Origin of the sequence: Mesorhizobium sp. SP-1A, from assembly GCF_032460275.1 — a bacterium.
Lineage (GTDB): Bacteria > Pseudomonadota > Alphaproteobacteria > Rhizobiales > Rhizobiaceae > Mesorhizobium.
Genome location: NZ_JAVXZD010000001.1, coordinates 1,130,860 through 1,185,759, shown reverse-complemented (window position 1 = coordinate 1,185,759; position 54,900 = coordinate 1,130,860). Strand labels below are relative to the sequence as shown.

Annotated in this window: 56 protein-coding genes and 1 tRNA gene (2 of these 57 cut by a window edge); 33 read left to right on the top strand and 24 right to left on the bottom strand. The window is 65.8% G+C overall.

Features of this window, described 5'->3' with window-relative positions; translation table 11 throughout:
• On the bottom strand, positions 1 to 3,174 hold the 5' portion of the coding sequence (putA, locus tag QU595_RS05695; RefSeq protein WP_315919708.1) for a bifunctional proline dehydrogenase/L-glutamate gamma-semialdehyde dehydrogenase PutA. Its footprint begins 438 nt before the window's first position; only the first 3,174 of its 3,612 coding nucleotides appear in the window; the start codon lies at positions 3,172 to 3,174; its stop codon lies beyond the left edge, outside the window.
• A gap of 163 nt (positions 3,175 to 3,337) precedes the next feature.
• Here putA and QU595_RS05690 point away from each other — a divergent pair, with 163 nt between their 5' ends.
• From QU595_RS05690 to QU595_RS05680, 3 genes are all read left to right on the top strand, one after another.
• Positions 3,338 to 3,790 (top strand): Lrp/AsnC ligand binding domain-containing protein, encoded by a 453-nt coding sequence (locus tag QU595_RS05690; protein ID WP_315919707.1) that lies wholly within the window; start codon positions 3,338 to 3,340, stop codon positions 3,788 to 3,790.
• A gap of 112 nt (positions 3,791 to 3,902) precedes the next feature.
• Entirely contained in the window at positions 3,903 to 4,754 is an 852-nt protein-coding gene (locus QU595_RS05685) for an alpha/beta fold hydrolase (protein WP_315919706.1), read from the top strand.
• Positions 4,755 to 5,028: 274 nt separating this feature from the next.
• Positions 5,029 to 5,113, top strand: a tRNA-Leu gene (locus QU595_RS05680).
• A 9-nt stretch (positions 5,114 to 5,122) separates the two neighbouring features.
• Here QU595_RS05680 and QU595_RS05675 read toward each other — a convergent pair.
• Positions 5,123 to 5,608, bottom strand: a complete 486-nt coding sequence (locus QU595_RS05675; RefSeq protein ID WP_315919705.1) for a hypothetical protein — start codon at positions 5,606 to 5,608, stop codon at positions 5,123 to 5,125.
• Between the two features lie 167 nt (positions 5,609 to 5,775).
• On the opposite strand from QU595_RS05675, the gene QU595_RS05670 reads away from it, so the two are divergent.
• Together QU595_RS05670 and QU595_RS05665 are read left to right on the top strand one after the other, a co-directional pair.
• On the top strand, positions 5,776 to 6,876 hold the full coding sequence (locus QU595_RS05670) for an NADH:flavin oxidoreductase/NADH oxidase (RefSeq protein ID WP_315919704.1): 1,101 nt from the start codon (positions 5,776 to 5,778) through the stop codon (positions 6,874 to 6,876).
• Between the two features lie 272 nt (positions 6,877 to 7,148).
• Positions 7,149 to 7,400 (top strand): DUF2188 domain-containing protein, encoded by a 252-nt coding sequence (locus QU595_RS05665; protein WP_315919703.1) that lies wholly within the window; start codon positions 7,149 to 7,151, stop codon positions 7,398 to 7,400.
• Positions 7,401 to 7,622: 222 nt separating this feature from the next.
• Here QU595_RS05665 and wrbA read toward each other — a convergent pair whose 3' ends face one another.
• Positions 7,623 to 8,222: an NAD(P)H:quinone oxidoreductase type IV gene (gene wrbA / locus QU595_RS05660; RefSeq protein WP_315919702.1), complete on the bottom strand. Its 600-nt coding sequence runs from the start codon at positions 8,220 to 8,222 to the stop codon at positions 7,623 to 7,625.
• A gap of 255 nt (positions 8,223 to 8,477) precedes the next feature.
• On the opposite strand from wrbA, the gene QU595_RS05655 reads away from it, so the two are divergent.
• The 5 genes from QU595_RS05655 (at position 8,478) to QU595_RS05635 (ending at position 12,360) form a co-directional block, all read left to right on the top strand.
• The gene (locus tag QU595_RS05655; protein WP_315919701.1) at positions 8,478 to 9,221 is read left to right on the top strand and encodes a competence/damage-inducible protein A; all 744 of its coding nucleotides are present in this window, start codon (positions 8,478 to 8,480) and stop codon (positions 9,219 to 9,221) included.
• 86 nt (positions 9,222 to 9,307) lie between these two features.
• Positions 9,308 to 10,141 carry a universal stress protein gene (locus tag QU595_RS05650; RefSeq protein WP_315919700.1) on the top strand — a complete coding sequence of 278 codons (834 nt, stop codon included), beginning with the start codon at positions 9,308 to 9,310 and terminating at the stop codon, positions 10,139 to 10,141.
• A gap of 158 nt (positions 10,142 to 10,299) precedes the next feature.
• Complete coding sequence (gpt, locus tag QU595_RS05645; RefSeq protein WP_315919699.1) at positions 10,300 to 10,797, top strand: xanthine phosphoribosyltransferase; 498 nt, start codon at positions 10,300 to 10,302, stop codon at positions 10,795 to 10,797.
• 204 nt (positions 10,798 to 11,001) lie between these two features.
• The gene (locus tag QU595_RS05640) at positions 11,002 to 11,502 is read left to right on the top strand and encodes an NUDIX hydrolase (protein ID WP_315919698.1); all 501 of its coding nucleotides are present in this window, start codon (positions 11,002 to 11,004) and stop codon (positions 11,500 to 11,502) included.
• 171 nt (positions 11,503 to 11,673) lie between these two features.
• On the top strand, positions 11,674 to 12,360 hold the full coding sequence (locus QU595_RS05635) for an aspartyl/asparaginyl beta-hydroxylase domain-containing protein (RefSeq protein WP_315919697.1): 687 nt from the start codon (positions 11,674 to 11,676) through the stop codon (positions 12,358 to 12,360).
• 72 nt (positions 12,361 to 12,432) lie between these two features.
• On the opposite strand, the gene QU595_RS05630 is transcribed toward QU595_RS05635, so the two are convergent.
• Complete coding sequence (locus QU595_RS05630) at positions 12,433 to 12,768, bottom strand: hypothetical protein (RefSeq protein ID WP_315919696.1); 336 nt, start codon at positions 12,766 to 12,768, stop codon at positions 12,433 to 12,435.
• A gap of 689 nt (positions 12,769 to 13,457) precedes the next feature.
• Here QU595_RS05630 and QU595_RS05625 point away from each other — a divergent pair.
• Together QU595_RS05625 and QU595_RS05620 are read left to right on the top strand one after the other, a co-directional pair.
• Complete coding sequence (locus tag QU595_RS05625) at positions 13,458 to 17,249, top strand: vitamin B12-dependent ribonucleotide reductase (protein WP_315919695.1); 3,792 nt, start codon at positions 13,458 to 13,460, stop codon at positions 17,247 to 17,249.
• A 277-nt stretch (positions 17,250 to 17,526) separates the two neighbouring features.
• Entirely contained in the window at positions 17,527 to 18,168 is a 642-nt protein-coding gene (locus QU595_RS05620; protein ID WP_315919694.1) for a hypothetical protein, read from the top strand.
• A 956-nt stretch (positions 18,169 to 19,124) separates the two neighbouring features.
• Here QU595_RS05620 and QU595_RS05615 read toward each other — a convergent pair.
• The gene (locus QU595_RS05615; RefSeq protein ID WP_315919693.1) at positions 19,125 to 19,325 is read right to left on the bottom strand and encodes a hypothetical protein; all 201 of its coding nucleotides are present in this window, start codon (positions 19,323 to 19,325) and stop codon (positions 19,125 to 19,127) included.
• A gap of 272 nt (positions 19,326 to 19,597) precedes the next feature.
• Positions 19,598 to 19,846 carry a ParB N-terminal domain-containing protein gene (locus tag QU595_RS05610; protein ID WP_315920720.1) on the bottom strand — a complete coding sequence of 83 codons (249 nt, stop codon included), beginning with the start codon at positions 19,844 to 19,846 and terminating at the stop codon, positions 19,598 to 19,600.
• Between the two features lie 144 nt (positions 19,847 to 19,990).
• Between QU595_RS05610 and QU595_RS05605 the strand changes: the two genes are divergently transcribed.
• The 5 genes from QU595_RS05605 to QU595_RS05585 all read left to right on the top strand — a co-directional run bounded on the left by QU595_RS05605 (position 19,991) and on the right by QU595_RS05585 (position 26,074).
• On the top strand, positions 19,991 to 21,625 hold the full coding sequence (locus QU595_RS05605) for a N,N-dimethylformamidase beta subunit family domain-containing protein (protein WP_315919692.1): 1,635 nt from the start codon (positions 19,991 to 19,993) through the stop codon (positions 21,623 to 21,625).
• A gap of 282 nt (positions 21,626 to 21,907) precedes the next feature.
• On the top strand, positions 21,908 to 23,263 hold the full coding sequence (locus QU595_RS05600) for an aspartate aminotransferase family protein (RefSeq protein ID WP_315919691.1): 1,356 nt from the start codon (positions 21,908 to 21,910) through the stop codon (positions 23,261 to 23,263).
• A gap of 24 nt (positions 23,264 to 23,287) precedes the next feature.
• Positions 23,288 to 24,217 carry a 3-keto-5-aminohexanoate cleavage protein gene (locus QU595_RS05595; RefSeq protein ID WP_315919690.1) on the top strand — a complete coding sequence of 310 codons (930 nt, stop codon included), beginning with the start codon at positions 23,288 to 23,290 and terminating at the stop codon, positions 24,215 to 24,217.
• A 325-nt stretch (positions 24,218 to 24,542) separates the two neighbouring features.
• On the top strand, positions 24,543 to 25,049 hold the full coding sequence (locus QU595_RS05590; protein ID WP_315919689.1) for a GNAT family N-acetyltransferase: 507 nt from the start codon (positions 24,543 to 24,545) through the stop codon (positions 25,047 to 25,049).
• The gene (locus QU595_RS05585; protein ID WP_315919688.1) at positions 25,046 to 26,074 is read left to right on the top strand and encodes a histone deacetylase family protein; all 1,029 of its coding nucleotides are present in this window, start codon (positions 25,046 to 25,048) and stop codon (positions 26,072 to 26,074) included. The genes QU595_RS05590 and QU595_RS05585 overlap by 4 nt, the downstream gene beginning before the upstream one ends.
• Here QU595_RS05585 and QU595_RS05580 read toward each other — a convergent pair.
• The gene (locus QU595_RS05580) at positions 26,071 to 26,580 is read right to left on the bottom strand and encodes a hypothetical protein (protein WP_315919687.1); all 510 of its coding nucleotides are present in this window, start codon (positions 26,578 to 26,580) and stop codon (positions 26,071 to 26,073) included. The genes QU595_RS05585 and QU595_RS05580 overlap by 4 nt on opposite strands.
• 188 nt (positions 26,581 to 26,768) lie before the next feature.
• On the opposite strand from QU595_RS05580, the gene QU595_RS05575 reads away from it, so the two are divergent.
• Both QU595_RS05575 and QU595_RS05570 read left to right on the top strand, forming a co-directional pair.
• Positions 26,769 to 26,933, top strand: coding sequence for a hypothetical protein (locus tag QU595_RS05575; RefSeq protein WP_315919686.1), 165 nt, complete (start codon positions 26,769 to 26,771; stop codon positions 26,931 to 26,933).
• 67 nt (positions 26,934 to 27,000) lie between these two features.
• On the top strand, positions 27,001 to 28,047 hold the full coding sequence (locus tag QU595_RS05570; RefSeq protein ID WP_315919685.1) for a DUF1176 domain-containing protein: 1,047 nt from the start codon (positions 27,001 to 27,003) through the stop codon (positions 28,045 to 28,047).
• A 69-nt stretch (positions 28,048 to 28,116) separates the two neighbouring features.
• On the opposite strand, the gene QU595_RS05565 is transcribed toward QU595_RS05570, so the two are convergent.
• The 7 genes from QU595_RS05565 to QU595_RS05535 all read right to left on the bottom strand — a co-directional run bounded on the left by QU595_RS05565 (position 28,117) and on the right by QU595_RS05535 (position 34,979).
• Positions 28,117 to 28,998 carry an alpha/beta hydrolase gene (locus QU595_RS05565; protein WP_315919684.1) on the bottom strand — a complete coding sequence of 294 codons (882 nt, stop codon included), beginning with the start codon at positions 28,996 to 28,998 and terminating at the stop codon, positions 28,117 to 28,119.
• A gap of 175 nt (positions 28,999 to 29,173) precedes the next feature.
• A complete protein-coding gene (locus tag QU595_RS05560) occupies positions 29,174 to 30,802 on the bottom strand; it encodes a molybdopterin-binding/glycosyltransferase family 2 protein (protein WP_315919683.1) in 1,629 nt (542 codons plus the stop codon).
• The gene (locus tag QU595_RS05555; RefSeq protein ID WP_315919682.1) at positions 30,799 to 31,503 is read right to left on the bottom strand and encodes an XdhC family protein; all 705 of its coding nucleotides are present in this window, start codon (positions 31,501 to 31,503) and stop codon (positions 30,799 to 30,801) included. Before QU595_RS05555 ends, QU595_RS05560 begins: the two co-directional genes overlap by 4 nt.
• A gap of 186 nt (positions 31,504 to 31,689) precedes the next feature.
• Entirely contained in the window at positions 31,690 to 32,028 is a 339-nt protein-coding gene (locus QU595_RS05550; protein ID WP_315919681.1) for an XdhC family protein, read from the bottom strand.
• Between the two features lie 29 nt (positions 32,029 to 32,057).
• The gene (locus QU595_RS05545; RefSeq protein ID WP_315919680.1) at positions 32,058 to 33,284 is read right to left on the bottom strand and encodes a VWA domain-containing protein; all 1,227 of its coding nucleotides are present in this window, start codon (positions 33,282 to 33,284) and stop codon (positions 32,058 to 32,060) included.
• Between the two features lie 243 nt (positions 33,285 to 33,527).
• Entirely contained in the window at positions 33,528 to 34,457 is a 930-nt protein-coding gene (locus tag QU595_RS05540; protein ID WP_315919679.1) for a MoxR family ATPase, read from the bottom strand.
• Positions 34,458 to 34,484: 27 nt separating this feature from the next.
• Positions 34,485 to 34,979, bottom strand: a complete 495-nt coding sequence (locus QU595_RS05535; RefSeq protein WP_315919678.1) for a flavin reductase — start codon at positions 34,977 to 34,979, stop codon at positions 34,485 to 34,487.
• Between the two features lie 191 nt (positions 34,980 to 35,170).
• On the opposite strand from QU595_RS05535, the gene QU595_RS05530 reads away from it, so the two are divergent.
• Both QU595_RS05530 and QU595_RS05525 read left to right on the top strand, forming a co-directional pair.
• The gene (locus QU595_RS05530; protein ID WP_315919677.1) at positions 35,171 to 36,232 is read left to right on the top strand and encodes a branched-chain amino acid ABC transporter substrate-binding protein; all 1,062 of its coding nucleotides are present in this window, start codon (positions 35,171 to 35,173) and stop codon (positions 36,230 to 36,232) included.
• On the top strand, positions 36,232 to 37,236 hold the full coding sequence (locus tag QU595_RS05525; protein ID WP_315919676.1) for a P1 family peptidase: 1,005 nt from the start codon (positions 36,232 to 36,234) through the stop codon (positions 37,234 to 37,236). Before QU595_RS05530 ends, QU595_RS05525 begins: the two co-directional genes overlap by 1 nt.
• Positions 37,237 to 37,240: 4 nt before the next feature.
• Here the strand turns inward: QU595_RS05525 and QU595_RS05520 are convergent, their stop codons facing one another.
• Positions 37,241 to 37,501 carry a DUF2171 domain-containing protein gene (locus QU595_RS05520; protein ID WP_315919675.1) on the bottom strand — a complete coding sequence of 87 codons (261 nt, stop codon included), beginning with the start codon at positions 37,499 to 37,501 and terminating at the stop codon, positions 37,241 to 37,243.
• Positions 37,502 to 37,672: 171 nt separating this feature from the next.
• Between QU595_RS05520 and purB the strand changes: the two genes are divergently transcribed.
• Positions 37,673 to 38,980: an adenylosuccinate lyase gene (purB, locus tag QU595_RS05515; RefSeq protein WP_315919674.1), complete on the top strand. Its 1,308-nt coding sequence runs from the start codon at positions 37,673 to 37,675 to the stop codon at positions 38,978 to 38,980.
• Positions 38,981 to 39,261: 281 nt separating this feature from the next.
• Here the strand turns inward: purB and QU595_RS05510 are convergent, their stop codons facing one another.
• Positions 39,262 to 40,077 carry a VOC family protein gene (locus tag QU595_RS05510; protein WP_315919673.1) on the bottom strand — a complete coding sequence of 272 codons (816 nt, stop codon included), beginning with the start codon at positions 40,075 to 40,077 and terminating at the stop codon, positions 39,262 to 39,264.
• A 191-nt stretch (positions 40,078 to 40,268) separates the two neighbouring features.
• On the opposite strand from QU595_RS05510, the gene QU595_RS05505 reads away from it, so the two are divergent.
• Positions 40,269 to 40,817: an alpha/beta hydrolase gene (locus tag QU595_RS05505; RefSeq protein WP_315920718.1), complete on the top strand. Its 549-nt coding sequence runs from the start codon at positions 40,269 to 40,271 to the stop codon at positions 40,815 to 40,817.
• A 4-nt stretch (positions 40,818 to 40,821) separates the two neighbouring features.
• Here QU595_RS05505 and QU595_RS05500 read toward each other — a convergent pair whose 3' ends face one another.
• Together QU595_RS05500 and QU595_RS05495 are read right to left on the bottom strand one after the other, a co-directional pair.
• Positions 40,822 to 41,595: an HpcH/HpaI aldolase/citrate lyase family protein gene (locus QU595_RS05500; RefSeq protein WP_315919672.1), complete on the bottom strand. Its 774-nt coding sequence runs from the start codon at positions 41,593 to 41,595 to the stop codon at positions 40,822 to 40,824.
• Between the two features lie 113 nt (positions 41,596 to 41,708).
• A complete protein-coding gene (locus QU595_RS05495; RefSeq protein WP_315919671.1) occupies positions 41,709 to 42,029 on the bottom strand; it encodes a DUF1476 domain-containing protein in 321 nt (106 codons plus the stop codon).
• Positions 42,030 to 42,296: 267 nt separating this feature from the next.
• Between QU595_RS05495 and purC the strand changes: the two genes are divergently transcribed.
• From purC to QU595_RS05475, 4 genes are read left to right on the top strand one after another with little or no spacing between them, the layout of a single operon-like run.
• Positions 42,297 to 43,088, top strand: a complete 792-nt coding sequence (gene purC / locus QU595_RS05490) for a phosphoribosylaminoimidazolesuccinocarboxamide synthase (protein WP_315919670.1) — start codon at positions 42,297 to 42,299, stop codon at positions 43,086 to 43,088.
• Positions 43,089 to 43,131: 43 nt separating this feature from the next.
• On the top strand, positions 43,132 to 43,374 hold the full coding sequence (gene purS / locus QU595_RS05485; protein ID WP_315919669.1) for a phosphoribosylformylglycinamidine synthase subunit PurS: 243 nt from the start codon (positions 43,132 to 43,134) through the stop codon (positions 43,372 to 43,374).
• 1 nt (position 43,375) lies between these two features.
• Complete coding sequence (gene purQ, locus QU595_RS05480; RefSeq protein ID WP_315919668.1) at positions 43,376 to 44,044, top strand: phosphoribosylformylglycinamidine synthase subunit PurQ; 669 nt, start codon at positions 43,376 to 43,378, stop codon at positions 44,042 to 44,044.
• A 49-nt stretch (positions 44,045 to 44,093) separates the two neighbouring features.
• Entirely contained in the window at positions 44,094 to 44,510 is a 417-nt protein-coding gene (locus QU595_RS05475; protein ID WP_315919667.1) for a hypothetical protein, read from the top strand.
• Between the two features lie 107 nt (positions 44,511 to 44,617).
• Here the strand turns inward: QU595_RS05475 and QU595_RS05470 are convergent, their stop codons facing one another.
• Complete coding sequence (locus QU595_RS05470; protein ID WP_315919666.1) at positions 44,618 to 44,854, bottom strand: DUF1127 domain-containing protein; 237 nt, start codon at positions 44,852 to 44,854, stop codon at positions 44,618 to 44,620.
• A 93-nt stretch (positions 44,855 to 44,947) separates the two neighbouring features.
• Between QU595_RS05470 and QU595_RS05465 the strand changes: the two genes are divergently transcribed.
• The 3 genes from QU595_RS05465 (at position 44,948) to QU595_RS05455 (ending at position 48,999) form a co-directional block, all read left to right on the top strand.
• Entirely contained in the window at positions 44,948 to 46,378 is a 1,431-nt protein-coding gene (locus tag QU595_RS05465; protein ID WP_315919665.1) for a PLP-dependent aminotransferase family protein, read from the top strand.
• A 156-nt stretch (positions 46,379 to 46,534) separates the two neighbouring features.
• Positions 46,535 to 48,751, top strand: coding sequence for a phosphoribosylformylglycinamidine synthase subunit PurL (gene purL, locus QU595_RS05460; protein WP_315919664.1), 2,217 nt, complete (start codon positions 46,535 to 46,537; stop codon positions 48,749 to 48,751).
• A 14-nt stretch (positions 48,752 to 48,765) separates the two neighbouring features.
• Positions 48,766 to 48,999, top strand: coding sequence for a BolA family transcriptional regulator (locus tag QU595_RS05455; protein WP_315919663.1), 234 nt, complete (start codon positions 48,766 to 48,768; stop codon positions 48,997 to 48,999).
• A 172-nt stretch (positions 49,000 to 49,171) separates the two neighbouring features.
• Here the strand turns inward: QU595_RS05455 and QU595_RS05450 are convergent, their stop codons facing one another.
• Complete coding sequence (locus QU595_RS05450) at positions 49,172 to 49,873, bottom strand: phosphodiester glycosidase family protein (RefSeq protein WP_315919662.1); 702 nt, start codon at positions 49,871 to 49,873, stop codon at positions 49,172 to 49,174.
• A 225-nt stretch (positions 49,874 to 50,098) separates the two neighbouring features.
• Between QU595_RS05450 and grxD the strand changes: the two genes are divergently transcribed.
• Entirely contained in the window at positions 50,099 to 50,434 is a 336-nt protein-coding gene (grxD, locus tag QU595_RS05445) for a Grx4 family monothiol glutaredoxin (RefSeq protein ID WP_315919661.1), read from the top strand.
• A 104-nt stretch (positions 50,435 to 50,538) separates the two neighbouring features.
• Positions 50,539 to 51,783, top strand: coding sequence for a multidrug effflux MFS transporter (locus tag QU595_RS05440; RefSeq protein WP_315919660.1), 1,245 nt, complete (start codon positions 50,539 to 50,541; stop codon positions 51,781 to 51,783).
• A gap of 8 nt (positions 51,784 to 51,791) precedes the next feature.
• On the opposite strand, the gene ttcA is transcribed toward QU595_RS05440, so the two are convergent.
• On the bottom strand, positions 51,792 to 52,649 hold the full coding sequence (gene ttcA, locus QU595_RS05435; protein WP_315919659.1) for a tRNA 2-thiocytidine(32) synthetase TtcA: 858 nt from the start codon (positions 52,647 to 52,649) through the stop codon (positions 51,792 to 51,794).
• 202 nt (positions 52,650 to 52,851) lie between these two features.
• Positions 52,852 to 53,469 (bottom strand): 30S ribosomal protein S4, encoded by a 618-nt coding sequence (gene rpsD / locus QU595_RS05430; RefSeq protein WP_315919658.1) that lies wholly within the window; start codon positions 53,467 to 53,469, stop codon positions 52,852 to 52,854.
• Positions 53,470 to 53,939: 470 nt separating this feature from the next.
• On the opposite strand from rpsD, the gene QU595_RS05425 reads away from it, so the two are divergent.
• A complete protein-coding gene (locus QU595_RS05425; RefSeq protein ID WP_315919657.1) occupies positions 53,940 to 54,173 on the top strand; it encodes a hypothetical protein in 234 nt (77 codons plus the stop codon).
• Positions 54,174 to 54,233: 60 nt separating this feature from the next.
• Here QU595_RS05425 and QU595_RS05420 read toward each other — a convergent pair whose 3' ends face one another.
• Positions 54,234 to 54,422, bottom strand: a complete 189-nt coding sequence (locus QU595_RS05420) for a DUF3008 family protein (RefSeq protein ID WP_315919656.1) — start codon at positions 54,420 to 54,422, stop codon at positions 54,234 to 54,236.
• A gap of 86 nt (positions 54,423 to 54,508) precedes the next feature.
• Positions 54,509 to 54,900: the end of a glutamate racemase gene (murI, locus tag QU595_RS05415; RefSeq protein ID WP_315919655.1), read on the bottom strand. It continues 412 nt past the right edge of the window; 392 of the gene's 804 nt are visible here — the last part of the coding sequence; the start codon falls outside the window, past its right edge; its stop codon occupies positions 54,509 to 54,511.

Genomic DNA, 54,900 nt, shown 5'->3' with positions numbered 1-54,900 from the left:
CTGGCCGAAGTCGAGTGCGGCCGAAGCGGCGATGGCCGCGGTCCCCTTGCCGCGCAGATGCTTTCTCAGGATCGCCACGCGGTCCGGCCGCGTCGCCCAGCCGCCCATCGCCGCGTCGGGCAGATTGTCGGCGAGTTCCTTGGCGGTCGCCGCCTGTCCTTCGACCAGTTCCGCGCCGGCTTCCGGCCCCTTGCGGAAGCGGCGCAGGTAATGCGGGCCGCCGGCCTTCGGGCCGGTGCCGGAAAGCCCCTCGCCGCCGAACGGCTGCGAGCCGACCACGGCGCCGATCTGGTTGCGGTTGACATAGATGTTGCCAGCGTGGATGCCGTCGACGAAATGCTGGGCGCGGCCCTCGATACGAGTGTGCAGGCCGAAGGTCAGCCCGTAGCCCTTGGCATTGATGGCCGCGATGACCGAATCGATCTTCTCGGCGTCGAAGGTGGCGACGTGCAGCACCGGGCCGAACACCTCGCGCTGCATCTCCTCGATGCCCTTCACCTTCAGCACCGTCGGGGCGACGAAGCGGCCGTCCGTAGGCGTGTCCAGCCTCGCAAGCAGCTTGCCGGCGCTTTCCATCTCCGCGCAGTAATCGTCGATCGACTTGCGCGCCTCGTCGTCGATCACCGGTCCGACGTCGGTGGAGATTTCCCAGGGATTGCCGACATCGAGCGCTGCAAGCGCGCCCTTCAGCATTTCCAGCGTCTTCCTCTCCACGTCTTTCTGCACGTAAAGCACGCGCAGCGCCGAGCAGCGCTGGCCGGCGCTCTGGAAGGCGGAGGCGAGAATGTCGCGCACGGCCTGCTCGGGCAAGGCAGTGGAATCCACCACCATGGCGTTCAGCCCGCCGGTCTCGGCGATCAACATGGCGTCGGGCGCGGCAGTCTCGGCAAGCTGCTTCTCGATCAGCTTGGCGACCTCGGTCGAGCCGGTGAAGCAGACGCCCGCGATGCGCGGATCGGCCGTCAGCGGCGCGCCCACCGAAGGCCCGTCGCCCGGCAGGAGTTGGAGCACGTCCGCCGGCACGCCGGCTTCGTGCAGCATCTGGACGGCGCGGAAGGCGATCAGCGGCGTCTGCTCGGCCGGCTTGGCGATCACCGCATTGCCGGTGACGAGCGCGGCCGCGACCTGGCCGGTGAAGATGGCGAGCGGGAAATTCCACGGCGAGATGCACACGATAGCCCCGCGCGCCTCGGTGCCGGCTTCCGCGTTGGCGGCTTCCGACGCGTAGTAGCGCAGGAAATCCACCGCCTCGCGCACCTCCGCCACGCCGTCGGCCAGCGTCTTGCCGGCCTCGCGCGAGGCCAGCGCGAAGAATTCGACCGCGTTCCTCTCATAAAGGTCGGCGGCGCGGCGCAGAATTTCCGCGCGCTCGGCCGCCGGACGCGCCGCCCAAGCCGGCTGCGCCTCCACGGCAACGCGCACGGCTTCGGTCGCCTGTTCCTTCGTGGCCTCGATCACCGAGCCGACGACCTCTTCGGGCTTGGCGGGATTGACCACCGGCCGCTTCTTTCCTTCGCCGGCGGCGCGGGTGAGCGGCCTTGCGTGCCAATGGTCGGGCCCGGAGAATGCCGCCCTCGCCTTGTCGATTGCCGCCAGGGTCACCGTGTCGGTGATGTCCCAGCCCTTCGAATTGCGGCGGCCGGCGCCGAAAATCGCATCCGGCCGGGCGATGTTGGGATTGGCGGCGGGGCCCTGTCGTTCCACCGCTTCCAGCGGGTCGCGGGCGATTTCCTGCGGCGGCACGTCCTCGTCGGTCAACTGGTGGACGAAGGACGAATTGGCGCCGTTCTCCAGCAGGCGCCGCACCAGATAGGCGAGCAAATCCGAATGCGCGCCCACGGGCGCATAGATGCGGCAGCGCGTGCCTTCGGTCTTGCGCACGGCTTCGTGCAGTTGCTCGCCCATGCCATGCAGGCGCTGGAACTCGAAGCTGTCGCGATCCGGCGCCATGGAAAGGATGGCGGCGACGGTATGGGCATTGTGCGTGGCGAATTGCGGATAGATGCGGTCGGTCATCGACAACAGCTTGCGCGCGCAGGCCAGATAGGACACGTCCGTGTTGGCCTTGCGGGTGAAGACCGGATAGCCGGGCAGGCCCATGACCTGCGCGCGCTTGATCTCGGTGTCCCAATAGGCGCCCTTGACCAGCCGCACCATGATGCGGCGGTCGAGCTTTTTGGCCAGCGCATAGAGCCAGTCGATGGCGAAGGCGCAGCGCGGCCCATAGGCCTGCACGACCACGCCGAAGCCGTTCCAGTCGGCCAGGCGCGGGTCAGCCAGCACCTTCTCGATGACATCCAGCGACAGGTCGAGCCGGTCGGCCTCCTCGGCATCGACATTGAGGCCCATGCGTGCCTTCTTCGCCGCCAACGCCAGCGACAGGAGCCGCTCGGCCATCACCGGCAGCATTTTTTCCCGCTGCGCCACCTCGTAGCGCGGGTGCAGCGCCGAAAGCTTCACCGAAATGCCCTGGTTGCGGCGGATATCCGGGCCGTTGGCGGGCGAATCCAGCGCCGCGATGGCATCGGCATAGGCCTTCAGGTAGCGCAGCGCGTCTTCCTCCGTGCGCGCCGCCTCGCCCAGCATGTCGAAGGAATAGAGATAGCCTTTCTGCGTCATGGAGCGGCCGCGCTTCATGGCTTCGGCGATGGTGCGGCCGAGCACGAACTGCTCGCCCATTTCGCGCATCGCCGCCGCCACCGCCTTGCGGATCACCGGCTCGCCCAGCCGCCGCACCATGGAGCGCAATGTGCGCTCGATGCCGCCCTCGCCCTCGTCCAGCACGCGCCCGGTCAGCATCAGCGCCCAGGTCGAGGCGTTGACGAAGATCGAGGACGACGAGCCCGAATGCGCGGACCAGTCCTGCGGCGCGATCTTGTCGGCGATCAGGTCGTCCATGGTTTCGGCGTCCGGCACGCGCAGCAGCGCCTCGGCCAGGCACATCAGCGCCACGCCTTCCTTGGTGGAAAGACCGTAGGCGGAAAGGAACACCTCCATCAGGCGCGGATCTGAGGAGCCGCGCACCGTCTTCACCAGTTCGACGGCCCGCGCCGTGATCGCCTTGCGGTCCTGCGGCGACAGGCCCGTCGCCTCGGCCAGCCGCTTCACGGCGGCATCCTCGTCGGGAAGATAGTTGGCGCGGATCTTTTCGCGGAGAACGTCGAGCTCTGGCATGGCGGTCCTGTGAGCACAAGTTGACGGGTCGCCGGCTTCACCGCCGGACGGATGATGCAACCTAGCACAAAGCAGCATAGAGGTCGGTCCAAACAGATCGACAATTCAGTTCGTTCAGACTATCAGATAGGCACAACTCAATTCATATTGAACCATATAGATCATGAGCGAAGACCAATTGGACCGGCTGGACAGGAACATCCTGTCCGCGCTGGCCGGAAACGGCCGGCTTTCCATGGCCGAACTGGCCGCCAGGGTCGGACTTTCCAAGACGCCGGTGCAGGCGCGCGTGAAGCGGCTGGAGAAGGATGGCTTCATCCGCGGCTATGCCGCCATCATCGACCGCGAGCGCATGGGCGAAGGCCATGTCGCTTTCGTTCAGGTGAAGCTTTCCGACACCCGCTCGGCCGCGCTCGATGCCTTCAACCGCGCCGTGCAGGGCGTGGCGGAAATCGAACAGTGCCACATGATGGCGGCGAGCTTCGACTATCTGCTGAAGGTGCGCACCCGCGACATCGCCGCCTACCGCAAGGTGCTGGGCGAGCGCATCTCGGCGCTGCCGCACGTGGCGCAGACCTCGACCTTCGTGGCGATGGAAACGGTGAAGGACCGCTGAGCGGAACCGATTTTCCCCGTCTGCCGCAAGAACGGGCGCCCGTTGCGTTGACTGCCCCGCCTGACGGGCGTTGGATGAACCGACTCCCTCGGGTCAACTCATGGAGGCCGGCATGGTGCGTTTGTGGAAGGTTTTCGCCACGGTTCTGATGCTGCTCGTCGTTCCCGGCCTCGCCATGGCCGACGAGCGCTGGCAGACCCTGCCCGAGCCCGCCCCCATGCCGAAGCCCGGCCAGAGCGGCCATGCGCCTGTCAACGGCATCGAAATGTACTACGCCGTGTTCGGCAGCGGCGATCCGGTGCTGCTCATCCATGGCGGGCTGAGCAATGCCGACGTCTGGGCCAGCCAGGTGGCGACGCTGTCGAAGACGCACAAGGTGATCGTCGCCGACAGCCGAGGCCACGGCCGCTCAACCCGCACCGACGAGCCTTTCGGCTACGACCTGATGGCCTCGGACTATCTGGCCCTGCTCGACTTTCTCAAGATCGACAAGACGGCGCTGGTAGGCTGGAGTGACGGCGGCATCATCGGCATCGACATCGCGCTGCATCACCCCGAGCGGCTGACGCGGCTGTTCGCGCAGGCCGCCAATGTCGAGACCGAGGGGGTCGATCCGGGCGTTTTGAAGAACAGGACCTTCGCCCAGTATATCGTGCGCGCCGGAGGCGACTACCGCAGGCTTTCCAGGACGCCCGACCAGTACGACGCCTTCGTCGCGCAGATCAGCAAGATGTGGGAAACCCAGCCGCATTGGACCAAGGAGGAGCTTTCCAGGATCACCGTGCCGACGGCCATCGTGGCCGGCGACCATGACGAGGCGATCAAGCGCGAGCACACCGACTACATGGCGTCGGTGATTCCGGGCGCGAAGGAGATCATCCTGCCCGACGCCAGCCATTTCGCCATGCTTCAGGCACCGGACGAATATTCGAAGGCGGTGCTGGACTTCATCGACGCAAAGTGAGCCCCCGTCTTCGACCCACGGCGATGGAACGGCGGGCGGGTTAAGGTTAGCTTGTAAGGTTAACCATTGGTTATCGTGGCGGTTTTGCTCCCATTCTGGCACAAGCCCGATGGGGGCGCCGGGCATTCAGCCGGCGTGAGGCGTAGGGTTCCAGGGGGTATGCCCGCCGGCCGTCCAGCGTCCCCGCTCACGCGTCCGGCCGCCTGTCCGGCGCGACGCTTTTCCCGGATAAGCCATTGACGAAACGCCTCCCGCGCCTGAAAGGAGGGCGCGAGCGGGCGTGGCGGAACTGGTAGACGCAAGGGACTTAAAATCCCTCAGCTTCGGCTATGCGGGTTCGATTCCCGCCGCCCGCACCAGCCGCGCGCTCATTCTTCCGGTTTGGTTTGCGCCAGCCGTTTGCGGCGCAATTCCTCTTCCACGCCGCGGAGCTTCTTCGTACCGCCGGGAATGGCGGTCGACACCACGGCCGGAGGATCGCTGGCCGGGAAACTGTCCTCCAGCCCCGACTGCAACTGCTCCTCCAGCGTGCCCGTCTCTTCCGAGCGCCCCTTGGCGCGACGCGCGGACGGACTTTCCAGAGGCTGCTTGCCGTGCGGAAAATCGCGCGCCTCGCTGACCGCCACGTGAAGCTGCTCGATGGCCAGTTCCTTGAGTTCCTCGGCGCCGGCGGCAGCCTCCGATTCCTCGATGCGATCCACCAGCGACTTCTCGAATTCGTCCAGGCAGGCGCTGCCTCTTGTCTCGCACAAACGCTTCAACGCCTCGCCGAGCATCAACGGGCCGAAGGCGGCGGCCGCATCGGCCCGCAACCGCTGGAGCTGTTCGGGACCTGCCGTATCCAGTCTCAACATTGCGTGCTCCCATGCTTGAAACGGTAAGCAGAAACCAGCCGAACGGCGTCCGGTTCCACCGGAATGCATGTTGCCGTTTCGGCATGGGCGGCTGGCGCAGCGCGCCGCCACTGCCTAAATAGCGCTGGTTCCGTTACCGCAGCCCAGCCCAGACTTCCGGAGTCCGCATGACCGCCCCTCTGTTCCAGCCCATCACGCTCGACGGCCTCGCCTTTCCCAATCGCCTCGCGGTTGCACCGATGTGCCAGTATTCGGCCGATGACGGCAGCGCCAACGACTGGCATCTCTACCATTGGATGAATCTCGCCATGTCGGGCGCGGGCATGATCACCGTCGAGATGACCGACGTGGAGCGGCGCGGCCGCATCTCGCATGGCTGCCTCGGGCTCTACAGCGATCATAACGAGGCGGCGGCGAAGCGCGCGCTCGACGCGGCGCGGCGGCAGGCCCTGCCCGGCGCGAAATTCGGCACGCAGCTTGCCCATGCCGGCCGCAAGGCTTCGTGCCAGCGGCCGTGGCAAGGCGGCGGTCCCCTGAAAGCCGGCCAGGACCCGTGGCCTGTCGTCTCGGCCTCGGCCATAGCCTATGACGAAGGCTGGCAGGTGCCGCACGCGCTGGACGAGGAGGAGATCGGCGAGGTGATCGGCCATTTTGCCGACTCGGGCCGCCGCGCCGCGCGCGCCGGCTTCGACTTCATCGAGCTGCATGGCGCGCATGGCTATCTGATCTTCCAGTTCCTGTCGCCGCTCTCCAACCGCCGCACGGATCGCTGGGGCGGATCGCTGGAAAACCGCATGCGCTTCGCCATCGAGGTCGCGCGCGCGGTGAAACAGGCGGCGCCCGGGCTGATGCTGGGGGCGCGGCTTTCGGTGAAGGATTGGGTGGACGGCGGCTTCGACGTGCCCGACGCCATTGAAGTCGCCAGGGCGCTGAAGGCCGAGGGCGTTGCCTATATCTGCTGTTCCAGCGGCGGCAACTCGCCCCGCCAGAAGCTGCCCACGGGCCCCGGCTATCAGGTCGATCTGGCCGAGGCGGTGCGCAAGGGCGCGGATATCCCGACACGTGCCGTCGGCCTCATCACCGAGCCGGATCAGGCCAATGCGATCATCGCGGACGGCCGGGCCGACATGGTCGCGCTCGGCCGCGCCTTCCTCGCCGACCCGCGCTGGGGCTGGCGCGCGGCGGCGGCGCTCGGCGAGACGATCCATCCCGCCCCGCAGCTTGCGCGCGCGGTGACCACGATGGAACATTGGATGCGGCCGGCTTGAGCGGCGCCCGCGCGTCCGCACCGGACGGTTGAATCCTGCGCCGAAGTGCTGGACAATCGACTGCATAGGGCGACCGCACAGGGCCGATGCGTGACGGCCATTGTGCGGCGCGCAAGGCGGCCGGGAACCGCACGGCATCGTTGCCGTTCTACGGCCTATGGCAATTCCGGGAAGGTGCGCAGCGGCTTTCCGCCGGAATGGCCTGAAAACAAATGGATAAGGGCATTCCCGGCTTTCGCGGGACGGGAATGCCGCAGGGACCGGAGGAGTTCATGGCGAAGCTGACCTACAAGATCGTGGAGCATGACGGTGGCTGGGCCTACAAGGTCGGCGACACCTACTCGGAGACCTTTCCGACCCATGCCGACGCGCTGCGCGCCGCGCAGATCGCCTCGTCGGAGCAGCAGATCGCCGGCGCGACCGACGGCATCGAATATGAGGATGCCCAGGGCAATTGGCACGAGGAGTTGGCCGACGGCCGCGACCGGCCGCAGACGGAAGTCTCCGACGACGAGGGACGCTGACAGGCAAAGCTCCGAAATCCGCCGAAAGCAGGCAACAGTCTTCCGGAATCCGATGCCAGGCTACGGTGCCCGGCAGGCCGGCGGCCCGACGAGGAGGACGGCTCGCGCTGAACCATAAACATCGGTCCGCTGGGGGTAGTCCGCTGGGGGAGCGGCGATCCGCAGGGGGCGGCCCGCTCGGGACCGCCCTTTTCGCGTCGATTGCCGTTCAGCGGCTGGGGCTCAGCCGTGCAGCTTCTTGGTGATCTCCGCCACCCGCCTGCCCTGGAAACGGGCGCCTTCCAGTTCCTGTTCGGACGGCTGGCGCGAGCCGTCGCTGTCGCTGGTGGTGGTCATGCCGTAGGGCGCGCCGCCGCGCACCACATCGTTGCCCGTCTGGCCCTGATAGGCATAGGACAGCGGCACGATGACCATGCCGTGGTGCTGGAGCATCGCCTGCGTCGAGAGCAGCGCCAGTTCCGCGCCGCCGTGCTGGGTGGCGGTGGACACCATCACCGAACCGACCTTGTTGACGAGCGCGCCCTTGGCCCAGAGCGGGCCGGTCTGGTCGAAGAAGTTCTTGAGCTGCGAGGACATCGCGCCATAGCGGGTCGAGGCGCCGACGATGATGGCGTCGTAGTTCTCCAGTTCGAGGGGGTCCGCGAACGGCGCCTCCTGGTCGAGCTTGTAATGCGCGGCCTTGGCGACCGCCTCGGGCACCAGTTCGGCGACGCGCTTCACCGTGACCTCGGCGCCGGCTTCACGGGCGCCCTCGGCCGCCGCGCGCGCCATCTGCTCCATGTGACCCCAGCTCGAATAATAGAGAACGAGTACCTTCGCCATCTTCATCTCCTTGACCGATCCCGGGCGGGACCCCGACATCCTTGATTCAATTCGCGGGCGCGACACGCCCATGACCTATCTAGGGCACTGATCGTTCATCAGGAACGATTCAATCGAAGACGGATCGTTCACAAAACCGCGGCGATTGCCCGGCGCGGTGCCAGGGGCTATGTGAGTCGCACCTTCTGTTTTCAGTTGCATTCGTGCCGCGCGAGACGAGCCTGCTCGGCGCAAGATGCCCAGCCGGAGCCTGCCATGCCCCAGATCGTCACCGCCGCCATGCTCGTCATCGGCGACGAAATCCTGTCCGGCCGCACGAAGGACAGGAACATCGGCCATCTGGCGGACATCATGACGGCGATCGGCATCGACCTGAAGGAAGCGCGCATCGTGCCGGACGACGAGGACGAGATCGTCGCGGCGCTGAACGCCCTGCGGCCGCGCTATACCTATATTTTCACCACCGGCGGCATCGGCCCGACCCATGACGACATCACCGCCGATTCGGTCGCCAGGGCCTTCGGCGTGCCCTGCGAATACGACGCCAGGGCCTACAAGATGCTGGAGGAGAGCTACGCCCGGCGCGGCATCGAGTTCACCGAGGCGCGCAAGCGCATGGCGCGGATGCCGCGCGGCGCCGAGCACATCGATAATCCCGTCTCTGTCGCGCCCGGCTTCCGCATCGGCAACGTGCATGTGATGGCCGGCGTGCCGGCGATCTTCCAGGCCATGCTGGACAATGTCGTGCCCACCTTGAAGACCGGCGTGAAGATGCTTTCGGCGACCGTGCATTGCCCGTTCGGCGAGGGCGTCATCGGCGGCCCGCTTGCCGAGATCCAGAAGGCGCATCCCGACACCATCATCGGCTCCTACCCCAAATATGACGGCGGCAGGTTCTGGACCGAGCTGGTGGTCAGGGCGCGCTCGCAGGAAGCGCTTGAAGCCGCGCGCGCGGCGGTCCAGTCTATGGTGGACGGCCTCGCCGCCGCGGCCGGCTGACGGGAGACGGCATCCGCCGGAACCCGGCCGGCGGCGGACGCGTTCCATGCAGGCGAGCCGTCTCGCGACAGAGTGAGGGATCTGCCATGCCGTTCAAGACCATCGTCGCCATCCTGCAAAGCGAGCAGGACGCCGAACGCGTGCTCGACTGCGCCATACCGCTCGCCTCCCAGTTCGGCGCCCATCTGATCGGCATCCATGCCGAGGCGATGCCGGTGCCCTACACCTCGGCGGCCGGCTTTCCGGACACCGAGTTCCTGCAGGTCTCGTCCGAACTGAACAAGGAACGCGCCGACCGGCTGCAGGCGGTGTTCCTCAGGCGCATAGAGGGCGCCGGCCTGTCCTTCGAGTGGCGCAGCCTCGAAACCTTCTCCGGCGACAGCGCGCTTTCGGGCATCGCCAGCGTGCGCACCGCCGACCTGGTGGTGGCCGCGCAGCGCGAGGCCGGCGGCGACCACACCGCCGATGTCGACACGCTGGTCTACGACGCCGGCCGGCCGGTGCTGGTCGTGCCGCATTCGGGGCCGCTGATCACCACCTTCAAGCACATATTGCTGGCCTGGAACGGCTCCAGGGAAGCCGCGCGTGCCGCCTTCGACGCCCTGCCCTTCATGGTCGCCGCCGAGAAAACGGAAGTTCTGATCACCGACCCGCCGGATTCCCTGGACGAAAGCGCCGAGGCCGCCGGCGCCGACATCGCCGCCGCGCTTGCCCGCCACGGGGTCTCCGTTTCCGTGGCGGTCGCGGACACCGACGGCGTGGCCGTCGAAGACGTGATCCAGAACCGGCTGGTCGAGACCGGCGCGGACCTGATCGTGCTCGGCGCATACAGCCACTCCTGGCTGCGGCGCCTGCTGTTCGGCGGCGTGACCCGCTCGGTGCTGCGCACCGCCCCGGTGGCTGCGTTCCTGTCGCGCTAGGCCGCTGCACGGCCGAACGTCCACGCGGATCGGCCGCTTCCTGCGCGTCCACAGCGGCGGTGCGCGATGGCTCTTGCCAAACTCGCGCATTTCCGGCTAATTCCGCCCGCATTCCCCTGTTTCATGCGCGCGGCGGGGCCGCGCTTGCGGAGTGCACCATGTCCCTTCCCGAAAAGGCTTTTCCCGTCTCCTGGGATCAGTTCCACCGAGACGCGCGCGCGCTGGCCTGGCGGCTCGCCGGCGTCAACGGCCAATGGAAAGCGATCGTGTGCATCACGCGCGGCGGGCTGGTGCCGGCGGCCATCATCTCGCGCGAACTCGGCATCCGCATCATCGAGACGGTCTGCGTGGCCTCCTACCACGACTACAGTTCGCAGGGGCAGCTCAAGGTGCTGAAGGAAATCGACTCGGCCCTGCTCACCGACGACGGCGAAGGCGTGCTCATCGTGGACGACCTGACCGACACCGGCAAGACCGCCGGCGTGGTGCGCGCCATGATGCCGAAGGCGCATTTCGCCACCATCTACGCCAAGCCGAAGGGCCGCCCGCTGGTCGACACCTTCGTCACCGAGGTCAGCCAGGACACCTGGATCTACTTCCCCTGGGACATGGGCTTCACCTACCAGAAGCCGATCGCGGACGATCACGCCGGATAGCGGCAGCCGGCATTTTCCGGGAAACCAGGCGAAACCGCAGCGCAAAGCGCCCGAATACGCCCGAAATCCGTTCGATACCGAAACTTGCAACGGCCGGGATACGCCTTTTGGCGCCTCGGCCAAAGTTTTTACTTTTGTAACGGACAATTGCGCGTAAGATTCCTGAGACGGCAAACGATTCCGGGTGCGATTCGAGAATTTCGAATGCTGAAAGGACCGCTCACAAGCGAAGATCACCTGACCGAACGGATGCGAAAGCTGTTCGGCAGCGTGCCGCGTTGCCTGCAGGTGGCCGCCCTGCCCTGGCGCGCAGGCCAGAACGGCGTCGAAATCATGCTCATCACCAGCCGCGACACCGCCCGCTGGGTGCTGCCGAAGGGCTGGCCCGAGCCAAGGGAGCCGCTTTGCCGGGCCGCGGCCCGCGAGGCGAACGAGGAAGCCGGGCTGCGCGGCACGATCTCGCCGATCGAGGCGGGCCGCTATCTCTACGCCAAGGCGATGTCCTCGGGCCGGGACGTGCCCTGCGAGGTGCTGGTGTTTCCGCTACTGGTCAGCGAAATCGCCGACAAATGGAAAGAGCAGCACCAGCGCGAACGCCGGTGGGTCGCGCCGGACGAAGCCGCGCATATGGTTCGCGAAGACGATCTGGGACAGGTCATCGCCGATTTCGGCGCCCATCCCGACCGCTTCGCCGCCGTCCCCTGATCAAGCCCTCACTAAAACATCATTGCCGCGTGTAGGCCAAACCCGGTAAAATGGCGTTCCGGGATCGGACGGCCTTTGTTTTGGAGCATGATCCTGTCCGAAAGCCCTGCCGCTTTTCGGGATCAGGCTCCGGCGGACGCAGATTTCTTCGGCAAGCCGGGGAGAAAGGCAATGTCTCGCTTCTATGACGGCGCATCGGGTCTGGTGCGGAGAATCTACGACAAGCGCATAGACACACCGTCGATCCTCGATGCCGAGGCCGACTTTCCCAATTCGGCCATGTTCATCGCCGCCTGGCAGGCGATCCGCGACGAGGCGCAGGCCATCCGCATGGAAAAGGTGCCGCGCTTCCACGACATCATGCCGGAACAGGCCGACATTTCGGCGAGCGACGGCCAGGACTGGCGCATGTTCGTGCTCAAGGCCTACGACGTCGCGGTGCCGGAGAACATGGCCCGCATGCCGGTGCTGTCCGGCCTGCTCGCGCAGTGCCCGGAGGTGAAATCCGCCGCGATCTCCTTTCTTGCGCCACGCAAGCACATACCGGTTCATCGCGGGCCGTTCCGCGGCATCATGCGCTTCCATCTCGGCCTGAAGATTCCGCGGCAGCCCGACGGGCGACCGGCCACGGTGATGATGATCGACGGCCACGAACACCGCATCAGCGACGGCCAGGGCATGTTGTGGGACGACACCTACCCGCACGAGGTCCTGAACGACGCCGACGAGACCCGCGTCGCGCTGCTGCTGGATGTCTGGCGCCCGCATATGCCCGTCGATCTCGAAATCCTGTCGCGCCTGATCGTGGACGCGGTGCAGATCGGCATGCGCTACCGCGGCGTTTCCTATTCGGGGTGAACAGGAATTCGAGGTCACAGGAGGCCGTGCGGACGGCCCGGATGTTTCGCTGCGTTTGCGGGCCCCTCGCCGTCAGCCGCCGCGCCTGCCGAGCGTTCGCAGCATCCTTGCCGCGGCCGGTGCCAGCGGCTTCCAGTCCAGGTCGCCGCCCACGCCCCTGAGATCGTCATCCCATTGCTGCGTGAAGACGGCTTCCTCGAGCCCCGTCTCGCCGCTTTCGCCCGGCACCGGCCAGCGGACGGCAGTCGAGCCGGCGACCATCAGGCCGCCTGCCGAAGCCGGCGCATATTCGCATTCGGCAGGGTCGCAGCACTCGTCGACGAGTGAAGCCAGAGCGGGCGTGGAAGCGGCGACGAACAATCCGACCACCTCGCGATCGGCGGCCTTGCGGACGAAATAGGCTTTCAATGGCCAACCCCCCGAGGAACGACGAGCGTCGCTCCTCAGCACTATTTCCCCCAAGGGCGTTTTAGCGATATGCGGCGAACAGACAAGGCGGGAGCCGGCAAAATATCGAGCTCGCCCGCGTTGCTTCCACCGATTTTTCTCCCCGTTATCCACATTAGTGACACACAAGATATTGGGGTCATAAAATCTGCAAGAACGAACCCTTGACGGGTCAAACCGAGTCGCTTTTTATGGGCCATGCGCTCCTGTTGAGGGCGTGGCCGGAAAGTTTCGAGCCCGGTCTTTTTCCCGGAACCTGTGTGTCCTGCCCGATCTGTTTCACCCGCCTGCGCGAGCGGCGGAGAGGGTGGGCCTGTGGGAATCCGGACGGCCGGAACGGAAATCAAGGACTGGAATAAATTGTCTGTTAACACTATATTTAGCGTTTGCAGGCATCGTTTTCACTAGATAATGTGAACCTCCCTCCTGGGAGGGTTTTGAGAAAAAGTATCAGTCAGAGGGGCCCGCGAGGGGTCGTCTTCCAGCCGCGAATGGGCCTTTACGAGGGGCCGGCGGTGGCGGGCGCGCGTCGCGGATATGAGACCCGGCCCCATTTTCGCGGCCGGACAAGGCGGACCTGCGCTTAAAGCGGCGGATTGCGGAAATCTCCGGCGAAAAGCGCTATATATAGACGGAAAAGGACAGGCACGATGCGCATCGAGCGGCGTTTCACCAAGCAAGGACAGTCGGCGTACGCGACGATCGAGTTCCGCAAGGCTCTGTCGGAGATCAAGAATCCCGACGGCTCCGTGGTGTTCCGCCTGGACGACATCGACGTCCCGGCGCAGTTCTCCCAGGTCGCGGCCGACATTCTCGCCCAGAAATATTTCCGCAAGGCGGGCGTGCCTGCGCGCCTGAAGAAGATCGAGGAGAACGACGTTCCCTCCTTCCTGTGGCGGTCCGTGCCCGACGAGGCGGCCCTTGCCGAACTGCCCGAGGCCGAGCGCTACGGCTCCGAAACCGACGCGCGCCAGGTGTTCGACCGCCTGGCCGGCACCTGGACCTACTGGGGCTGGAAGGGCGGCTATTTCGGCACGGAGGAAGACGCCGCCGCCTTCCGCGACGAACTGGCCTACATGCTGGCCACCCAGCGCGTGGCGCCGAACTCGCCGCAATGGTTCAACACCGGCCTCTACTGGGCCTACGGCATCGACGGCCCCGGCCAGGGCCATTTCTACGTCGATCCGTTCACCGGCAAGATGACCAAGTCCAAGTCGGCCTATGAGCATCCGCAGCCGCATGCCTGCTTCATCCAGGGCGTGCAGGACGACCTCGTCAACGAGGGCGGCATCATGGACCTGTGGGTGCGCGAGGCGCGCCTGTTCAAATACGGCTCCGGCACCGGCTCCAACTTCTCCATGCTGCGCGGCGAAGGCGAAAGGCTTTCGGGCGGCGGCAAGTCGTCGGGCCTGATGAGCTTCCTCAAGATCGGCGACCGCGCCGCTGGCGCCATCAAGTCGGGCGGCACCACGCGCCGCGCCGCCAAGATGGTGATCGTCGACGCCGACCATCCCGACATCGAGGCCTTCATCGACTGGAAGGTGAAGGAGGAGCAGAAGGTGGCCGCGCTCGTCACCGGCTCCAAGATCGTCAAGAAGCACCTCGAAGCCATCATGCGCGCCTGCGTGAACTGCGAAGGGCAAGACGACGACTGCTTCGATCCGGCCGTCAACACGGCGCTGAAGCGCGAGATCAAGGCGGCCAAGAAAAGCGCCGTTCCGGAGAACTACATCCAGCGCGTCATCCAGTTCGCGCGCCAGGGCTACACGGCGATCGAGTTCTCCACCTACGACACCGACTGGGATTCGGAAGCCTATCTCACCGTCTCCGGCCAGAATTCGAACAATTCCGTGTCGCTGAAGGACGACTTCCTGCGCGCGGTGGAGAAGGACGAAAGCTGGTCCCTCATCCGCCGCATAGACGGCAAGGTCCACAAGACGCTGAAGGCCCGCGACCTGTGGGAGAAGATCGGCTACGCCGCCTGGGCCTCGGCCGATCCCGGCCTGCACTTCAACACCACCATGAACGACTGGCACACCTGCGCGGCCGCCGGCGCGATCCGCGCCTCCAACCCGTGCTCGGAATACATGTTCCTGGACGACACGGCCTGCAACCTCGCCTCGATCAACCTGCTGCCCTATCGCAATGCCGACGGCACCATCGACATCGCGGCCTATGAGCACACCGTGCGCCTGTGGACCATCGTGCTCGAAATCTCCGTCATGATGGCGCAGTTCCCGTCCAAGGAGATCGCCAGGCTCTCGCACGACTACCGCACGCTCGGCCTCGGCTACGCCAATATCGGCGGCCTGCTGATGACCTCCGGCATTCCCTACGACTCGGAGGAAGGCCGCGGCCTGTGCGGCGTGCTGACGGCGCTGATGACCGGCATCGCCTACGCCACCTCGGCCGAGATGGCCGGCGAGTTGGGCGCCTTCCCGGACTATGACCGCAACGCGGCCAACATGCTGCGCGTCATGCGCAACCATCGCCGCGCCGCTTACGGCGATAAGGATGGATACGAGAAGCTGTCGGTCAACCCGGTGCCGCTGGCAGCGGAGCATGTGTGGCAGAAGGAGCTGGTCGCGCACGCCCGCGCCGCCTGGGACCGCGCCATCGAGCTCGGCGAAGTCCACGGCTACCGCAACGCGCAGGCCACCGTGATCGCGCCGACCGGCACGATCGGCCTGGTCATGGACTGCGACACCACCGGCATCGAGCCCGACTTCGCGCTGGTGAAGTTCAAGAAGCTGGCCGGCGGCGGCTATTTCAAGATCATCAACGCCGCGGTGCCGGAAGCGCTGCGCACGCTCGGCTATTCCGAAAGCCAGATCGCCGAGATAGACGCCTACGCGGTCGGCCACGGCAATCTGAACCAGGCGCCGGGCGTGAACCCTTCGACGCTCAAGGCGAAAGGCTTCACCGACGAGAAGATCGCGGCCCTGAACGGCGCCCTGAAGAGCGCCTTCGACATCAAGTTCGTGTTCAACAAATGGACGCTGGGCGAGGAGTTCTGCCGCGACGTGCTCGGCTTCACCGACGAGCAGCTCAACGACTTCTCCTTCGAGATGCTGCCGGCGCTGGGCTTCAGCCGCAAGGAGATCGAGGCCGCCAACATCCATGTTTGCGGCGCGATGACGCTGGAGGGAGCGCCGTTCCTCAAGGTCGAGCATTATCCGGTGTTCGACTGCGCCAATCCCTGCGGCAAGATCGGCAAGCGCTACCTGTCGGTGGAAAGCCACATCCGCATGATGGCGGCGGCCCAGCCCTTCATCTCGGGCGCCATCTCCAAGACCATCAACATGCCGAACGAGGCGACGGTCGAGGACGCCAAGAATGCCTACATGCTGTCCTGGAAGCTGGCGCTGAAGGCCAACGCGCTCTACCGCGACGGCTCCAAGCTGTCGCAGCCGCTGAACGCCTCGCTGATCGCCGACGAGGATGAGGACGAGGACGACGCGGTCGAGGCGCTGGTGGCCTCGCCGGCCGCCGCCAAGGCGGTGGCGGTGACGGAAAAGATCGTGGAACGCATCATCGAGAAGGTGGTGCGCGACCGCGAGAAGCTGCCGAACCGCCGCAAGGGCTATACGCAGAAGGCCATCGTGGGCGGCCACAAGGTCTATCTGCGCACCGGCGAGTTCGACGACGGGCGTCTCGGCGAGATCTTCATCGACATGCACAAGGAAGGCGCCGCCTTCCGCGCCATGATGAACAACTTCGCCATCGCCATCTCGCTCGGCCTGCAATATGGCGTGCCGCTGGAGGAATATGTCGAGGCGTTCACCTTCGTGAAGTTCGAGCCGGCCGGCATGGTGCAGGGCAACGACGCCATCAAGAGCGCCACGTCGATCATCGACTATGTGTTCCGCGAGCTGGCGATCTCCTATCTCGGCCGCAACGACCTCGCCCATGTCGACACCGACTTCTCCAACACCTCGCTGGGCAAGGGCATCACCGAAGGCAAGGCGCTTGCCTTCTCCAAGGGGCTGACGCGCGGCGTTTCCCCGGTGAAGCTGGTGAGCGGTTCGGGCAGCGAGCCCAAAGGCTTCGGCGGCGGGGCGGCGCCTTCAGCCACCCCTGCCCGCGCGGCGCCCTATGCCTCCAACGTGCACCCGATCTCGGCCGGCGCCACGGCGCTGAAGCCGGCGACGGCGGGGCTTGCCGAGGAAGCGACCGCCTTCAAGCGCGACTATGAGGAGCGGGCGCGCGAATTGGTGGAAGAGGCGGAGCAGGACGAGGCCGACGCCGCGACCGAGTTGTTCAGCGACGCCGCGCAGAAGGAAGCCACCGACGCCAAGGCGCTGGCCGCCGCCCGCCGCAACCAGGCGATCATGCAGGGCTACACCGGCAACATGTGCTCCGAGTGCCAGAATTTCACGATGGTGCGCAACGGAACCTGCGAGAAGTGCGACACCTGCGGCGCGACGAGCGGGTGCTCGTAAAAAGCTGAGATTTTAAACCGCAACATGCTCGGCCCGGTCGCAAGATCGGGCCGAAAGAGCAAAAAGAACAAAAGCTGAAATAGGGATTAAATCTTTAAGTCGCCACGCGACCCAAAAACACCAAAGCCGACCCAATCGGATCGGCTTTGGATACCGCAAACGAAGCAAGCCGCTGCGGGGCGAAAGAGTTCGACACTCCTCCTGTGACAAGGTGACTTATATGGGGAGTCGGATTTTAGTGTCGAGGCGGAAACTCAGCACTCCAGAGGAAAAAACGATGCTGAATTTTGGCACTTCCGCGTACCTCAAATTGCTCTCGCTGAATTCGAAACCAAGAGACACCGAAATCAAAAAACGATTACAGCCGAGTGATAGTCGTTATGACTATTATAAAGAGATGAGACGTATAGCTTCAAATCATGCGGCGAATATGTCGACATGGATTGAGACGCAAGCCGCTATACAAGCAATAAAAAGGCCAGCGGAACGGCGCGATGCTGGCGAAGCTCTGAAGCGTTTTATCAAGTGGCTTGATGGTCGAAGCGTCACGCGTATATCCGACATTGAAAATATTCCTAGTCCCTCTGGGTTATTTCAGGTAAAATTTCAGCCCAACTTCGAACTGGAGATTGAAGGGACACCAACACGCGTTCACATATGGAACACACAAAATCCAAAGCCCAGGCTCAGAGAAGCAATCGGCGTATTAGGCTTATTTGTTCAAAATGGAGATGCATTTCGAAGGGCAATACTGTCCCTTCGGACAGGCGAATTATTCGTGGCTCAGAACGCTGAAAGCGTCCGACAATTGGCCACTCTTTTAGCACTAGATATTGAGAAGCGCATTCAAAGAATCCAAGAGAATGAATCTGGCGATCATTCGACAGACGACAGACCAAGTGATACTGCCATCGGGTAATCGACGTACAGTAGTATATAGGTATATCATCTGCACTGCGCTGCCGTTCAGGCATGGATTCCCGACACTCTTCGTTCGCTACGCTCACTCGAGGCCGAGAATGACAGAGGAGATGCTGTCCGCCTTCGATATCTTCGTTCTAGTCCCCCTCAGTTCTGCGCTTCGTTTCCGCTTTTTTCAGCGTTGGCAGTTAGCCGCTGCCGTAATTTACATCCGTCATTCCCGGCCTCGAAGCGAGTGAAACGAGCGCAGAGTGTCGGGAATCCATGCCTGAACAGTGGCCAACGCGAGAGGGTGCAGAATCTGGCCACCTAGAACAAGCAGTGCAGGGCATGGCGATGCAAAGCATAATATGTGGGATAATCCGCTCATGCACTTTGCCCAACCCGTTGAAACCACACGGCGTTTGCAAAAACAGCGCGCGTTTTTGTCCACGCCTTCCGCCCTCCCCCCATACTCCGTCGCAGTTTCTCCTGCGGGAACGCGGTGTCGCGACGGCGGGACGTGGGGAGGAACCGGTGCTCCGGGGAAGCGGCTAACGTGGCCGACGAAGCGGAGGGCAGCCCGGAGTCTCCAGACTTCCGTTTCGGCGGAAGCGAGCATCCGTATGTCGCTGGTGCGGGCCTGGGTGACAATCTGGTCATCCCGCCGGGAGACGGGTGAGCCGAAAAACGCCGGCGGGCGCCTGGCAAGGCGCCATAAAATTACCAATCAGAGGCACCGAACCAGGCGCCCGCTTCCTACTTCTCCCGGCCCCGCTTTCGGCCGGGGAGAAGCGCTCTTTGAACAACGGCCAGACCGGAAACGGGGCGTGGCAACGGTGAAGCTCGGCCGGTTCTCGGGCCCGCGGCGGAATCGATCCCGCAGGCCGGCCGTGGAATCAGAAGAGGCCCGGCCCTTTCGGGCGGGCCTCCGATCTGTCGGGTGCCTGCTGCGCGAGAAGCCGGCGCGAGGCGTCAGCCGCAGAACCAGTTGGCGCAGTGGCTTTCGCCGATCATGTGGGCCGGCGGCAACATGGGGCCGATCTCGTTCCCGCGTTCGCGGGCGCGCTCAAGGAGAAGACGCACCTCGTCGGGTTGCACGCCGTCGCTGGCCATCACAAGTTTGATCACCGGGTCCCTCAGCAATTCGTCCAGTTTCGGCGTAGCTTCGATCATATCTGGCCTCCTCGCAGCGAGCCCTACCCGCCCGGGTAGCCATAAGATAGGACGCCGATCGTGGCTCGCCAATGATGGTTCGGCGGCTATCTTGCGGCATCCGGCGATTTTTTTTGAGGCACCGCCCTGCCCGATCGGGCAGGAAGGCAGCCGGCAAAGGATCAAAACCCAGTCAAATCAAGGGCTCTTCGGGTCGCCTGCCCCGGCCGCACAGCGCGAGCCTTCCGGTCCCGGTGCGGGCATTTTTTTCGCGTGGCCGCAATGTGCGCCCGTCAGTGCCTGCGCGCCTGCACCAGATAGGCGTCGATGGCATCCTCGCCGAGCCATTTCATGGCCTCGAGCCGGTGCAGGCCTTCGACCAGCACGTAGCGCTTGCCGTCATGGCGCACCTGGATCGGCATCTTCAGGCCGTTTTCGACGATGTCTTCGGCGAGGTGCCGCACGGTCTCGGGATGCAGGGTCTTGCGCCGCGCCGTCGGCACGTAGATGTCGTCGACCTTGACCTTCACCACCCTCAGCATGCCGGCTCCCGAAACGATACCGGCCATGGATACGGCCTTTCGCCGCCAAGGCCAAGCGCGACGCGGCTGGCCCGATGGTTTCCGGTTGACGCCGCACGGGCGGCCCGCTGAAATGCCGGCGATCCTCCTGACCCGCCGGTGCTCATGGTCCATCTGCCGACAGAGTTCCCCGATTTCGGCCTGACGCCGGAACAGCGCCGCGAGGCGGTGCGCGGCCACTATTACGAATGGCCGGGCATGGACGGCGGGCGCGGCGAAATCTGGTGCTACACCGACCGCTTTTCCTATCCGGCCGGCGATAAGGTGCTGCTGCATGTCAGCTCGACGGCGCCGGATTTCAGCATGGAGATCGTGCGCGACGGCGCGGCGGAGAAAAAGGTCTTTGAGGCCAAGGGCATCGCCGCGCGCTGGCAGGATACGCCCGACCAGTGCTCGGCCGAGGGCTGCGGCTGGGAGGCGGCGTTCGAGTTCCGCATCGGCGAAGACTGGCCGTCCGGCGCCTATCGCGTCACGCTGACGGCCGAAGGGCGCGACGGCGGGCCGATCCGCTGCCATCACCTTTTCATCGTCGCGCCGCAGCCGGGCCGGAAGCCAGGCCGCATTCTGCAGGTGGCGGCCACCGGCACCTGGCTCGCCTACAACACCTGGGGCGGCTCGAACCACTATCAGGGCATCACCGGCCCGAACCGCGACCAGTATTCGCCGCTCGTCTCCACCCAGCGCCCGTGGTGCCGGGGCTTCGTGGTGCTGCCGCCGGAAGCGCCGCGCGTGCCGCTGGAGGTGGCGATGCCGCCGAACACCGCGCCGCGCTATCCGCACATGGAATGGGCTTACGCCACCGGCCATTCCAAGAAATACGCGTCCGCCGGCTGGGCGAGCTATGACGGGCATTTCTTCCGCTTCGCCGAGCGCGCCGGCTATGAAATCGACCTCGCCAGCCAGCACGAGCTGCATTTCTCGCCCGAAATCCTCGCAGGCTACGATTGCGTCGTGTTCGTCGGCCATGACGAATACTGGACATGGGACATGCGGGACGCCGTGGACGCCTATGTCGAAAACGGCGGGCATGCGGCGCGCTTCGCCGGCAATTTCATGTGGCAGACGCGGCTGGAGGACGAGGGTCGCCGGCAGGTCTGCTACAAATACCGGGCCCGGGCCGAAGACCCGGTCTACGGCCAGGGCGACATTCGCCGCGCCACCACCTCGTGGGAAGCCGGGGAGATCGGGCGTCCGGGTGCCGCGACCTTCGGGCTGAACGCCACGCGCGGCCTTTATGCCGGCTGGGGCGGCTGCGCGCCGCGCGGCGCGCGCGGTTTCCCGATCTACCGGCCGGAACACTGGGCCTTCGCCGGCACGGGGCTCTATTACGGCGACGTGCTGGGGGCCGAGAGCCACATCTTCGGCTACGAGGTGGACGGGCTGGAGCACGAGATCCGCGGCGGCCTGCCATACGCCACCGACAGGGATGCGCCGGAAGGCTTGCAGATACTGGCGGCCGGCATGGCCAGCCAGGTCGAGGAAAGCGCCGATATGGCGGCCGAGGACCAGTTCCTCGGCGACGAGGACGGCCGCTTCTCGGCAGAAATCCTCTACGGCACGGCAAGCGACGCCAATCTCGACAAGGTGAAGCGCGCCAACGGCATGATCGTCAATTTCCCGCGCGGCAAGGGCGAGGTCTTCCATGCCGGAAGCTGCGAATGGGTGGCCGGGCTGCTGCGCCGCGACGCCATGGTCGAACAGGTGACGACAAACGTGCTGGATCGTTTTTTGAGACGCTAGAGATTAGCAGGAGAAAATGGGTTTGCTTCACTTTCACCCCCCTCTGTCCTGCCGGACATCTTCCCCTCAAGGGGGATCAGCGGTTTCAACGTCATCCCGAATCCTGAAGATCGGCGCAAACGGTCGGGACGGCCAATCTCTCCCCTTAAGGGGGGTGAGAAGTGATCCGCGAAGCGAACGAAAAGTCCCCAAATGGGCTTTTCGAACGACGAACGACCAAGGCCATAGCCGAGGGCCGGGACCGGTAGGACGGAGAGGAATATCCGGGGAGCCGGCGAAGCCATGATCGCCACTGCGGGAATCACCCCCCACCTGTTCCATTTCACCCGCCTGCCCCGCCCGGTCGTCGACCGCGCCGACGGCATCTACATGTGGGACAAGACCGGCAAACGCTTCATCGACGGGTCCAGCGGGGCGGTGAACGTCAATATCGGCCACGGCAACCGCGCCGTCATCGACGCCATGGCGCGGCAGATGGAGCGCGTTTCGTTCGCCTATCCGATCCATTTCGACAACGAGCCGGCCATCCGGCTCGCGCAGGACCTTTGCGAGCGCCTGCCGGAAGGCATGGAGCGCATCTATTTCGTGTCGGGCGGGTCGGAGGCGGTCGAGGCCTGCCTGAAGCTGGCGCGGCAATGGGCGGTGGCCACCGGGCAGCCGAAGCGCTGGAAGATCATCGGCCGCATTCCGTCCTATCACGGCATCACCACCGGCTCGCTCGGCGTGACCGGCGACGGCGTGCTGACCGAAGCTTTCACGCAGATGGGCCACCCGATGCCGCTGGTGCCGGCCCCCTTCGTGCACCGCGACCGCGACAACCTTTCCCCCGAGCAGCGCGGGCTGCGCTACGCCGACATGCTGGAGGAGACGATCCTGTCGGAAGGCCCGGAAAGCGTCGTCGCCTTCGTCATGGAGCCGATCGGCGGCGCCGCGACCGGCGCGCTGGTGGCGCCCGACAGCTATTATCGCCGCATCCGCGAGATCTGCGACAAATACGGCATATTGCTGATCCACGACGAGGTAATGAGCGGCATCGGCCGCACGGGAAAATTCCTCGGCGGCGACCATTGGAACTGCCGGCCCGACATCATCTCGCTGTCAAAGGGCCTGTCGTCCGGCTACACGCCGCTCGGCGCGCTGGCGGCAACGGAAAAGGTGGTGGGGCCGGTTCTGGAGATGGGCGGCTTCCTGCACGGCCACACCTATGGCGCCAACCCGGTTTCCTGCGCGGCCGGCGTCGCCGTGCTCGCCGAGACGGACCGGCTCGGCCTCATCAACAACGCCGCCGAAATGGGCGCGGTGCTCAGGCAGGAGCTGGAAGGGCTTTCACGGCGCTTCCCCTTCGTGGCCGACGTGCGCGGCAAGGGCCTGCTGCTGGGCGCCGAACTCTATGCCGATCCGGTCGAGAAGGTGCCGCTGCCGCGCGAGCTGAACGCCAATGTGCGATTGATCGATCTTGCGTTCGAGCGCGGTCTCATCGTCTACTCGCGACGGGTGAAGGGCGGTCCCGAAAGCGACAACTTCATGGTCTGCCCGCCGCTCATCGTCACGCGCGCGCAGATCGGCGAGATCATGGGACTGCTGGGCGACACGCTGGAAGTGCTGGCGGCCGAACTCAAGCTGCCGGTAAACAGCTAGAATGCTGAACCGCTGAGGGAGAAAATGGCGGCAAGGAAGGTCATCATCACCTGCGCGGTCACCGGTTCGGTGCATACGCCGAGCATGTCGCCGCACCTGCCGGTGACGCCGGACCAGATCGCCGCGGAGGCGATCGCGGCGGCGGAGGCGGGTGCGTCGATCCTGCACCTGCACGCCCGCGATCCGCAGGACGGGCGGCCGACCGCTGATCCCGCGGTGTTCATGCAGTTCCTGCCCCGCATCAAGCAGGCGACGGGCGCGGTGGTGAACATCACCACCGGCGGCTCGTCGCTGATGACGCTGGACGAACGGCTCGCCGCGCCGCTGAAAGCGGAACCGGAAATGTGCTCGCTCAACATGGGCTCGATGAATTTCGGCCTGTTTCCCATTCTCGACAAGCCGCGCGAGTGGCGGCACGACTGGGAGCCGAAGCTCCTGGAAGCCACCCGGCACACCATTTTCAAGAACACCTTCGCCGACATGGAGGCGATCCTCGACAAGCTCGGCAAGGGCTGCGGCACGCGTTTCGAATTCGAGTGCTACGACGTCGGCCACCTCTATTCGCTGGCGCATTTCCGCGACCGGGGGCTGGTTTCCGGGCCTTTGTTCATCCAGTTCGTGCTGGGGATTCTGGGCGGGATCGGCGCCGACCCGGAAAACCTCGTCCACATGAAGCGCATCGCCGACAAGCTGTTCGGGGACGAATACCGGTTCTCCGTGCTTGCCGCCGGCCGGCACCAGATGCCGCTGGTTTCGATGGCCGCCGCCATGGGCGGCAATGTGCGCGTCGGGCTGGAGGACAGCCTCTATGACGGGCGCGCGCTGGCGAAATCCAACGCCGATCAGGTCAAGCGCATCCGCGCCATCGTGGAAGGGCTCTCGCTGGAAGTCGCCTCGCCGGCCGAAGCGCGCGCAATGCTGGCGCTGAAGGGCGGCGACCGGGTGGCGTTTTGACGGAGATGAAGGCGTTTCTTCTCAGCCCCCTCTGGCCTGCCGGCCCCGGCCCTCGGTCATGGCCTTGGTCGTTCGTCGTTCGAAAAGCCAAGCATTTGGCTTTTCGTCCGCTTCGCGGGCCACTCCTCACCCCTCTCAAGGGGGGAGATCAGCCTTCGTGCCCGTATTCGCGAATCACCAACGTCGCAGAATGGGCGGCGGCGTCGAAACTGCCAATCTCCCCCCTTGAGGGGGAGATGGCCGGCAGGCCAGAGGGGGGTCGGAGTCGCGATTCAACGCCTCGCCCCCAGCCCGGACCTTCGGTCCGACCCTCCCTGCAAGGGGCATGGTAAAAGTGGCGCGGCTCACCATCCGCCCTGCCCGGCCGGAGGATGCCGAGGACATCCATGCCGGCCTGCGCGGCATCGCAGAGACGATCGGCGCGCCGCACAAGGTCAAATCGACGCCGGACGACATCCGCAACTTCGGCTTCGGTGAGAATGCGGCGTTCGAGGTGCTGATCGCGGAAATCGATTCACGATTCGCCGGCATGTGCCTGTATTTCCCCATCTTTTCGAGCTGGCTCGGGCGGCCGGGCGTGTTCGTGCAGGACCTGTTCGTGGCCGAAAGCTTTCGCGGGATGAAGGTCGGCGAAAAGCTGCTGCGCCGGCTGGCGCATGACATCGACACGCAAGGCGGCGTCTATATCGAACTGGCGGTGGACACCGGCAACCTGGCTGCGCAACGGTTCTACGAACGCATCGGCATCGCGCATCAGGGCGACGATCAGGTGCACAGGATCGCCGGCGATGCGTTCCGCGCCTTCGCCAAGAATGACGAGGAGCACGAATGAAAGCCTTCTATGCCGACGAGCAGAAGCGCCACGACCCGAAGATGTTCCTGTCCAGCGGCGCACAGAAGCCGAACCCGGAACAGCCGGAGCGGGTGGAGCGGCTGAAGGCCGGCGCCAGGGCCGCCGGCTGCACCATCGAGCGGCCGCGCGACCATGGCCTCGGCCCGATCTCGGCGGTCCACACGCCCGAATATCTCGATTTCCTCGAACATATCTTCGTGCGCTGGCAGCGCATCGAAGGCGCGTCCGAGGAGGTGATCCCCAACATCCACCCCATCGCGCGCGGCGGCTCCTATCCCGCCTCCGCCGTGGGACAGGCCGGCTATCACATGGCCGACACCGCCTGCCCGATCTCGGGCGAGACCTGGGAAAGCGCCCTGTGGAGCGCCTGGAGCGCGGTCGAGGCCGCCGAAACGGTGATGTCGGGCGCGCCCGCCGCCTATGCTCTGTGCCGGCCGCCGGGCCATCACGCCTTCGCGGACGTGGCCGGCGGCTTCTGCTTCATCAACAATTCGGCTGTGGCCGCGCAGGCGCTGCGCAGGCAGGCGGCGCGGGTGGCGATCCTCGACGTCGACCTCCATCACGGCAACGGCACGCAAGGCATCTTCTATGCCCGGCCGGACGTGCTGACGGTTTCGCTGCATGCCGACCCGGTGCGGTTCTACCCCTTCTTCTGGGGCCATGCCGACGAGCGCGGCGTGGGACCGGGCCTCGGCTACAACCTCAACCTGCCGCTGCCGCGCAAATCCGGCGACGAGGCGTTCCTCGGGGCGCTGGAGCCGGCCTTCCGGCGCATCTGCGCCTTCGCGCCGGACGCGCTGGTGGTGGCGCTGGGGCTGGACGCCTTCGAGGGCGATCCGTTCGGCGGGCTTTCGGTGACGACGCCGGGCTTCTCCCGCATCGGCGAGGCCATTGCCGAACTGAAGCTGCCGACGGTGATCGTGCAGGAAGGCGGCTATCTGTGCGACGCGCTCGGCGATAACCTCACCGCCTTCCTGACCGGCTTCGGCGGCAAGGCGGATTAACGGCGGGCGGCGGCAAGCGCCTTGCGGCGGGCCTCGTCTATCAGCATGTTGGCCACCTGCATGCGGATCATGGCGCGTTGCCTGAGATGCGGCGCGACCCGGTCGGGATGGTTCGAGAAGGCGAAGCTGCGGCGCAGCCGGCCGAAATCGGCCGCCTTCTTCACCTGCCCGAGGCCAAGCTCGGCAGCGATGGAATCGGGATCGATGGGCGGCAGCGGCTCTTGCGCCTCCGGCTGCTCGTCGCCAAGCGTCACATTGGCGGCGGCCAGAAGCGCCGCGAACTCGGCGGCAAGGTCGGTCCCTTCGCCGTACTCCGCGGCATAGGCATCGCCGGACACCTTTATGCGCCCGGAGTGGAGTTCGTCCGCCACCGAAAGATAGTCGAAGGGAATGGACGGCCGCGCCGCGCCCTCCTCCGCAGCCGTTTCCGAGGCCACGAAAAGGTCGTCGAGCAAGGAGGCGAAATCCCGCTGCTTGGCTCCGGTGCCTATGTCGACCTCCCGCATCCGCCCGTTTTCTGGGTCGCCGCAGCATAGACCGGCGCCGTTAAAAATGCATGCGTGCGATGCGCGGCAATTTTAGGCATCCGGCGGCAAGGGCCATATGCCGCACCGCAATAGGCTTCTGTTGCGATGCACAATCGTCACGATTCATCTATATAAAGCCGTTGGGAGGACCAACCTGGAGCAGGACCATGGGGTTCTTGACCGAGATGTTTTCCCGCCCGCGCCCGACCGAACAGGCGCGCTACCGCGCAGCGCTGGCGTTGCTTCATTCCATGAGCAATGCCGATCGTTCCGATATCCGCATCAAGCCGGCCGATTTCCCGCGCATCGCGCGTGAAATGTCGATCCGCTAACGCCGGGGCGACGCCACCGGGATGCCGCATTCTCTGCTAGGCTTTCAGGGCCGAACGGAGATTCGTGATGAAAAGCATCCTTGCCGCGACCTTCGCCGTGCTCGCCACCGCATGCGGACATGCGGTGGCCGCGGAGGAAATCCCCTATCTGGACGACCGTTCCGACCCGGCCGCGCTGGTGCGCTCGCTCTACAACGCCATCGACCGCCAGGAATATGCCCGCGCCTGGGAGTATTTCGGCGAGACCAAGCCGGCCAAGGATTTCGACAGCTTCGCCAAGGGGTATGAGGGCACGGCCAAGGTGGATGTCGCGACCGGCGAACCTTCGGAGGAAGGCGCCGCCGGCAGCATCTATTTCAACCTTCCGGTCGCGATCCGCGCCACCGGCAAGGACGGCGGCCAGAAAGTGTTCGCGGGCTGCTATACGCTGCGCCAGGTCAACGGCACGATCCAGGCGCCGCCGTTCCAGCCGATGCGCATCGAGAAGGGCGCGCTGAAGCCTTCGGACAAGGACTTTCAATCCGCATTGCCGCAAAGCTGCGGCGACGGCCCCCAGCCGCCCAAGAAGGACGCCGCGCTGGAAAAAGCCAGGAAGGCCTTCCTGGCGGCTTACGGCGAACAATGCGACGACCAGCCGCCGGGCGGGAAGGTCCTGGGCGAGCCTTCGGACTACAGCATCCGCTACAAGCCGGCGGCCGCGGCCGAGAACGATCCCGACAAGACGGCGCGGCTGTTCCGCTTCTTCTGCACCATGGGCGCCTATAACGAAAGCTCGGTCTACTACATGACCGACGAAGCCGGGAATGTGAGGCAGTTGCAGTTCGCCGTGCCCGAACTCGATATCCGCTACGAGAACGGCGACACCAACGGCAAGGTCGAGCACATGAACGTCACCGGCTTCCGCACCGTGGACCAGCTCGTCAACGCCGACTACGACCAGGCCGCCTATTCCATCATCTCGCACGACAAATGGCGCGGCGTGGGCGACGCCTCCACGACCGGCACCTACCTGTTCCGCAACGGCGAATTCTCGCTGGTGCAATACGAGGTCGACCCCTCCTATGACGGCGAGGTCAACCCGCAAACGGTGCTGGACTACAACACGGCGCCATAGGCCAGCCGGAGCGTCGTTCCAGCCGCATTCGCGCGACGCCAAGTGGCTCCGCTTGGCTGCAAGAATGTTTTAGCGGCCCGCCGAAAGCATCCAGTTCAGCGTCTCGCGCCAGTCGGTCATGCGGATCGGGGTGCCGTGGGTGCCGGTTTCGAAACGCGCGAAGCGGGTCGGATAGCCCGGAGATTTCGCCAGTATGGAGCGGAAGAAGGCTTCCTGGCTCTGGACCGGAAACACCGGGTCCTTGCTGCCCTGGCCGAAGAACACCGGGATTTTTCGCTTGAAGGCGGGGCTGGAAAAGAAGCTCTCGTCCCACAGCGAGCCGAGCAGAAGCAGGCCGTCGATGCGCGCGCCGGTATCCTTGCGCGCGGCGAGCTTCCAGCACAGCGCGCCGCCCATCGAGCCGCAGGCGACGAAGATCTTCGCGCCGGGCGAAGCCGCCGCATAATGCTCGATCAGCGCCGCGACCTGGGCCGCGCCGGCGTCGCCGAAATCCGGGAAATCGGGGGACAGATAGAGCCCGCCATTGGCGGCCATCAGGTTCTTGATGCGGTTGAAATTGCCGCCGAAGGTGAAGTCGTCCGCGCCCTGGCGACGCGATCCGCCCTGCCCGTGCAGATAAAGCGTGATGACCGACGCGCCTTCCGTCTTGCCGACCGCGATATAGCGCACCGTTCCGGCGTCGGTTTTCAGCGCGAGGTCCTGCTGCACGCCGCGCACGCCGAGCGAGGTGTACTGGCTGTGCACCCGCCGCTCCGGCACCTCGTCGCGCTGGTTGATGTCGCGCATCTCGCGATAGTCGAAGACGCGGTAGAGACTGCCCTTTTGCGACGACAGCAGCGCCGGATAGGCGAAGAGATCGTCCTTGAAGGGTTTCAGCGTCAGGGATTGGGCAGCGGCTAGCTGAAAGCTTGCTGCCAAAGCCGCCAGCAGTATAAGCACGAACAGGGCCACATTCCCTCGCGCCCCCCTCGCTCCAGCCCGCAGCGTTGGCGATTGGCGAAAGCCTGCGCGACATCCAATCTCCCCCCTCGAGGGAGAGACAGTCGGCAGGCCAGAGGGGAGTGACGAGACAAAGAGCATGGTCAACGCTTGCGTTGACCGGCACCTGTTTGTCAACGGTGCGAGATCAATCCTGCAGCACGCCGCCGGCAGCCTCCAGCGCCTGGGGCGTATCGACGTCGATGGCGGCGCCCTTGCCGATCTCCACGTCGATCACGTCCAGGCCGCCGGTCTCGATGAGATGGCGCGCGCCGGTGTCGCCCTCCAGGTGCGAGACGGCCGGAAAGAGCGCGCGCGGCAGGATCACCGGATTGCCGCGCTTGCCCTCGTGCGAAGCGCGCACGACAGCGCCGCCACCGGCCTTGCGGAAGGCGTCAATCAGCCGGTCGAGATCGGCGCTCGAAACGCCCGGCATGTCGCCCAGCACGATCAACGCGCCGGATGCGTCCTGCGGCACAGCCCCGATCCCCGCCTTGAGCGAGGTCGAAAGTCCGTCGGCGAAATCGGGATTGTCCGCGAAGCGCAGCGGAAGCCCGGCCAGCGCTTCGCGCACCCGCTCCTTCTGATGCCCGGTGACGACGACGGCGCCGTCCGCCTTCGAAGCCAGCGCCCGTTCGGCCGCGCGCCGCACCAGCGGCTTGCCGTCGAACAGGGCCATCAGCTTGTTCGGGCCGCCCATGCGGCTGGAACGGCCCGCGGCCAGCAGCACGGCATAGACCTTGGCCTGCTGCCCTTGCGACGAAGTTTTGGGGGCGGCGGGCTCGCGCGGCTGCGGCCGGGTCGGGATCTCCATCAAAAGCCCGCCCACGCCCATGCCGGCAATGTCCTCCCGCGTCACCGGGATGCCGGACATCAGGCGGTCCAGCACCCAGTCGAAACCGTTGAGCCGGGGGCTGCGGGCGCAGCCCGGCGCGCCGAGCACCGGCTTGCCCTCGCGCTCGCCCAGGACGAAGAGATTGCCCGGATCGACCGGCATTCCCGAACGGTACACGACACCGCCGGAGGCGCGGATGGCGGCGGGGATCACATCCTCGTCGGGGTCGCTCATGGCCGATGCGCCGAACACCAGCACCATGTCGCTCTCGCCGGCGAGGTCCTCGATGGCCCGCGCGACTTCGGGCGCGGCATGCGGCGTGCGTATCTCGCCGGAAATCGTGCTGCCGGTGCGGCCGATGCGCTCCTCGGTGACGCGCAGCGTCTTGTCGAGCACGCTGGCCTTGATCGAGGGCAGAACGGTCTGCACCACACCCACCTTCAACGGCGTGTAGGGGTGCATACGGAACGCTTCGCGGCGGCGGGCAAGCTCGATGGCGCGCTGCAGCATGGCTTCCGGCACGGCGAAGGGGATGATCTTGATGGTGGCCACCATCTGGCCCTCGATCATCGGGGCGAAGGGCGGCATGGTGGCGACGGTGATGTCGGGGTCCACCATGTTGATGGAATCGATCAGGTCCTTGTCCACGGTGAAGACGCCGGAAACCGTCGCGTGCAGGTTCACCCGGCCGGTGGCGGGCGGGCGGGCCTCGATGCCGGTAAAGCCGAGCGCGGCCGCCAGACGCCCTGCCGCTTCGTCCTCGCCGACGTCGTCGTCGGCAAGCGTGGCGACCACGATCTCGCGCACGCCGGCCGCGCGGAAGGCGTCGATGTCCTCGGCGCCCAGGCGCGTGGCCTTGCGCAGGCGCCTTTCGCCGACCACCGTCGAATGCGCAAGGATGGCGCCCTCGGCCTCGTCCAGCGGCACCGGCCCGAACTTCACGCCACCTGCTCCTTGGCATCCAGGCCGCGCGAGCGGAATGCCCGGATCACCTCGGCCAGCACCGCGACCGCGATCTCGGCGGGACTGGCGGCGCCGATGTTGAGCCCGATCGGCGCGTGGACGCGCTCGATCCGTTCGGCGCTGACGCCTTCGGCCAGAAGCCGCTCCACGCGCCGGCCGTGGGTCCGGGGGCTGCCGAGCGCGCCGACATAGAAGCAGTTGGCCTCGAGCGCCGCCTTCAGCGCGAAATCGTCGATCTTCGGATCATGGGTCAGGGCGGCGAGCGCGCAATAGGAATCGAGCGGGCGGCGGCTGAACACGTCCTGCGGCCATTCGGCATCGAGCGGCGCGTCAGGGAAACGGTCCGGCGTGGCGAAGGCCGTGCGCGGGTCGATGATCTCGACCGGATAGCCGGCGATGCGGGCCATCGGCGCCAGCGCCTGGCTGATATGGACCGCGCCGACCAGCACGAAGCGCGGATGCGGCAGATGCGCGTTCAGGAAATAGCTGCGGCCTTCGACCTCGGCCGAACCGGAACGTCCGGTGCGGAAGGCGGAAGCGATCGCCTTGCCGAGTTCGCCCTCCAGCCGGTCGCCCTCATGGACGAGACGGGAGGTGCCGTCGCCAAGATCGGTCAGCTGGATCACGGCCCGGCGGGCGCGTCGGTCGGCGTTGAGGGTCCGGAGAAGCTGGAGGTCCATCAGAACATGTCACTCCTTGCCGCCAAGTCTGGTGTCGGGTCGCCCCTCGGTGGCCTGCCGGATGCGGCCCTGCTGTGGCAAGGCCGGTGTTTTTCGTTCGACAAGCCAAGCACTCGGCTTTTCGTGCGCTTCACATAGAGCGCCGACCTTCCCGCAATACACATGACTGTCCCGCCGCTCGACATGTCAACCGAGCCGCTCGACATAGACCCTGATGCGGCCGCCGCAGGACAGGCCGACCCGCCATGCGGTCTCGTCGGCGACGCCGAATTCCAGCATCCTGGCCTTGCCGCTTTCGAGCACGTCGAGCGCCTCGGTGACGACCGCGCCCTCGACGCAGCCGCCGGAAACGGAACCGTGGAAATTGCCTTCCGCGTCGATGACCAGATGGCTGCCGGCCGGGCGCGGCGCGGAGCCCCAGGTTTCCACCACGGTGGCGATGGCGACGTCGCGGCCTTCCTGCTTCCAGCCCTCGGCGATGAGCAGCGGATCGCGGGCCTCGTCCAGAGAGGTGCTGTGTTCCATGACCTAACCTCCACCCTCGCTATAGATAGCTATGCCGCACGCCCCATGCCAGCCTCCAGCCAGCGGCGCGGATCGACCTTGCCGCCTGAGCGCCCGCCGAGCGAGGCGCACAGATCGCTGAGGGCCTCCAGATTGTGCACCGGCCTGAACTCGTCGACATGCGGCAGCATGGCCTTGACGCCGCGCGCGCGGGCCTCGAAACCGTCGAAGCGCAGCAGCGGGTTCAGCCAGATCAGCCGCCGGCAGGATTTCCGCAGGCGCTCCATCTCGCGCGCAAGCTCGCCCACGTCGTCGCGCTCCAGCCCGTCGGTGATGAGCAGCACCACCGCGCCCTGCCCCAGCACGCGGCGCGACCACAGCCGGTTGAACTCGGCCAGCGCGTCGCCGATGCGCGTGCCGCCGGACCAGTCCTTCACCGCGGCCGAACAGTCGGCCAGCGCCTGGTCGGGATCGCGGTTGCGCAATTGCCTCGTCAGGTTGGTGAGCCGCGTGCCGAAGACGAAGGCGTGGGTGCGGCGGCGCTTTTCGCTCAGCGCATGCAGGAAATGCAGGAAGATGCGGCTGTACTGGCTCATGGAGCCGGAAATGTCGGCCAGCACCACCAGCGGCGGCTGCACTTGCCGGGCCGAGCGGAATTTCGGCAGGATCAGGCCGCTGCCGGTGCGGGCCGCCTGGCGCATCATGGCGCGCGGATCGATGCGGCGGCCGCGCGGGTCTGGCCGGAAGCGGCGGGTCGTGACCTGGTCGAAGGGCAGGCGCAGTTCGGAGATGGCGCGCCGCGCCGCCGAAAGCTCGGCGGCCGTCATCTGCGCGAAATCCTTGCCGCGCAGCACCTCGTCGCCGGAAACGGTGAAGCGCGCGTCCACCTCGACCTCGGGAATGTCGCGCGGCGGCCGGTCCTTCTGCCGGCCCTCGAACATCGCCTCGCCGACCCGGCTTTCGGCGGGGCGCGGCTTCTGCTTCTCGCGCCTGTCCAGCGCGACGGGCGAGAACATGGCCAGCATCTTCTCGATCAGCTCGCGCGATTTCCAGAACAGGCGAAAGGCCTCGTCGAAGGTGGCGTGGTCCTCATGGCGCGTCACCAGCACGCAATGCAGCGTCCAGTAGAAATCGTCGCGGGAGCCGATGCCCGCCGCCAGCACGGCCTCGATGGCGTCCTTCACCGAGGCGGGACCGACACGCATGCCGGCCTTGCGCAGCGCTCGGGCGAAATAGACGATGTTGTCGGCGATGCGGCCGTCCACGGGGTTCGTCACTGGAACTTCCCTGCCGCGTTTACCCTCCCCCTTGTGGGGAGGGTCGGCGCGAAGCGCCGGGGTGGGGGTGCCCCATTGCGCACGCAGGCGAAAACGGCCCCTACCCCGCTTCCTCCGATCTGCTGCCGCGAATCTCCGTCAGCGATCCTCACCACAAGCGAGAGGGTAAGGTGCCGCTCGCCCCTCACCGCTTGCGGGGAAAGGACGGGGACGGGAGCCAGTTCAAACCATGCCGGCAAGGTCCTACTCCGCCGCCGCGAGCTCGGCCTTGACCTCGCCGAGGATGCGGCGGCCCTCGCCCTCTTCGATGCGGGCGATGTCGTCCTGGTATTTCAGGAGCACGCCGATGGTGTCGGACACGGTCTCGGGGTCAAGCGCCACCTTGTCCAGCTCGGTCAGCGCGCCCGCCCAGTCGATGGTTTCGGCCACGCCCGGAGCCTTGAACAGGTCGATCTGGCGCAGTTTCTGGATGAAGGCGACCACTTCGGCCGAAAGCCGGCTGTTGGCGTCCGGCACCTTGCGGCGCACGATCTCCAGTTCGCGCGCGGCGTCGGGATAGTCCACCCAATGATAGAGGCAGCGGCGCTTCAGGGCGTCGTGGATCTCACGCGTGCGGTTGGTGGTGATGATGACGATGGGCGGCTCCTCGGCCTTGATGGTGCCGAGTTCCGGCACCGTCACCTGGAAATCGGACAGGATTTCCAAGAGGAACGCCTCGAACGCCTCGTCGGTGCGGTCGAGCTCGTCGATCAGGAACACCGGGGCGGCGCCCGGCTTGCCGGTCAGCGCGTCCAGCACGGGGCGGCGGATGAGATAGCGCTCGGAAAAGACGTTCTTCTCCATGTCGGAGCGATCGACCTTGCCGGCCGCCTCCTCCATGCGGATCTCGATCATCTGGGCGGCGTAGTTCCACTCGTAGACGGCGGAGGAAACGTCCAGGCCCTCGTAGCATTGCAGGCGGATCAGCCTGCGTCCGAGCGCGGAGGCCAGCACCTTGGCGATCTCGGTCTTGCCGACGCCGGCCTCGCCCTCGAGGAAGAGCGGCCGCCTCATGCGCAGCGACAGGAACAGCACGGTCGCCAGCGAACGGTCCGCCACATAGTCGGCGCCGGTCAGGAGGTCGAGCGTTTCATCGATGGTGCGCGGCGCGGGACGCGGCTTCAGCCCGGTCATCTCGTCTCCATGACCGCCGCTATCCGCTCACAGATTGTGGTAGGCGCGGTCGTGATAGATCAGTGGCTTGAGGTTATCGCCGATGCGCAGGCCTGTCACCTTGCCAAAAAGCACACGATGGGTGGCCAGGTCCTTGGTGTCGACCAGTTCGCAGTCGAACACCGCCAAGGCATCCTTGAGCGTGGGCGCGCCGGTGGAGATGACATCCCATTCGGCCAGCGCGAAACGCTCGTCCGGCGACAGGCCGTTGAGCCCGGAAAAGGCGGTGGCAAGCGCCTGATGGTGCGACGACAGCGTGTTCAAGGCGAACTTGCCGTTGACCAGGAAAGGCTCGTTCTTGGGGTTCTCGCGGTTCAGACAGGCCAGCACCATCGGCGGACTGTCCGATACCGAGCAGGCAGCGATGATGGTGGCGCCGCGCCGCCCGCCGGGGCCATCCGTGGTCACCACATGCACATGGCCGGCGAAATGCGCCATGGCGTCACGATAGGCCTGCGGCCCGATGTCGTTCTTCTGCAGCACGGTTTTCTTCCAGATGATACCTACCGCTATATATGACGGCGCATTCCGCCCCACAATGCAATCCCTTCGGCCATCGTTAGGGCCAGGTTACCGGGCGGCGGGCTCGAATTCGCATGTTGCGCGCGCGGGAGCCTGCCTTTACCAGTTGGCGCTGCAACGAGCCGCGCTTCGCAGGAGAACAGCTTAGCCGCATGCGAATCATCGCCTTATCTGCCGTGCTCGCCCTCGGGCTTCTCTGCGCAAGGACAGCCGCAGCCGAAACGACCGCGATAGGCGTCGCGGCGCCGCTTTCGGGGTCCGCCTCCCTGCTCGGGCGGCAGGTCGCGGCCGGCGCGAAGGTCGCGGCCGATGCCGGCGGGGTGCAACTGACCGTCGCCGACGATGCCTGCACCGCCAACGGAGGCGCGGCCGCCGCCAGGAGCTTCGTAGACGCCAAGGTGAAGATGGTCGTCGGCTTCCTGTGCACGGAAGCGATCGAGGCGGCACTGCCGATCCTGAAGGATGCAGGCGTCCCGGTCATCACCGTCGGCGTACGCGCCGACGGCCTGACCGACCGGCGCGACAAGACCGGCTGGCCGGTGGTTCGGCTCGCGCCGCGCGACGACGACGAGCGCAACGCGGCGGCCGCCATTCTGACCAGAATCTGGGGCGACGAACTGTTCGCGATCGTCGACGACGGCACGATCTACGGGCGCGACATCGCAGAAACCGTGCGCGCGGCGGCCGAGCACGCCGGCCTCAAGCCCGTCTTCGTGGACACCTACCGGCCCGACCTCGACAACCAGATCGGACTTGTCGGCCGGCTGCGGAAGGCCGGCGCGACGCATGTGTTCGTCGGCGGCGACGGCGCGGATGTGGCGATCATGACGCGCGACGCGCAAAAGCTGGGCGCCGACATCGTCTTTGCCGGCGGCGAGGCGTTGCGCACGGCGTCCGGCGGAACGGCCTATGCGGCCGGGACGCTGATGATCGCCGCGCCCGAATGGCGGGACGTGGCGGACCGCGGCGTGCTTGACGCCTTCGCCGCCGCGCATGTGCAGCCGGAAGGCTATGCCCTGCCCGCCTACGCGGCCTTGGAGATCGCCAAGGCGGCCGGGACTTCCGGCAAGCCGCTCATGCAGGCGCTGGACGGGCAGGAGTTCAAGACGGCCATCGGCCCGGTCCGCTTCGATCCCAAGGGCAATCTCACGCCCAACCCCTACCGGCTGTTCCGCTTCGACGGCGCGCGGTTCGTTCCAACGGAGGGCGAGTGATGTTCCGCACCGGCGCAAGGAACCTCATCACCGACGTGGCCGGGCTGAAAGTCGGCAACGCCGACGACGCGAAGCTGAAATCGGGCGTGACGGTGGTGCTGTGCGAGGAGCCGGCAGTGGCGGCGGTACAGGTGCTGGGCGGCGCGCCGGGCACGCGGGAAACCGACCTTCTGGAGCCGCACAACACCGTGGAGGCGGTCAACGCGGTGGTGCTTTCCGGCGGGTCGGCCTTCGGGCTGGACGCCGCTTCGGGCGTACAGGCGGCGCTGCGCGAGAAAGGCGTGGGCTTCGCCGTGCGCGACCAGCTGATCCCGATCGTGCCCGCCGCGATCCTGTTCGACCTCATCAATGGCGGCGACAAGGACTGGGGCCGTTATCCGCCCTATCGCGAGCTCGGCCATGCGGCGGCGGAAGCCGCGGCGCTGGATTTCGCCATCGGCACGGCGGGCGCCGGCACGGGCGCGACGACGGCCGGCCTGAAAGGCGGGCTCGGCTCGGCCTCGACGCTTCTCGACAACGGCGTCACCATCGGTGCGCTGGCGGCGGTCAATCCGGTCGGCTCCGTCACGGTCGGCCGGTCACGCCATTTCTGGGCGGCGCCCTTCGAGATCGGCGACGAGTTCGGGGGACTGGGTCTTCCATCTCCCCTGCCCCCGGACGCCAACGACATCATATTGAAAATCCGGGATGCGGCGGCCGGGGCCAACACCACCATCGCCGTGATCGCGACGGATGCGGTGCTGACCAAGGCTGCCGCCAAGCGGCTGGCGATTTCGGCCCATGACGGCTTCGCGCGCGCGACATGGCCGTCGCACACCCCGATGGACGGCGACCTCGTCTTCGCGCTGGCGACGGGCCGGAGCGGGATCGTGCCCTCGCCCGACGAAGCGATAGACCTATACGCGGCCGCCGGCACCACCATGGCGCGCGCCGTCGCGCGCGGCGTCCATGCGGCGACGCCGGCGCCGGACGATCTGCTGCCGGTCTGGTCCGGGCGCGGCTGAAGGGTCAGGTCCGGTCGGACTTCTCCTCCTCGAACATTTCAGCCGCCACGTCGGAATTGGCCGAGAGCCACACCTTGTTGCCGTCCACTTCGGCAAGCAGGGCGATGGGAATATAATGGTGATGGCCCTTGTGGGTCCTCCCCATGCCGCTATCGGCCTTGGTGAGCTTGATGCGGTCGCCCTCCACGCCGTCGACCGTGCCGATATGGACGCCATCGGCGCCGACGACTTCCATATGCTCGCGAATCTTGGCTACGTCGTTCATGGCAAGTCCTCCGTTTGACCTGCCAGAAACGGCACAGGACGGAATTGGCTGCATTGATTCATGCAAAAAGCCGCTTGTCCCGCGTTCGCTTTCTGCCGCAGGCGCGTTGAGCATTCGGCCGCGCTCTGTTAGGACGCGGCAAATAGCTGAAAGATAAGTAAGGGTTTACTTATGATCCCGCGCTACTCCCGGCCGGAAATGGTCGCCGTCTGGTCGCCCGAGACCCGCTTCCGCATCTGGTTCGAGATCGAGGCCTATGCCTGCGACGCGCTGGCCGAACTGGGCGTGATCCCCAAGGAGGCCGCCAAGACGATCTGGGAAAAGGGCAACGCCGCCAAATTCGACGTCGAGCGCATCGACGAGATCGAGCGGGTGACGAAGCACGACGTCATCGCCTTCCTCACCCATCTCGCCGAATTCGTCGGGCCGGACGCGCGCTTCATCCACCAGGGCATGACCTCGTCCGACGTGCTGGACACCTGCCTCGCGGTGCAACTCACCCGCGCCAGCGACATCCTGCTGGCCGACATCGACGCCCTGCTGGCGGCGCTGAAGCGCCGCGCCTTCGAGCACAAGGACACCGTCACCATCGGCCGCAGCCACGGCATCCATGCCGAGCCGACCACCTTCGGCGTCAAGCTGGCGGAAGCCTATGCCGAATTTTCCCGCGCCCGCGACAGGCTGGTGCATGCGCGCGAGGACATCGCCACCTGCGCCATTTCCGGCGCCGTCGGCACCTTCGCCAATATCGATCCCTATGTGGAGGAATATGTGGCCGCGAAGCTCGGCCTGAAACCGGAGCCGGTTTCCACGCAGGTCATCCCGCGCGACCGCCACGCCATGTTCTTCGCCACGCTCGGCGTCATCGCCTCGTCGATCGAAAGGCTGGCCATCGAGATCCGCCATTTGCAGCGCACGGAAGTGCTCGAAGCGGAGGAATATTTCTCGCCCGGCCAAAAAGGCTCGTCGGCCATGCCGCACAAGCGCAACCCGGTGCTGACAGAGAACCTGACGGGTCTCGCGCGCATGGTGCGCTCCTACGCCTTCCCGGCCATGGAGAACGTGGCGCTGTGGCACGAGCGCGACATCTCGCACTCCTCCGTCGAGCGCATGATCGGGCCGGACGCCACCGTCACGCTGGATTTCGCGCTGGCGCGGCTGACCAACGTGATCGACAAGCTGCTGGTCTATCCCGAGAACATGCAGAAGAACCTGGACAGGTTCCGCGGGCTGGTGCATTCGCAGCGCGTCCTGCTGGCGCTGACGCAGGCCGGGGTTTCGCGCGAGGACGCCTACCGGCTGGTGCAGCGAAACGCCATGAAGGTGTGGGAGGAAGGCAAGGATTTCCTTGAAGAACTGCTTGCCGACAAGGATGTGACGTCAGCGCTCTCCGAAGCCGATATCCGCGAGAAGTTCGACCTCGGCTACCACACCAAGCACGTCGATACGATCTTCAAGCGGGTGTTCGGGAAAGCCTGAAGGCCGGAACCGGGCATGGCCGCGCCGCGTTTGAAGGCGATTCACGCGAGACCTGACCATGCCTGAACAAGAGTTGGATCACGAGAGTCGGCGCGACCACGCCGGATGGTTCATGCGCGGTTTCGCGACGGCAGCGCTGCTGTTTGCCGCCGTGCTCTATTTTTCAGGCTACTTCGCCACCACCGACACGAAGGACGCGCCCGCCTCGAACCAGATCATCGTGGGCAAGTAGGTCCTGCTGCTGCCGGCCGAGGCTCTCCGCGGCCGGCCCAGCGACCGGTTCAGGCCGGCTTGCCGGGAACCAGCCGGATGGCGGTGCCCCACGGGTCTTCACAGGTTTCCGGCGATTTTGCGTCGGTAGACCGCAGTTCCACCCAGGACAATCCGCTGCGCTGCGGGTCCCGCCGGCCCGCGCCGGGGCTCTGCCAGGTGTTGCCGGCGATATGATGGTGATAGCCGCCGGATGACAGGAACACGGCCTGCGAGCCGTATCTTGCGACCGTGTCGAAACCGAATTGCCGGTGCCACCAGTCCTCGGCCTGCCACGGATCGCCCACGCGCAGATGCACATGGCCGACGACGGTATTTTCCGGAGCGCCCTGCCAGCCCGGATCGCCCGCCGGAACGGAACCGATCACGCCCGGTATGTCCATGCGGTCGGTCGCCATCGCCACCTGCCCGCCGTTCCATGTCCAGCTTTCATGCGGACGGTCGGCGTAGATCTCGATGCCGTTGCCTTCCGGGTCGGTGAGATAGGCCGCCTCGCTGACGATGTGGTCGGAGGCGCCGTCCACCGGGATCTTCCTTGCGATGGCGTGGTTGAGCCAGCGGCCGAGATCGGCGCGGCCGGGAAGAAGGAAGGCGGTGTGGAACAGGCCGGCCGAGCGCGGATCGTCCGGCTTGGCGGCCGGGTCGCTCTCGATCACCAGCAGCGGCCGGTCCTTTGAACCCAGCGTGATCGTCTCGCCGTCGCGCGAAAGCTGCTCCAGCCCGACGACCGCGCTGTAGAAATCGGCGAGCGCGGCGGCGTTCCTCGCCTTCAGGCCGACGCGGGCCACGCTGATCGGGGTGGTGGCCGCAAAAGGCAGATTGCTCATCATCGTCTCCATCCGGCCGAACCGGCCGATCTTCCGCGCCCGCAAATCCCCGGCGCGACAATTGTCCTGCCCGCAAACATCGTGCTTCCGGATCGTTCACACAAGCCAGCCAAAGCGGAACACGCCGTTCACCATTGCGATACGATGCCTGCGACGTTGCATCCTGCGGCCCTGCTCGCTACATGCGCGGCATGAAGGTCAAGGACGCAGACATCCTCATCGTGCCGGGCTACACCAATTCGGGTCCGGACCACTGGCAAAGCCGCTGGCAGCAAAGGCTATCGACCGCACGCCGCGTGGAGCAGGCCGAATGGTCGAAGCCGGTGCGCGAGGACTGGACGGCCAACATGATCCAGGCCGTCAACGAGGCCGAGCGGCCGGTGGTCGTCGTCGCGCATTCGCTCGGCGTGCCGACCGTCATCCAGTCGATCCCGCATTTCCGCAACGAGGTGGCGGGCGCCTTCCTGGTGGCGCCGCCGGACGTCGCCAATCCGAAGATCAGGCCGAGGCACCTGATGACCTTCGGGCCCTACCCGCGCGATCCGCTGCCCTTTCCGTCGATCACCATCGCCAGCCGCAACGACCCCTATTGCGCCTTCGACGTGGCCGAGGACATCGCCGCAGCCTGGGGCTCGCTGTTCGTCGATGCAGGCGAGGCGGGACACCTCAACGCGGAATCCGGGCATGGGCCATGGCCGGAAGGGTCGATGACCTTCGCGCATTTCATGTCGAGGCTTTGAAGGCTTAGTTCCCGATCGACTTCTTCACGTCGGCGAGCAGGGTCCTGGCGCCGAGCGCGAGGAGTGAATGCTCGGAGCCCATGGCAAGAAGCTGATAGCCCATCTTGACCACGCGCCCGGCGATCGCCGGGTCGATCACATAGATGGCGGCGTGCTTGCCGGCCTCGCGGCTGCGGGCGGCGACCCAGGCGACGGTCTCCATCATCTCTTCCAGCGTGGAATCGACCGTGCGGCCATCGGTCCAGGCGATCGAGAAGTCGGAGGGCCCGAGGAAGATGCCGTCGATGCCCGGCGTTTCGAGGATGCCGTCCAGCGCGTCGAGCGCCGCCCGCGTCTCCACCATGGCAAACGCCATCGTGCGGCCGTTGCTTGCCGCCAGCCAGTCGGCCTGGCTGCCCTTGCCGTGACGCGGGAAGGCGAAGGTCGGGCCCCAGGAGCGCTCGCCGAGCGGGGGATATTTCATCGAAGCCGCGAAGGCTTTCGCGTCGGCCACCGAATTGACCATCGGCGCGATCACCGCCTCGGCGCCGAAATCCAGCGCGCGGCTGGCCATGTCGAAGCGGCCGACCGGGATGCGCACCAGCGCCGGCTTTCCAGCGGCCAGAACCGGCGCCAGGCCGCGCAGCACGCTGTCCTCGTTGTGGCCGCCATGCTGCATGTCCAGCGTGACGGCGTCGAAGCCTTGCGCCGCCAGGATTTCCACGGTCAGCGCGTCGGGAACGCCGGACCACGCCGTGCACAGGGTCTCGCCTGCCTCCAGCCGGGTTTTCAGGGACATGGGGCGAACTCCTCTTCCTGTCGGGTTCCAGTTTCAACCGGAGCGGACTGGAAATGCAAAGAAAAACCGCCCGACGGGGATCGGGCGGCCGGTCGGCCGGACTTTGGACGGGATCAGGTGTTCTTGATTTGCTCGATGGCCTGCGCCATCAGCTCGTCCATGGTGCGGCGGATCTGATGATCGGACTGGGCCACGCCGGCGGCGTCGAAATCCCGGCGGATCTTGCGGAAGACGTCGTGGTCGCCCGCTTCCTCGATGTCGGCCACGACGACTTCCTTGGCGTAGGCGTCGGCGGCGGCGCCGCTCTTGCCGAGCTTTTCGGCCGCCCACAGGCCGAGCGCCTTGTTGCGCCGCGCGGCCGCCTTGAAGCGCAATTCCTCGTCATGCGCGAATTTGCGCTCGAAGCTCTCTTCGCGGTCCTTCATCTGGTTCATGCTTTCCTCCGGGTGGAATTGCGATTCGGTGGCGCAGAATATGGGTTTGCAGAACACAAACCGAAAGCCCCCGTCCGGTCAATATGCTAGGCTATGCGCCATTATGCGGCATTGCGCCGTGGAAGGCAGGTGATTGACCGGATTTGTCGATTGAGCAAACCGCACGATTGCGCTAGAGACCCGACTTGAAACCCATTGCGGCACGACGACGCCGCCCAGGAAAGGGACCGGTGCAGCGCCTGCCCCTCGAACCCGAGAAAAAATCAGATGAAATCACGCCGCCGCATCTACGAAGGCAAGGCCAAGATCCTGTACGAGGGGCCTGAGCCCGGAACGCTGATCCAGTTCTTCAAGGACGACGCCACCGCCTTCAACAAGAAGAAACACGAGGTGGTGGACGGCAAGGGCGTGCTCAACAACCGCATCTCCGAGCACATCTTCAATCATCTCAACCGCATGGGCATCCCGACCCACTTCATCCGCCGCCTCAACATGCGCGAGCAGCTGATCAAGGAAGTGGAGATCATCCCGCTGGAAGTCGTGGTGCGCAACGTCGCCGCCGGCTCGCTGTCGAAGCGCCTCGGCATCGAGGAAGGCACGGTGCTGCCGCGCTCGATCATCGAATTCTACTACAAGGCCGACGCGCTGGACGACCCGATGGTGTCGGAAGAGCACATCACCGCCTTCGGCTGGGCGAGCCCGCAGGAAATCGACGACATCATGGCGCTGGCCATCCGCGTCAACGACTTCCTCTCCGGCCTGTTCCTCGGCGTCGGCATCCAGCTCGTCGACTTCAAGATGGAATGCGGCCGCCTCTACGAAGGCGACATGGTGCGCATCGTCGTGGCCGACGAGATCTCGCCCGATTCCTGCCGGCTGTGGGACGTGGCCACCCAGGACAAGCTCGACAAGGACCGCTTCCGCCGCGACATGGGCGGGCTGGTCGAGGCCTATCAGGAAGTCGCGCGCCGGCTCGGCATCATGAACGAGAACGAGCCGCCCCGGCCGACCGGCCCGGTGCTCGTCGCTTCCGGAAACCCCAAGGGCAAGCCGCATTGAGCGGTCTGCCCAGTTCCACTTCTCAAGACAGGAGCAGCCCGGCGTGATCAAGGCCCGCGTCACCGTCACCCTCAAGAACGGCGTTCTGGACCCGCAGGGCAAGGCGATCGAGCACGCGCTTTCGGGCCTCGGCTTCGGCGGCGTCGGTTCCGTGCGCCAGGGCAAGGTGTTCGACCTGGAACTGGACGGCACCGACAAGGCCCGGGCCGAAAGCGACCTCAAGGCCATGTGCGACAAGCTGCTGGCCAACACGGTGATCGAGAACTACGCGGTGGAGATCGCCTGACGTGAAATCCGCCGTCGTCCTGCTCCCGGGCCTGAACCGCGACCGCGACATGATCGCGGCGCTGACCAAGATTTCCGGCAAGGCGCCGGTCACCGTCTGGCAGACCGACACCGAAATCCCGGACGTCGACCTGATCGCCATCCCCGGCGGCTTCTCCTTCGGCGACTATCTGCGCTGCGGCGCCATCGCCGCCCGCTCGCCGGTGATCCGCGCCGTGGCCGAGAAGGCCGCCAAGGGCGTGATGGTGATCGGCGTGTGCAACGGCTTCCAGATCCTGCTGGAAGCAGGGCTGCTGCCGGGCGCGCTGATGCGCAACGCCTCGCTGAAATTCGTCTGCCGCGAGGTGAAGCTGCAGGTGGCCAACGCCAACACCGCCTTCACGCGCGGCTACCGGCCGAACCAGGTCATCCGCTGCCCGGTGGCGCATCACGACGGCAATTATTTCGCCGACGCCGAGACGCTGGCGCGGATCGAGGGCGAAGGCCGGGTGGTGTTCCGCTATGCCGAAGGCACCAACCCGAACGGTTCGATCAACGACATCGCCGGCATCATCGGCGACAAGGGCAACGTGCTCGGGCTGATGCCACATCCCGAAAACCTGATCGAGGCCGCGCATGGCGGCATCGACGGCCGCGCGCTGTTCGAAGGCGCGCTCGGACTGGCCGCCTGAGTTCCGCACGATCCTTCACCGCCCTCCCCCGAAGCCGGAGCGCCGACGCATGACGAAACGCTTCCCCATCGCCGGCGCCGCCGCTCTCGGCATTGCCGCGCTGGCGCTTGCCGCGTGCCAGTCCAGCACGAAAACCCCCTCGCCGGGTTCGGGCAAGAGCGCTTCGTTGCAGGCGATGGAACAGGTGGCGATCGCCGCGCACAAATGCTGGATCGCCAGCAAGGACCCGGCCTTCAAGTCCTACCAGATGGCCAATGAGCTGAACAATTTCGGCGGCACGCCGCGTTTCCTGCTGGTGCCGGCCAAGCATTATGGCGGCAAGCCCCTGCTGGTCGTGCAGGCAACCGGCGGCTCCAGCCGGGTGGAAGTGTTCGGACCGCTGATGAGCGAGCCGGTCGGCGACCGCATCGGCGCCGACATCCAGCGCTGGCAGACCGGCAGCAAGGAATGCGGCGCCGCCGCCTGAGAGGTTGCTCGCAGGCCGCTTACCCGCGGGGCCGCCCGGCGGAATGACGCAATGCGGGCGGCCGATCGCATCTGATGCGAACCCGGCCCCGCACGCGCAGCCATTGCTCACTCCCAGAACGGGCGGGTGCCTTCCCGATAGGCGTCGGCGCGCGAGATGCCGATATCCTTGAGCTGGTCGTCGGTCAGTTCGAGCAGGGCCAGACGGCTGCGGCGGTGCTCCAGCAGACGGTCGATCCAGATGAAAAGCGACCTGACCAGGCGCCCCATCCGTCGCGCGAAAGTGTCGGCGGGAACGCGCCTGAAACCTGTTCGCGCCAGATTGATTGTATCGATTGTACCCATTTTATGCCACCGTGCTGCGAAATATTTGCGCTACAAAAGGTACAATATGTATGATTTGACTCCTTGCTCGGTGCAATGTAGAAAATTGTCACCATGACAAATTGGCTTCCCGATCTCTCCGGCACCGGCCCGCTCTACCAGCGCCTCGCGGACCGGATCGAAGCGGACATTGACCGAGGCACGATAGCGGCGGGGACGAAGCTGCCGCCGCAGCGCAACCTCGCCTACGATATCGGCGCGACGGTCGGCACGATCGGCCGCGCCTACCAGCTTCTGCGCGAGCGCGGGCTGGTCAGCGGCGAAGTCGGGCGCGGAACCTATGTGCTGGGACGGCACGCCGCCGAACCGACGGCCGGCGCGATTGCGGGTCCCCTCGCCGCGCCGGCCCTTATGGAGGAAGGCACGCGCTTTCTGGACGCGCCGAGCGACAAGCTGCGCTTCGACAGCACCGCCGCGCCGGATATCGGACAGGGGGCGGCGATAACCGAGCTGCTGGCGCACATCGCCCGCAACCATCCGGGCGAAATCTCCAGCTATACGCGCAACTTCCCGGAGCGCTGGTTCGAAGCCGGCAGCCGCTGGCTGGCGCGCAACGGCTTCCAGCCCCGGCCCGACACCGTGGTTCCGACGCTGGGCACCCATGCCGCCGTGATCTCCACCATCTCGGCGCTGACGGTGCCGGGCGACACCGTCGCCTTCGAGCATCTCACCTATTCGCAGATCTCGCGCAGCGCCGGGCTGGTCGGCCGCCGCATCGCGCTGGTCGCCTCGGACCGGGACGGGCTCGACCCGGAGGATTTCGAGCATGTCTGCGCACAGAAGCACCCGAAGATGATCTTCCTGATGCCGACGGCGCAGAACCCCACGCTGGCCACGCTGCCGGCGGCGCGGCGGCAGGAGATCGCGCGCATCGCGCGCCAGCACAATGTGATCCTGATCGAGGACGACCTCTACGGCGCGCTGACCGGCGACGCCACGCCGCTGCTGGCCGAATATGCGCCCGAGCGCACCATCGTGGCGGGCGGCTTGTCGAAATCCGTGGCGGCCGGCGTGCGCGGCGGCTGGCTGTCCTGCCCGCCGGCCTACCAGCACCGCATCCGCGTCGCCCACAAGATGCTGACGGGGGGCATGCCCTTCCTGCTTGCCGAACTGTGCTGCCAGCTCGTGCTCTCCGGTCATGCCGCGCAGATCCGCCGCCGCAGCCTCGACGAGATCGACGCCCGCATCGGCATCGTGCGCGACAGGCTGGCCGGGTTCGAGTTCGTCGCCCACGACCATGTTCCCTTCGTGTGGCTGACCCTGCCCGACCCCTGGCTTTCGGGCACGTTCAAGCATGCGGCGCAGGAAAACGGCGTGCTCGTGGACGACGAGGACGAGTTCAAGGCCGGACGCTCCGAACAGGTCTTCCACCGCATCCGCTTCGGCATCTCGCAGCCCCGGTCGCGCGAGCAGGTCGAGCAAGGCGTCGGCATCATCCGCCGGTTGCTGGATGAAGGCCGGGCCGGCTACGACAGCTTCGGCTGAGAGCGCTTTCGAAAATTACGACGGTTTTCAAAAGCGCTCTGAGCGTCGCCGGCAACTGCTGTGATTTTGGCGTTTTACGGCCCTCCATGGGGTGTAACATCGCGGCGCTTGCTATATGAGGGGCCAAGATCGAAACGCCCCGGACCCGTCTCGCCCATGACCGTTTCCAACACCCGCCCGATCACCCCGGACCTGGTGGCCGCCCATGGGCTGAAGCCCGACGAATACCAGCGCATCCTGGACCTGATCGGACGCGAGCCGACCTTCACCGAACTCGGCATCTTCTCCGCCATGTGGAACGAGCATTGCTCGTACAAATCCTCCAAGAAATGGCTGCGCACCCTGCCGACCAAGGGCGACGTGGTGATCCAGGGGCCGGGCGAGAACGCCGGCGTGGTCGATATCGGCGACGGCGACTGCGTCGTCTTCAAGATGGAGAGCCACAACCACCCGTCCTATATCGAGCCCTATCAGGGCGCGGCGACGGGCGTCGGCGGCATCCTGCGCGACGTCTTCACCATGGGCGCGCGGCCGGTCGCGGCCATGAACGCGCTGCGCTTCGGCGCGCCGGACCATCCCAAGACCAGGCATCTGGTGGCCGGCGTCGTGGCCGGGGTCGGCGGCTACGGCAATTCCTTCGGCGTGCCGACCGTCGGCGGCGAGGTGAATTTCGACGCCCGCTACAACGGCAACATATTGGTGAACGCCTTCGCGGCCGGTCTCGCGAAGACGGACGGCATTTTCTATTCGAAGGCTTCCGGCGTCGGCCTGCCGGTGGTCTATCTTGGCGCAAAGACCGGGCGCGATGGCGTCGGCGGCGCGACCATGGCTTCGGCCGAATTCGACGACAAGATCGAGGAGAAGCGCCCGACCGTTCAGGTGGGCGATCCCTTCACCGAAAAATGCCTGCTCGAAGCCTGCCTCGAACTGATGGCGTCGGGCGCGGTCATCGCGATCCAGGACATGGGCGCGGCCGGCCTGACCTGCTCGGCCGTGGAGATGGGCGCCAAGGGCGACCTCGGCATCGAACTCGACCTCGACAAGGTGCCGGTGCGCGAAGAGCAGATGTCCGCCTACGAGATGATGCTCTCCGAAAGCCAGGAGCGCATGCTGATGGTGCTGCGCCCCGAAAAGGAGAAGGAAGCCGAGGCGATCTTCATCAAATGGGGTCTCGACTTCGCCATCGTCGGCCACACCACCGACGATCTGCGCTTCCGCATCCTCCATCAGGGCCAGGAAGTGGCCAACCTGCCGATCAAGGAACTGGGCGACCAGGCGCCGGAATATGACCGGCCGTGGGTGGAACCGGCCAGGCCCGCGCCGCTGGCGGCGAGCGACGTGCCGCCGGCCGACATCGCCGATGCGCTCGTCCGGATGCTCGGCGGACCGGACCTTTCCTCCCGCCGCTGGGTATGGGAGCAGTACGATACGCTGATCCAGGGCAATTCGCTGCAGATTCCCGGCGGCGATGCCGGCGTCGTGCGCGTCGAGGGCCACGCCACCAAGGCGCTCGCCTTCTCCTCCGACGTGACGCCGCGCTACTGCGAGGCCGACCCCTATGAAGGCGGCAAGCAGGCGGTGGCCGAATGCTGGCGCAACCTGACCGCCACCGGCGCCCTGCCGCTGGCGGCGACCGACAACCTCAATTTCGGCAATCCCGAGCGGCCCGAGATCATGGGCCAGTTCGTGCGGGCCATCAAAGGCATCGGCGATGCCTGCCGCACGCTCGGCTTCCCGATCGTGTCCGGCAACGTATCGCTCTACAACGAAACCAACGGGCGCGGCATCCTGCCCACGCCGACCATCGGCGGCGTCGGCCTGATTGCCGACTGGTCGAAGATGGCGCGGATCGGCTTCGCGGCGGAAGGCGAGACGATCCTGCTCGTCGGCGCGCCGGCCGGATGGGGCACGCATCTCGGCCAGTCCGTCTACATGCGCGACATCCATGGCCGCACGGACGGACCGCCGCCGCCGGTCGACCTCGACCATGAAAAAAAGGTGGGCGACGCGGTGCGCGAACTGATCACGTCGGGCGCCGTCACCGCCTGCCACGACCTTTCCGACGGCGGCCTTGCCGTGACGCTGGCCGAGATGGCGATGGCGTCGGGCATCGGCGCGACGGTCTCCGCGCCTTCGGGTGCCGATCCGGTCGCGTCGTTCTTCGGCGAAGACCAGGGCCGCTATTTGCTGACGCTGCCCGAGGGCGCGGAAACGAACGCGATCCGGGCCAGGCTGGAAAGCCTGGGGGTTTCCGCGCAGGCGATCGGCACGACCGGCGGCAGCGATTTGAAACTCGGTCAGGCGCGTGCCATATCAGTGCAGCAGCTCAAGGCTGCACACGAATCGTGGTTTCCGAAATTCATGGAAGCCTGAGCAAGGAATACGGCATGGCAATGGACGCGCGCGATATCGAACGGATGATCAAGGAAGGCATCCCCGATGCCAAGGTGACCATCCGCGACCTTGCCGGCGATGGCGAGCACTATGCCGCCGAGGTCGTGGCGGAGAGTTTCCGGGGCAAGAGCCGCGTACAGCAGCACCAGATGGTCTACGAGGCGCTCAAGGGCAATATGGGCGGCGTGCTGCACGCGCTGGCGCTGCAGACCAGCGCGCCGGAGTAGACCACCTTTGCCTTCTCCCCTTGCGGGAGAAGGTGGCAGAGCCCGAGCACAGTGCGGGCGAAGCCGGATGAGGGTATGGCTTTTCGCCAGCGCCTCATCCCATCCATAAACCCTCTTCCGTCTCGGCGCTTCGCGCCGACCCACCTTCTCCCACAGGGAAAGAAGACAGGCGCTATTTCCTCGTGCGCACCGTCAGGATCGGCCCGGCGGGAAAGTCGCCGCCGACGAGCATGCGGCTGCCGTTGGAAAGCGCGGAAACCGCACCGTCCAGAAACAGCGCGTTCGGGCAGCCGAGCGCGTCACGAAACAGGCGGCCGAAGCTGCCGAGGCTCGCCATGGTGCGTGAGATCGCCAGCACCACCGTGCCGTCGGCACGCACGCCGACCCCGTTGCGGATATAGCGCGAGGCGCCGTTCTCCTCGAAGCGCGGATGCAATTGCCCATCGATCACCAGCATCGGGCCGGACTGGGTGGCGTAGGAAACATCGGGATTTGCCCTGGCATAGGCCGTGCTTTCCAGCACCCCTGCTTTCCCGTCCTTGCCGATGAAGAAGACGCCGTTCGGCTTCAGGAAGAAATTGCCTTCCGAATCGGCCGTGTTGAGCGGCGCCTGCCGGCTGCCCGCTTCCACGTAGAGCCCGACCGGCGACAGGTCCTTGTGGTACATGCCGGCGTTCATGGCGAGCAGCACCGCCCTGCCGGCGTCCGCCATGGCCTTGGCATAGGCCTTGACCGAGCCGTACGGCCTGCCCTGCGCATCCAGCCTGGCAAGGCCGATGTCGTAGGTGCGGGGATCGATCTCGCACACGATATAGGCGGCACCCTCGAAACCCAGATCGCGGCAGGTCTGCGGCACCCCGGCGTCAAGGCGCAATGGCGGCTTCGGCCGCCGCCGCTGCCGCCACAAGCACGCCTGCGAGGATCGCCGTGAGATTGGGTCTCTTCATCACCTGGGAGCGGAGGTTTTTAGCCCAAATCGCGCCAAAGCTTGCGCCATCTTCCCGGCAGAGGGACAACCGGCTTGTTTCGGGCGGTCTTGGGAGCTATTTGAAGGCTATGTGTTTGCCGCCTGGCTCCCAGAGGCGTGAAAGGATCATCCATGAGCGGAATCAACGACTACATCGACAACGAGGTGAAGAGCAACGACGTCGTTCTCTTCATGAAGGGCACGCCCGGCTTTCCGCAATGCGGATTCTCCGGCCAGCTCGTGCAGATCCTCGACTATCTCGGCGTCGACTACAAGGGCGTCAACGTGCTCGATTCCAATGAGCTGCGCCAGGGCATCAAGGACTATTCCAACTGGCCGACCATTCCGCAGCTCTATGTGAAGGGCGAATTCGTCGGCGGCTGCGACATCGTGCGCGAGATGTTCCAGGCCAACGAGTTGCAATCCTTCTTCGAGGAAAAGGGCGTCGCCATCAAAGGCGCAGCCTGACCGTACGGCCGGGCTTCCGTCCGGCCGCCACACCGCCCCGCTCGCGGGACTAGACAGACAATGCGCCGGCCTGCCGGCGCATTTCGTTTGGGGACTGAACTTTCATGGAACAGGCGGCGCCAACCACCGCAACGGCAATACGGCTGCCCATCCCGCGCTGGGAATTCATCGCGCTGTGCGCGGCGCTGATGGCGCTGAACTCGCTGGCCATCGACATCATGCTGCCGGCCCTGCAGCAGATCGGCGGCAGCCTCGGCGTGGAAAACGAGAACCACCGGCAATATGTCATCACCGCCTATATCCTCGGCTTCGGCGGCGCGCAGCTTTTCTTCGGGCCGCTTTCCGATCGTTTCGGCCGCCGTCCGCCGCTGATCGTGGGCCTGGCGATCTACATCCTCGCCGCCGGCGCGGCCGCCGTCGCGCCGAGCTTCGCGACATTGCTCGCCTGCCGGCTGGTGCAGGGCATCGGCGCAGCCGCGACCCGCGTCATCGCCGTCTCCATCGTGCGCGACACGTTCGAGGGCCGGCGCATGGCCGAGGTCATGTCGCTGATCTTCATGGTGTTCATGGCGATCCCGGTGGTGGCGCCGGGCATCGGCCAGTTCGTCATGCTGTTCGCGAGCTGGCACTTCATCTTCGTGGCGATGGCGCTGGGCGCGCTCGTCATCTCCGCCTGGGCGGTGCTGCGGCTGCCCGAGACGCTGCATCCCGAATATCGCCGCCCGCTGACGGCCGAGGCGATCCTGGGCGGCTTCGGCATCGTGCTCACCAATCGCGTGGCGCTCTGCTACGCGCTGGCCAGCACCTTCACCTTCGCGGCCATGTTCGGCTTCATCAATTCCTCGCAGCAGATCTATGTCGGCATCTATGGCGTCGGCGAGATGTTCCCGGTGATCTTCGCCTGCGTGGCCGGCATGATCGCGCTGGCGAACTTCGCCAATGCGCGGCTGGTGGGGCGCATCGGCATGCGCCGCCTGTCGCAGGGCGCGCTGCTGGCGTTCCTCGGCATCAGCCTGTTGTGGCTGGTGCTGTCGCTGGCCGGGCAGATACCGCTTCTGCTGTTCATCGCCATCTTCGCCTCGGCGATGATCCCCTTCGCGATGCTGGGCTCGAACTTCAACGCGCTGGCGATGGAGCCGCTGGGCGCGCTGGCCGGCACCGCCTCCTCCGTGCTCGGCTTCATGCAGACCTTCCTCGGAGGACTGCTCGGCACGATGATCGGCCAGGCCTTCGACGGCACGGTGACGCCGCTGGCAGTGGGTTTCTGCCTGGTGTCGCTCGGCGCGCTGGCGGCGGTGCTGGTGGCGGAGCGCGGACGGATGTTCCAGCCGCACAATCCGCGGGTGTGACCGGGTAGCTAGGACACAGCCGGCATCAGGCCGGCGAAATCGAACAGCTTGCGGTCGAGCAGATGCGAGGGGCGCACATTGGTGAGCGCCCTTATCATCGTGTCCTTGCGGCCGGGCATGCGCTTCTCGATGTCTTCCAGCATCGCCTTCATGGCGTTGCGCTGCAACCCTTCCTGCGAGCCGCACAGGTCGCAGGGAATGATGGGAAAACGCATGCCGGCCGCGAACTTCTCCAGATCCTCCTCCGCGCAATAGGCCAGCGGCCGCAGCACCATGACGTCGCCCTCGTCGTTGACGAGCTTGGGCGGCATGGCGGCCAGACGCCCGCCGTGGAACAGGTTCATGAAGAAGGTTTCGAGGATGTCCTCGCGGTGGTGGCCGAGCACCAGCGCCGAACAGCCCTCCTCGCGCGCGATGCGATAGAGGTGCCCGCGGCGCAGGCGCGAGCAGAGCGAGCAATAGGTGCTCGTTTCGGGCAGCTTGTCGGTGACGATCGAATAGGTGTCCTGATATTCGATGCGGTGCGCGATGCCGTTGGCGTTCAGGTAGTCGGGCAGGATATGCTTCGGGAAGTTCGGCTGGCCCTGGTCGAGATTGCAGGCAAGCAGGTCGACGGGCAGCAGGCCGCGCCATTTGAGCTCGAGCAGCAGCGCCAGCAGGCCGTAGGAATCCTTGCCGCCGGAAAGCGCCACCAGCCAGCGCCCGCCGGGCTTCAGCATGGCGAAGTCGTCGATGGCCTGCCGCGCATTCCGCAGCAGCCGCTTGCGCAGCTTGTTGAACTCCACCGACGAGGGCGCGTCTCGAAACAGCGGATGGCAGCCGGCTTCGGCTTCATCCGGCTCGATCTGGGCTGGCTGCATGTTCATGGTGCGTCGCCTTCCGTTTTCGCAGGCGTCCTGGAGCATTTCCGCTTTTCCGCTGAATCGCAGGAAAGCTCTATCTCTTTGTTTTCACGCAATTCCCGGTGCAATACCGCTGCGCACTTTTGCTGGAATTGCTCTAACCGACCTGCCCGCCAAAGAAAAGGCCGCCCGGAGGCGGCCTTTTCTGCTCGAAAGCGAAAACCGGTCAGCGCGAATAGAATTCGACGACCAGGTTCGGCTCCATCTGCACCGCGAACGGCACGTCGGCCAGACCGGGGATGCGCTGGAAGGTGGCGGTCATCTTGTTGTGGTCGGCTTCGATGTAGTCCGGCACGTCGCGCTCGGCGAGCTGCACGGCCTCCAGCACCATGACGAGCTGCTTCGACTTCTCGCGCACCTCGATCACGTCGCCCGGCTTGCAGCGATACGAGCCGATGTTGACGCGGCGGCCGTTGACGTTGATGTGGCCGTGATTGACGAACTGGCGCGCGGCGAAGATCGTCGGCACGAACTTGGCGCGGTAGACGACGGCGTCGAGGCGCGACTCCAGCAGGCCGATCAGGTTCTCGGAGGTGTCGCCCTTGCGGCGGTTGGCCTCCTCGTAGGTCTTGCGGAACTGCTTCTCGGAAACGTCGCCGTAGTGACCCTTCAGCTTCTGCTTGGCGCGCAGCTGCAGGCCGAAATCGGACAGCTTGCCCTTGCGGCGCTGGCCGTGCTGGCCGGGGCCGTATTCGCGCTTGTTGACCGGGGACTTCGGGCGGCCCCAGATATTCTCGCCGAGACGGCGGTCGAGTTTGTACTTTGCGGATTCGCGTTTGCTCATCGCATTCCCTTTCAAAACGTTGCACCCGGCCACCGGCCGGGCGAAGGAAACGCGCCCTCCTCTGGCCCCCGTTTTCGGGACCTGACAGGGTTTCCCACGCAAGCGATGGCGAAACCCACGGGACACGTCTAACATGCAGGACCGACTGAAACCGCCGATCTTGCGGCATAAAACAAACCACCGGGCGTTGCGGCCCGGTGTTTGATGGGCTTCCGATAGACTTAAAGCCCACCCGCTGTCAAGCAGCCGCCGCATCGAAAGCCATGCGGAGCGGCATGCAGAGGATTGCGGCAGGCACTCTACGCCCGACTACCGGCAACGGGCCCGGGGTGGCTTCCGACAGTTGCATTTTGGCAACTGCTGCGGCGGCGCGTGGAAAGCACCGGGAACCCGCTACGGGACCATCTCGTTTTTCAACGTCACGTTGCCGTTGGTGACGGCTTCGTGGCGCAAACAAAAGGACTTAGTGCATGAAAAATCTGTTCATCGCCGCCGGCGCGGCCCTCATCCTCAGCGGCACTTTCGCCGGCAGCGCCCTTGCGGAAAGCTACGGGCGCGGCAGCCATTACAGCGAACCCGGCAGGCATCACCGGCCGTATTACAAGCACCACCGCGTGTGCCGCGACATCTACAAGAAGCGCGTCGTGTGGCGCCATGGCCAGCGTCAGGTTATTCGCGTCAAGGTTGGCCGCCGCTGCTACTGATCTTCACGCATCGAAACCGGCCGCATTCGTGCGGCCGGTTGAATGCAGGCCTGTTTGAACTCAATCCTTGGATTTCTTGTTCGGCAGGCCCTTGCGCTTCGTCTCGGCGAATTCCTCGAGCTGCTTTTCGCTCATCGATTCGTACATTCCCTTCGATGCGCCGCGAAGTTCGCTCTTCTTGGTTTCACCGCGCTTGGCCGACAGGGCGGCACCCGCGGCCTTTTGCTGAGCCTTCGAGGTAGCAGGCATTTTTCTTCTCCTTGTCAGGGGAAGACAACGCCCATGGTTGCGGGGCGTTCCGCCTTTTCGGGGAATGTGATCGGGTGCCCTGCCGTTCAGGCGACGGCGAGGCCGAAGCCCTGCATCAGCCGGCGGGTGGCGAAATCGGTCCGGCCGGAGGTGAAGACGGCCAGGTCGGTGCCGTTTGCCGCAAGCTCCGTGCGTCCGGCCGGACTCTTCTCGTTGAGCAGCGAAAGCGCGCGGCGCGCGATGGCCTCGGCCGGGTCGAGCCAGTCCACTGGCCAGGGCGCGGTCTTGCGCATGCGGTTGACCAGGAAGGGGTAGTGCGTGCAGCCCAGCACCACGATGTCGGTGCGCGCGCCGTCCCGTTCCATGAAGCAGGGGGCGATTTCGGCGCGCACGGCCTCCTCGTCGACGAAGCCCTCGCGCATATAGGTTTCGGCAAGCGCCGCCAGCCGGTCGGAGCCGACGAGGCGCACATGGCATT

Excerpts from the sequence above, each read along its gene's own strand:
- QU595_RS05690 (WP_315919707.1), top strand. The coding sequence starts at position 3,338 with ATGAGCGAAGACCAATTGGACCGGCTGGACAGGAACATCCTGTCCGCG.
- QU595_RS05580 (WP_315919687.1), bottom strand. The coding sequence starts at position 26,580 with ATGCGGGAGGTCGACATAGGCACCGGAGCCAAGCAGCGGGATTTCGCC.
- QU595_RS05455 (WP_315919663.1), top strand. The coding sequence starts at position 48,766 with ATGGCAATGGACGCGCGCGATATCGAACGGATGATCAAGGAAGGCATC.
- ttcA (WP_315919659.1), bottom strand. The coding sequence starts at position 52,649 with ATGAACATGCAGCCAGCCCAGATCGAGCCGGATGAAGCCGAAGCCGGC.
- QU595_RS05675 (WP_315919705.1), bottom strand. The coding sequence starts at position 5,608 with ATGTTGAGACTGGATACGGCAGGTCCCGAACAGCTCCAGCGGTTGCGG.
- QU595_RS05585 (WP_315919688.1), top strand. The coding sequence starts at position 25,046 with ATGAAAGCCTTCTATGCCGACGAGCAGAAGCGCCACGACCCGAAGATG.
- QU595_RS05625 (WP_315919695.1), top strand. The coding sequence starts at position 13,458 with ATGCGCATCGAGCGGCGTTTCACCAAGCAAGGACAGTCGGCGTACGCG.
- purB (WP_315919674.1), top strand. The coding sequence starts at position 37,673 with ATGATCCCGCGCTACTCCCGGCCGGAAATGGTCGCCGTCTGGTCGCCC.
- QU595_RS05670 (WP_315919704.1), top strand. The coding sequence starts at position 5,776 with ATGACCGCCCCTCTGTTCCAGCCCATCACGCTCGACGGCCTCGCCTTT.
- grxD (WP_315919661.1), top strand. The coding sequence starts at position 50,099 with ATGAGCGGAATCAACGACTACATCGACAACGAGGTGAAGAGCAACGAC.
- QU595_RS05525 (WP_315919676.1), top strand. The coding sequence starts at position 36,232 with ATGTTCCGCACCGGCGCAAGGAACCTCATCACCGACGTGGCCGGGCTG.
- QU595_RS05655 (WP_315919701.1), top strand. The coding sequence starts at position 8,478 with ATGCCCCAGATCGTCACCGCCGCCATGCTCGTCATCGGCGACGAAATC.
- QU595_RS05610 (WP_315920720.1), bottom strand. The coding sequence starts at position 19,846 with ATGCTGAGGGTGGTGAAGGTCAAGGTCGACGACATCTACGTGCCGACG.
- gpt (WP_315919699.1), top strand. The coding sequence starts at position 10,300 with ATGTCCCTTCCCGAAAAGGCTTTTCCCGTCTCCTGGGATCAGTTCCAC.
- QU595_RS05605 (WP_315919692.1), top strand. The coding sequence starts at position 19,991 with ATGGTCCATCTGCCGACAGAGTTCCCCGATTTCGGCCTGACGCCGGAA.
- QU595_RS05595 (WP_315919690.1), top strand. The coding sequence starts at position 23,288 with ATGGCGGCAAGGAAGGTCATCATCACCTGCGCGGTCACCGGTTCGGTG.
- QU595_RS05575 (WP_315919686.1), top strand. The coding sequence starts at position 26,769 with ATGGGGTTCTTGACCGAGATGTTTTCCCGCCCGCGCCCGACCGAACAG.
- wrbA (WP_315919702.1), bottom strand. The coding sequence starts at position 8,222 with ATGGCGAAGGTACTCGTTCTCTATTATTCGAGCTGGGGTCACATGGAG.
- QU595_RS05505 (WP_315920718.1), top strand. The coding sequence starts at position 40,269 with ATGAAGGTCAAGGACGCAGACATCCTCATCGTGCCGGGCTACACCAAT.
- QU595_RS05425 (WP_315919657.1), top strand. The coding sequence starts at position 53,940 with ATGAAAAATCTGTTCATCGCCGCCGGCGCGGCCCTCATCCTCAGCGGC.
- purC (WP_315919670.1), top strand. The coding sequence starts at position 42,297 with ATGAAATCACGCCGCCGCATCTACGAAGGCAAGGCCAAGATCCTGTAC.
- QU595_RS05470 (WP_315919666.1), bottom strand. The coding sequence starts at position 44,854 with ATGGGTACAATCGATACAATCAATCTGGCGCGAACAGGTTTCAGGCGC.
- QU595_RS05555 (WP_315919682.1), bottom strand. The coding sequence starts at position 31,503 with ATGGACCTCCAGCTTCTCCGGACCCTCAACGCCGACCGACGCGCCCGC.
- rpsD (WP_315919658.1), bottom strand. The coding sequence starts at position 53,469 with ATGAGCAAACGCGAATCCGCAAAGTACAAACTCGACCGCCGTCTCGGC.
- QU595_RS05570 (WP_315919685.1), top strand. The coding sequence starts at position 27,001 with ATGAAAAGCATCCTTGCCGCGACCTTCGCCGTGCTCGCCACCGCATGC.
- purL (WP_315919664.1), top strand. The coding sequence starts at position 46,535 with ATGACCGTTTCCAACACCCGCCCGATCACCCCGGACCTGGTGGCCGCC.
- QU595_RS05465 (WP_315919665.1), top strand. The coding sequence starts at position 44,948 with ATGACAAATTGGCTTCCCGATCTCTCCGGCACCGGCCCGCTCTACCAG.
- QU595_RS05495 (WP_315919671.1), bottom strand. The coding sequence starts at position 42,029 with ATGAACCAGATGAAGGACCGCGAAGAGAGCTTCGAGCGCAAATTCGCG.
- QU595_RS05475 (WP_315919667.1), top strand. The coding sequence starts at position 44,094 with ATGACGAAACGCTTCCCCATCGCCGGCGCCGCCGCTCTCGGCATTGCC.
- QU595_RS05640 (WP_315919698.1), top strand. The coding sequence starts at position 11,002 with ATGCTGAAAGGACCGCTCACAAGCGAAGATCACCTGACCGAACGGATG.
- QU595_RS05540 (WP_315919679.1), bottom strand. The coding sequence starts at position 34,457 with ATGACCGGGCTGAAGCCGCGTCCCGCGCCGCGCACCATCGATGAAACG.
- QU595_RS05620 (WP_315919694.1), top strand. The coding sequence starts at position 17,527 with ATGCTGAATTTTGGCACTTCCGCGTACCTCAAATTGCTCTCGCTGAAT.
- QU595_RS05650 (WP_315919700.1), top strand. The coding sequence starts at position 9,308 with ATGCCGTTCAAGACCATCGTCGCCATCCTGCAAAGCGAGCAGGACGCC.
- QU595_RS05520 (WP_315919675.1), bottom strand. The coding sequence starts at position 37,501 with ATGAACGACGTAGCCAAGATTCGCGAGCATATGGAAGTCGTCGGCGCC.
- QU595_RS05590 (WP_315919689.1), top strand. The coding sequence starts at position 24,543 with ATGGTAAAAGTGGCGCGGCTCACCATCCGCCCTGCCCGGCCGGAGGAT.
- QU595_RS05635 (WP_315919697.1), top strand. The coding sequence starts at position 11,674 with ATGTCTCGCTTCTATGACGGCGCATCGGGTCTGGTGCGGAGAATCTAC.
- QU595_RS05420 (WP_315919656.1), bottom strand. The coding sequence starts at position 54,422 with ATGCCTGCTACCTCGAAGGCTCAGCAAAAGGCCGCGGGTGCCGCCCTG.
- QU595_RS05615 (WP_315919693.1), bottom strand. The coding sequence starts at position 19,325 with ATGATCGAAGCTACGCCGAAACTGGACGAATTGCTGAGGGACCCGGTG.
- QU595_RS05550 (WP_315919681.1), bottom strand. The coding sequence starts at position 32,028 with ATGGAACACAGCACCTCTCTGGACGAGGCCCGCGATCCGCTGCTCATC.
- QU595_RS05600 (WP_315919691.1), top strand. The coding sequence starts at position 21,908 with ATGATCGCCACTGCGGGAATCACCCCCCACCTGTTCCATTTCACCCGC.
- QU595_RS05500 (WP_315919672.1), bottom strand. The coding sequence starts at position 41,595 with ATGTCCCTGAAAACCCGGCTGGAGGCAGGCGAGACCCTGTGCACGGCG.
- QU595_RS05440 (WP_315919660.1), top strand. The coding sequence starts at position 50,539 with ATGGAACAGGCGGCGCCAACCACCGCAACGGCAATACGGCTGCCCATC.
- QU595_RS05685 (WP_315919706.1), top strand. The coding sequence starts at position 3,903 with ATGGTGCGTTTGTGGAAGGTTTTCGCCACGGTTCTGATGCTGCTCGTC.
- QU595_RS05510 (WP_315919673.1), bottom strand. The coding sequence starts at position 40,077 with ATGAGCAATCTGCCTTTTGCGGCCACCACCCCGATCAGCGTGGCCCGC.
- QU595_RS05530 (WP_315919677.1), top strand. The coding sequence starts at position 35,171 with ATGCGAATCATCGCCTTATCTGCCGTGCTCGCCCTCGGGCTTCTCTGC.
- QU595_RS05665 (WP_315919703.1), top strand. The coding sequence starts at position 7,149 with ATGGCGAAGCTGACCTACAAGATCGTGGAGCATGACGGTGGCTGGGCC.